Below are 54666 nucleotides of genomic sequence, written 5' to 3'. Positions count from 1 at the left end.
CTGTTCGGCGCACAGCGCCAGGAAAAGCAGCTGAAGGGTCGCATCCGGGAGCTTGAAAACAGCCCCCACCGCTTTGTCCGCATGATCGGGGCGGAGCAGTTCCCCAACAAGCCGTACGAGTTCCTGGTCATCAACACCTCGGTCACGCATCAGGTGAAGCGGGGGGAGAAGCATCCCTTCTATGACAGCAGCTGGGCGCAGCCCTGCCCCGTCCATGTCTGGGCACGCGGGCCAGAGGAAGCCAAGGCGGAGTTCGAGCGGGTCTATCCCAAGGCATCCGGCTTCAAGGCCGTCTTTGCCCAGCCCCTGACGGGAGCGGCCGCACCCAAGGACGGTTCGGAAGGGGAGGGGATGGAATCCGCCCCCGACCCGGAAATGGAGCCGGCATGAGCGGCTTCACCATCGCACTGGCCCTGATGATCGTCTTCCTGTCGGTAAAGCCGACGGTCCTGAAGGCCAACCGCACCATCAAGGAAGCCAAGCGGGCCATGATCGAGCTGCGGCGGCGTCAGCAGGCGCTCAGCAACAAGATCCGCGCCCTGGCCCGCGAGAGCCTGGGCCAGCGCCTGACCGCCGGCCAGGACGACCACGAGGCCGACGCGCTGGCCAATCGCACCGACCATCTGAAGCGGATGATCGAGCAGCTGGAGGCAGAGGATCGCCGGGTGCTGGTGATGGATGAACGTCGCGGCCTGTCGGAGACGGGCTGGATCATCTGTGTCCGCCGCCGGCCGGAAGCGGCCTCGCCGCTGGAGCCCAGCAATATCACGCGACTGTGGGACGAGGGGCGCTATGTGTTCTTCTTCGCGTCCGACATGCCGCGGGCCCGCCGCAAGGTGCTGATGCGCTTTTCGGAGGAGAACGGGTTCAGCATCGTCGATGTGAAGCCGCATGAAGGCGATCTGTCCGATCCGCCGGCGCTGGGCGCCCATAATCCGGATAAGCAAAAGCAGAGCGCGTGAACCAGGCGCTTCGTCAGGCGGCGGCCCAAGCCGCTGGCTTTACGCCGTGATGTCGATGATATAGCCGCGATACTGAGTCGGGCGCACCGGTTCCAGGATGACCGGGCGCACGGGGTCAAGCTGCACAGCCTGAACGGGCGGCAGGTTGCGATCGGGCAATTGCGGGGCCGGTGCCGGGCGGGGTGGCGGCGGGGCTGGTGCCGGGGCAGCAGAACGGCGGCCCGGCGCCCCTTCCGGGGGCGGCGGCGCGGGAGCCGTATAGCTGCCGGTTTTGGTGGAGACGCCGTTGACGGCCATGATCGGATGCCCCGGATACACTGAGGAACATCATAGCGCGCTTCATCCAGGTTGAATTGCGTAATTTCATTGCCGGTCGCCCAACCGCATGGGCTCCGCGGGCATGCCTTATTTGAAGGCAGGGGCTGCACAGGCGGAGTGCAGACAAAAAAACGGCCGGAAAACCAAAAGGTTTCCGGCCGAGTTGAACAGGGAGGCTTCACGTCTGGGAGACGCTGGGTCAAGGACCCAACCCCGACCGGGTAAATCGGGGCGAAACATCGCTGCTGCGTCGCAGCAGCGATGGCCCAAGATTTAAGCATCTTGGCCGATTATACCAGGGGTGAAGCCAAAGCGGAGTTATGCGTTTTGAGCATGGCTCGATGGGAAGGTTTCAGCGACCTTCTTCACGAGGAAATCGCGGAACACGGCGATGCGCTTGGAATGGCGCAATTCCTCCGCGTACACGAAATAGGCGTCGATGCGCGGGCCGCTGACTTCCGGCAGGACACGGACGATGTCGGGCTGGTTGTCGACGACATAATCGGGCAGCGATGCGATGCCCAGGCCGGACTGCACGGCGCGGAACATGGCGTACAGGCTGTTGACGCGGAGCGCGGTATGGCGTTCGCCACCCGGCGGGTCGCCGACATGCAGGGCCCAGTTGATGTTGGTGACCGGGGCCCGCGCCTCGTTCGGATAGGCGATCAGGTCGTGCTGGTCCAGTTCGGCCACCGATTGCGGGGTGCCGCGCTTTTCCAGGTACGATTTGTGGGCATAAAGATGGACGCGCACCGTCATCAGGTGGCGCTGGATCAGGTCGGGCTGACGCGGGGCCGACAGGCGGATGGCGATATCCGCCTCGCGCATCGACAGGTCCAGCTCGTTATCGTCCAGCAGCAGGGTCAGCTGCACGTCGGGATAGAGGGACAGGAAGTCCTTCACCCGCGGCGTCAGCCAGGTGGAGCCGAGCGCGATGGTGGTGGTGACCTTCAACGGGCCCTTCGGATGCTCCTTCGATTCGGAGAGCATGGCCTCCGTCATCGAGAGCTTGGCAAACACTTCCCGCGCGGTGCGGTAGAGCAACTCGCCCTGTTCCGTCAGGATCAGCCCGCGCGCATGGCGATGGAACAGCGGCACATGGAGGCTTTCCTCCAGCGCGCTGATCTGCCGGCTCACCGCCGACTGGCTGAGGTTCAGGGTTTCCCCCGCATGCGTGAAGCTGCCCGCCTCCGCCACAGCGTGAAAGACGCGAAGCTTGTCCCAGTCCATGGACCCGTCCCTAGATAGTGGCGCAACTGCCGAACGCCGGATGACGCCCTGGCGCCCCGTCTGTTGGTCGAACACGGGAATGCGCCCGACGCATGGATGATATACAGGGGCCGCCGCCAATGCTAGGGCTTGTCACCAAATTGTCGATTTACCCCTAGCTATCGTATTGTTCTTGCAACAGTTCACTGAATGACAGGGGTGTTGGCCCCTGCAAAAGAGGTAATCGACCTGTCGGCTTGGCGTAGGGATGGGGGCGAATCCGCCGCCATCCCTTGTCGCCACACCTGCAATCCCTGGTCGCGATTGTCGAATCACATCGGGGTATGAGAATGGGCACCAGGGCCTGCCGTCGCCTCAAAGCGCAACGATCAGTGCCCGGCCAGGAATTTTTCCACTTCCAGTGCCGCCATGCAGCCCATGCCGGCGGCCGTGACGGCCTGGCGGAACACCTTGTCCTTGACGTCGCCGGCGGCGAAGACGCCGGGAATGTCGGTGCGGGTGCTGTCCGGGTCGGTGATGATGTAATTCTCGTCATCCATGCGCACCTTGCCCTTGAAGACCCCGGTGGCCGGGTCATGGCCGATGGCGACGAACACGCCGTCCAGCGCCAGATCCGACACCGCGTCGGTCTTCACGTTGCGCAGGCGCACGCCGGTCACCAGCTTGGGATCGGTGAAGCTGGCGCCGCCCTGGCCCAGGATCTCCTCCACCACGCTGTCCCACACCACCTCGATCTTGGGATGGACGGCCACGCGTTCCTGCAGGATACGCTCACCGCGGAAGCTGTCGCGGCGATGGATCAGGGTGACCTTGGAAGCGTGGTGGGTCAGGTACAAGGCCTCCTCCAGCGCGGTATTGCCGCCGCCGATCACGGCCACTTCCTTGCCCCGGAAGAAGAAGCCGTCGCAGGTGGCGCAGGCCGACACGCCCGCCCCCTGGTAATGCTGCTCTCCGGGAATGCCCAGCCAGCGGGCCTGCGCGCCGGTGGCGATGATCACCGCATCGGCCACGAATTCGTCGCCGCTATCGGCCTTGCACACGAAGGGGCGCCTGGTGAAATCGACATCGGTGATGATGTCGTAGAACATCTTGGTGCCATAGCGTTCGGCCTGGGCGCGCATCTGCTCCATCAGGTGCGGGCCTTCCACCGGGTCGGCGAATCCCGGATAATTTTCCACGTCCTTGGTGATGGTCAGCTGCCCGCCGGGCTGCATGCCTTGAACCAGCACCGGCTCCAGGCTGGCGCGGGCGGCATAGATGGCGGCGGTGTAACCGGCCGGGCCGGCGCCGATGATCAGGACCTTGGAACGGTGGGTGGTCATGACAATTCCTTGAGGGGTGGTGCGGACGCGCCCCTGGAGATGGGGGGCTGTGACCTCGCCCGGCAAGATCAGGACGGCGCGGGGCGGGGTTGCGAACCTACAGGGTGACAGCGCACCCGGCAATGGGACGCGATGCCCTGACCGATGCTTTACCCGCCCCCCGTTCTGATGTAGGGCATTTCGCAACGCACAATAATCAGGCCGGAGGAATCCCATGAGCGCCAGTGCCCAGGTTAAACGCATCAGCGTTCCCGACATCACCGCCCGCAAGGGCGGTGGCCCGGTCGTGGTGCTGACGGCCTACAGCGTCTCCATGGCGCGGTTGCTGGACGAGCATTGCGACTGCCTGCTGGTGGGCGACAGTCTGGGCATGGTGCTCTACGGGCTGGACAGCACATTGCCGGTGACGCTGGACATGATGATCAACCATGGCGCCGCCGTGGTGCGCGGATCGTCCAAGGCCTGCGTCGTGGTCGACATGCCTTGGGCAACCTACCAGGAAAGCCCCGCCCAGGCCTTCCGCAACGCCGCGCGCGTATTGGCGGAGACGGGCGCCCAGGCGGTGAAGCTGGAGGGCGGGGAGGAGATGGCGGAGACGGTGGCGTTCCTGGTGCGCCGGGGCATTCCCGTCATGGGCCATGTGGGATTGACGCCGCAGGCGGTGAACGCGCTGGGCGGCTATCGTGCGCGGGGCCGATCGGATGCCGAACAGGCCAAGATCCTGGGCGACGCCAGGGCCATCGCCGAGGCCGGGGCCTTCGCCATCGTTGTGGAGGGTGTGGTGGAGCCGTTGGCCCGGCAGATCACCGAACAGGTGCCCGTGGTGACCATCGGCATCGGCGCCAGTGCGGCCTGCGACGGGCAGGTGCTGGTATCCGACGACATGCTGGGCCTGTTCGGCGGCTTCACGCCCAAATTCGTGAAGCGCTATGCCGAGCTGGGGGAGACGGTGTCCAGGGCAGCGGCGGATTATGCAGCCGAGGTGCGGTCACGCGCCTTCCCCGGTCCAGCCCATGTGTTCCCGGCCCGCAAGGGCTGAGATATTCTGGTTGCCTGTTCCTTCCTGCGCCGGTCGCCGCCCGCCGGCGGCATGGGGCAGCCGGGATCAATCGTCCCCGCGCACATCCCTGGCATCGGCGGTGGCTTGGATGGTGATGCGACCGAAGGCGCGGGCCGTGTCGCGTGCATGCAGCGACAGACCGGCGCGGTGGGCCACCAGATCGCGGATATGCATCAGCGGGATCATCGGCAGGTCGGCATCCAGGATGGCGGTCGCCCGCTCCGTCAGGGACGGGATGTCACGCGGATCGGCGCCGCGCGCTTGATGCAGCAGCTCATCCAGCGCCGCGCTGCGATAACCGCTGGGATTGGTGACGCTGTCCTTTTCGGCGGCACCGGCCACGGCGGCATAGCCCTCCATGGCGGATCCCGCCGTCAGGCCCAGCCCGGCGAACATCACCTGGAAATCGCCAGCCGCCACACGGGCCCGGGATTCCATCGCCGCAATGGGCGTGATCGACAGGGTGATGCCGATGGCACCCAGCATGCCCGATAAGGCGTCCGCCACACGCGGCCGGTCGGTGATGCGCGTCATCGGCAGCAGCAGCGGCAGCTCCAAACCCTTGCCATAGCCCGCATCGGCCAGCAGGGCGCGGGCCCGATCAGGGTCGGGGCGCAGGATGCGGGGCCGTTCGGGCAGGTAGCCCTCCATGCCGGGCTGGGCCAACTGCCAGGCAGGACCGGCAAACCCCTCCAGCCCCCGTTCCACCAGCACATGCCGATCCAGGGCCAGGGCGATAGCCTGCCGCACGCGGATATCGGCGACGGGATTGGGCCTGCCGTCCGGCAGGGTGGGGCGCAGGTTGAAGGTCAGCAGCAAGGTGCGGTCGGTCGGCAGCTCCGCCAGCGTCACACCCTTCAACTTGCTGATATAGGGCAGGTGGACGGGGATCACATCCTCCATGATGTCAGCCTGTCCCGTCACCAGCAGGCGCAGCCGGTCACGGGCATCGGGTGCCGACCAGAGCACGACACGGGGCCAGACAGGACAATCACGCCAGCAATTGGGGGAGGCGACCAGGGCCCGTTGTTCCGGTGGGGACGCTTCGGCGGCCGGAAGATAGGGGCCGCTGCCCATCAGCACGCCACCGCGCCCGGCCAGAATCTGCTCCGGAACGCAGCCCAAAGGCCCCTCACCGGCATCGGTCGGGGCGGCCACGACGAAGATCAGTGACAAGGCGGCGGGCAGCAGCCGGTAGGGGCTTTCCAGCCCCAGCACCACGCGCCCGCCTGATTCGGCCGTCACACGCGTCAGGCCCAGCACCTCCCGCCCCAGGTGGCGGATCAAGGTCTGGTGACGGCACAGGCTGTAGGCGACGTCGCGCCCGGTCACGGGTCTGCCATCGGCAAAGCGGGCGGCGGGGTCGATCTGAAAGGACCAGATCCGATGGTTCTGGCTTGACCAGCCCTTCGCCAGGCGCGGGACCATATCGAATCCGTCGCGCGTCACCAGCGTGTCGAACAAATGCTCATAATATTGGAAATCGGCGCCGGTACGCGCCTCGTGCGGATCGGCTGCCGTAACCTGACCCGATATGGCAGCCACCAGCTGTTCTGCCGCACCAGCAGGCAGCGCCGTCGAAAACAGCGCCAGCATCAGGATCAACAGCCGCAATCGGGTGATCGTGTGTTCCACCAATCCCCTGCATCCATATCCAGTCGGGCAACGAGCTGGAAACATGCCCGGCTTTGGGGCCGGCAGGCAAGACGGCTTGTTCGATCTCACGCCTGCTTCCCGGTGATCATGTCAACCACCAGGAAGCGCCATGGATCAATTCACCGTCGGGGCTGGGCTGGGCGCGCCCCGACGGGTGGGAACCGGCAGTTCGACATTCACCTCCAGCATGGAACAGCCGCTTTCGCGTTCCAGCTTCACCGCCACCTTGTCATCGTCGATATTCACGTACTTCTTGATGACGGCCAGCAGTTCCTGCTGCAAGGCGGGCAGGAAGTCCGGGCTGTCGCGGCCCGACCGTTCGTGCGCGAGCACGATTTGAAGGCGTTCCTTGGCCTGGGCCGCAACCGTGGGCGGCTTCGACTTGCGGAATAGATCCAGCAGGCTCATGCGGTCCTCCGCAGCAGGCGGTCCAGGAATCCCTTCTTCTCGGGCTTGATGAAACGATGCTCGATGGTTTCGCCCAGGAAGCGGCTGACCGCGTCGCCATAGGCCTGGCCAGCCGTGGATTTGTCGTCCAGCACCACGGGCATGCCGACATTGGAGGCCTTCAGCACGGCGGGGCTTTCCGGGATGATGCCCAAGAGCGGGATGGCCAGGATTTCCAGCACATCCTCCACCTTCAGCATCTCGCCCTTCTCCACCCGGTCGGGATCATAGCGGGTGACCAGCAGATGCTCCTTCACCGGCTCCAGCCCCTGTTCGGCGCGGCGCGACTTGGCCTGGATCACACCCAGGATGCGGTCGCTGTCGCGGACGGAGGAGACCTCGGGGTTGGTGACGATGATGGCATGGTCGGCCCAGTAGAGCGCCATCAGCGCCCCCTTCTCGATACCGGCCGGGCTGTCGCACAGGATGTAGTCGAATTCCTTCTTCAACTCATCCAGGATCTTGCCCACCCCTTCCGGGGTCAGGGCATCCTTGTCGCGTGTCTGGCTGGTGGGCAGGATGTACAGGTTCTCGACCCGCTTGTCCTTGATCAGCGCCTGGCTCAGCCGTGCTTCGCCATTGATGACGTTGATGAAGTCGAACACCACCCGGCGTTCGCATCCCATGATCAGGTCAAGGTTGCGCAGGCCCACATCGAAATCGATGATGCAGGTCTTGAAACCACGCAGGGCAAGCCCGGTGCCGAAGGCGGCGCTCGATGTGGTCTTCCCCACGCCGCCCTTGCCGGAGGTCATCGTAATGATCTTGGCCAAGAGGCGTCTCCCAAGGTCAAAGGTTGATCAATCCGCCTTCAGGCCACATTGGTGGCCAGCGGGTCGATATGCAGATAGCCGTTATTCAGGTAGATTTGGACCTGACGGCGGCGGATATCCTTGCCGATATCTTCCGATACCCGGTAAAGGCCGGCGATGGACACCAGCTCGGCATCCAGGCTCTGGCAGAAGATGCGGCTCGATTGGTCACCGCCGACACCGGCTAATGCCCGGCCGCGCAGCGATCCATAGACGTGGATCGATCCGTCGGCCAGCAATTCCGCACCCGGACTGACCGACCCGATCACCACCAGATCGCCGCCGGGGGCGTAGATCTGCCGGCCCGACCGCACATTTTCCGCGATCACCATGGTGGTGCGCTGGGGCGGCGGCTCCGACGGTGCCACGACGGCGACGGGTGCCGGCGTCGGTGCTGCAGGGGCCTGCGGCTGTGCCTGGACATTGGCCAGGCCCTGGGCCGGGCTGCGGCCCGTGCCGGCCAGCGGGTCGAACGTTTCCACCTTGCCGCGCGGGGTTGCGATCAATGCCATGCCGCGTGACAGGGCTGCATCCTGCTGTTCCTTGGTGCCACCCAGAAGCCCCACGGCCATCAGGCCCAGGTTCTTCAGCAGCTTGCAGAAGCTGTCCATGTCGAACGCCGTGCCGGCCGGCAAATCGTCCAGGTCAAGCACGACGCCGGCATGGCGGAAGAAGTTCGGCGCCTGCGCGATCTTGCCCGACAGCACGGGGAAGAAGTTGGGATTGTGGGGGTCGCTGACCTTCAGCACCATCATCGTGAAGGTGCTGCCGCGCAACTGGAATGGCGCGTCCCTGAAGGCGACCTGGCTGCTCATATCCTTCTTCGACCCCACCTGTCCCCGATATGCGGCGCCGACATCGGCCCGCCACCCGAATCATGGCGTCGTTCAACCGCGTTTCGCGCGCCGACGCAAGCGTTTCATGCGGCATATCTTGCGACAATGCGCCGTTGCTCCACAATATCTATTCCGGATGGGCATGGTGGCGGGTGCGGAAATCCTGTGGACGGAACGGCTTAGGGACTCAGACGTGGCGGTGTGGCGGGCATGGCCGGCGCGGCGATCATTCCTACTGCACACGCGAAGGCCGACTCGGAATTCCCAAATCCGAAAGAGGTATGTCGCCAGATATTGTGTGAATATTCCGTTTCAGCCGCAACAGCTGGTGACGGCCGGAATCTTTTGAGATAGGATTCCCAATGTTGGTCCTGACAGGGGTGGATCGGATCGTTTGATGGCAGATGGCCTGACAGCATCGTCCCGCAATGCAACGGCAGCAGGCCGTGCAGAACCCCGTCACGCAGCGGGCGCACCGCCCGCAGCAGCACCGACCGTCCGACGGGCCTACCCCCAACCGCACCACTCAACCGAGGGTGCGGTTTTTTCTTGCCCGCCCGGACCTCTGCCGCGTTCCCGCTTCAACCGGACTTCCGTCCATTGCCGCAAGTGAGGAGATGCCTGATGGCCAAGCGCCAGTCCAAGCCCGCGTCCAGCAGCAGCGACAACAAGGTTCAGCCGCTTTTCCCCCGTCAGTCCCAAGGGTGGGACCCGCTGGGTGGCAGCGGCGGTGAGGAGCGGCGGGAGCAATCCTATGTCCGCACCGTCAAGCCGATGAGTGCCGGCCAGGCGCTGCTGATGCAGGCGGTCAAGGAACATAACCTGACCCTGGCCCTCGGCCCCGCCGGCACCGGCAAGACCTATCTGGCGATTTCGTCGGCCGTCACCGCGCTGGAGAAGGGGGAAGTGGACCGCATCATCCTGTCCCGCCCCGCGATCGAGGCCGGTGAAAGCATCGGGTATCTGCCCGGCGACATGAATGAGAAGATGGCGCCGTTCCTGCGCCCGCTCTATGACGCGCTGTCCGACCGGCTGGGCTCCAAGCGGCTGAAGGCCATGATGGCCGACGGCTCCATCGAGATCGCGCCCGTCGGCTATATGCGGGGCCGCACCCTGAACAACGCCTTCGTGGTGATCGACGAGGCGCAGAACTGTACCTATGCCCAGATCAAGATGCTGCTGACCCGCCTGGGCTGGCATTCCACCATGGTGCTGACCGGCGATCCGGATCAGTCGGACCTGCTGCAAGGCATGTCGGGCCTGTCCGATATCGCCCGCCGGCTGGAGGTGGTGGAAGGCATCGCCGTGGTTCGTCTGGCCGATGCCGACATCGTGCGCCACCCGCTGGTGGCCAGCATGCTGACGGTGCTGTAAGGGGGTACCCTTGGCGGGGCGGGGCTGTCGCGGTCCCGCCCCTGGACAGGCTCAGTTCGATACGGCGCCGTCCAGGCCCAGATGTTCCATATAGCGTTCGGCCAGACTTCTGCTATCGATGCGCCCCAGGCCTTTTGTCAGGCTGGCGCGGGCCATGCCTGCGCGTTCGCTCCTGTTGAAACAGGCATGCAGTGCCTGGGGCGGACCCAGGGGGCGCTCGTTCAGGGTCAGGGCCGACAGGCCGTGGGCGACGCGGGCGCGGCCCAGGCCGGGCTGCAGATAGGCGAACTGGCTCAGTTCCACCACGGCGGCATCGACACGGCCTGCCTGCAGCTTGCGCAGGTTCAAGGCATCATTGGGCGCGCTGTCCACCTGCAATCGGCCCCGGCGGCGCAGGTCTTCGATAATGGGGCCATTGTCATAGCCATCGACCACACCGATCAGCAGTCCGGCCAGATCGTCGGGTTTTGACCAGCTGATGGGCAGTTCCTCGCGCTGGGCCAGGGCATAGCGGAAATAGCCGATCGGCTTTTCCGACAGCACCCCACCGGCCGCATCGCATTCGGCGCGGGTTGCCGTGAAAAAGCCGACATGCGGCCCGTTCAATTGCATGGCCGCCGCCACGGCGCGCTTCCATGGCAGGATGGTGATGCGGATATTCTGGCTTTGCGTGCCATAGGCGGCGCGCAATACCGTGGTCATCGATCCGCCTTGCGGCAGGGTGCCGGAGAAGGGCGGCCATTCCAGGGTAGTGAAGGACCATTCCTCGGCATGGGCGGCCAAAGGCGCCAGCAACATCCCGCAAAGGATCGCCAGTAATCGCAGCCGCACCATAACCCCCCTCCGTCAATATGTTACCGGTCCCGGAAGGTATGGACGAAGACCCAGGGCGGCAACATCCATCAGTATGACCATAAGCATTGTTTCCAGGTTGCCGGATCGGCGCTGCCCTTCCTTGAAGGAACAACGAAATCCCCGATCGGACCCTATTGCGCAACCGCTAAGATTTCCCTGAAACCTTGGGGATACCGGCCTTTGACACCAGGAAGGTGTCGATGGCGGCCAGCACCTTGTCGCGGATGACGTCCGCCTCCATCAGCAGCTCATGCCGGCCCCCGGCCAGGGGAACCAGCGTGCAATCGGCCAGACGGCGGGCGGCCTCATCGTGCCGTTCGGGCCGCACGATGCTGTCGGCCCGGCCCGACAGCAGCAGGATGGGCAGGCGCACATCCTCCAGCCGGTCCGCCACGAAGAAACGCTGCATGGAGGTGAAGGCCGCGTCCAGCCAGCCCCAGCTGGCGCCGCCGATCGCCAGGTGCGGATTGCGCACCAGCAACGTGTGCCCAAGGGCGAAGCGCACGGGGTCGGCGGTCAGCGGATTGCCGGCGAAGGTCGGGGCGGGGACGGGCGTCCAAGGCTTCTGACCCAGCGCGTAGAGATGGGTGCGACCCAGGCGCACGGCTAGGCGAGCCACTTGGCGGGCCAGGGGCTCGGACAGTGGAAAACTGCGGATGCCCAGCATGGGGGCGCTGGCGATAACGGCCCGGAACGGGTGCGGCCTTTCCGCAACGAAACGCAGCAGGATGTGCCCGCCCATGGAATGGCCCAGCGCCAGGAACGGCCCCGCCACCTCCGGTACGAAGACATCGATGGCGGCGGCCAGATCATCGAGGAATTCATCGAAGCTGTCGACATGGCCGACCATCGGGTCGGGCAGGGAGCGTGAGGATCCGCCCTGTCCGCGCCAATCCAGCGACAGGACATGCATCCCGCGCGCGGCCAGATCTGCTGCGACTTCCCCGTATTTCTCCACATATTCCGCCCGGCCGGGCAGGACCAGGATGGTGGGGGCGGTTGGCGGCGGTGCGGCGCCGGCCCGGTGCCAGCGTGACAGGCGCAGGAAGGCCCCATCCGGCCTGTCCAGCCGCCGGTGCGTCCAGTGTCCTTGCGTCAGTGCCGTCACCTCACCCACGGGCCCATCCATGCCCCTTCACCCTTTCCGCCGGTTTGACCCGGCCGCCGGCCCATGCCTATCTATGCCAACCATAAGCGGCTGGATGCCCGCCCGCCAAGCCTGGGAGCATTGTCACGATGGATATTATCGCCCGCCGTACCGGCCTGGACCCGGCCGATCTGACCGGCTTCTATTTCGAGGATCTGTTCGTGGGCATGAAGGGCATCTATGCCCGCACCATCACGGAGACCGACATCGTGATGTTCGCCGGCATTTCCGGCGACACCAACCCCATGCATCTGAACGAGGACTATGCCAAGGCGACGCCGTTCGGCGGGCGTATCGCGCATGGCATGCTGTCGGCCTGCTTCATCACCACGGTGCTGGGCACGCGCCTGCCGGGGCCGGGCTGTATCTACATGTCCCAGAATCTGCGCTTCCGCTCGCCCGTGCGCATCGGGGAGACGGTGACCACCACCGTGACCGTCACCGGCCTGGTGCCGGAGAAACATCGCGCCATGCTGTCCACCATCTGCACGGTTGGCGATCGCATCGTGATCGACGGGGAAGCCATGGTGATGGTGCCCGTCCGTCCGTTACGCAGCGAGATTGCGGGCTGACCCGCCTCAGGCCAGCTTGATCTCCCTGGCCAGGAAGTCGATGACGGCGCGGATGCGGGGCGGCATGACGGGGCCGCCCTGGAACACAGCGTGGACGATCTCCGTCTCCCCGGCAGTGTAATCCTCCAGCAGCGCCACCAGCCGCCCGGCCTGGATGTCGGGGCCGACATGGAACAGGGCGTGCCGGCCCAGCCCATGGCCGGCCAGGGCCAGTTGGCGCATGCTTTCCCCGTCGCTGAGGATGGTGTTGCCGCGCACCGGCACCTCCAGCCGTGTGCCATCGGGCCGGCGGAAGGGCCAGGGCCCGACGCTGCGCACGAAGCCGAAGGCCATCATGTTGTGGTGCACCAGATCATCCGGCGTGCGCGGCGTGCCGTGGCGGGCCACATAGTCAGGCGAGGCGACCACCACCACCCGGCTTTCCCCCAGCTTGCGCGCCATCAGGTTGGCCCCCTTCAGTGGGCCGACGCGGATGGCGATGTCAGCGCGTTCCTGCAGAATATCCACCACCGTATCGGTCAGGGTGACGTCCAGCTGGATTTCCGGATAGAGCGCCGACAGCCTGGGCAGCAGCGGCAGCAGGTAATGCACGCCGAACGGCACGAAAGTGTTGATGCGCACCGGTCCGCGCGGTACGGCGCGCGCCGCCACCGCCTGTTCCGCCTCGTCCATGTCGGCCAGGATGCGGCGGCAGCGTTCATGGAACAGGTCGCCTTCCGGCGTCAGGCGCAGCTGTCGGGTCGTGCGGTTCAGCAGGCGCGCACCCAGCCGTGCCTCCATCCTGGCCACCAGCTTGCTGACGGCGGACGGGGTCATGTCCAGGGCCCGGGCGGCGCCGGAGAAATTGCCGCTCTCCACCACCCGGACGAAGACTTCCATCTCCCCGGCGCGGTTGATATCCAGTCGCGACATGTGACGTGAACTCACAAATCATGTGCCGACCGGTAGTCTAGTTCACGGATGGGCACGCGTCCATCCTGCAGCGTCAGGTTTCCACGGGGTGGGTGATGCGGGATGGCGGGACTGGACCGCCGTCCTCGCTTGCGACTATAGACATGGCGAGAGTTCGCAACCATCTGCCGGCGCCATGCTGATCTTCCGCCACACCACCGACCTTCCGGCTGCCATCCGTGGCTGCGCCGTGGCGTTGGGCAATTTCGACGGTGTCCATCAGGGCCACCGTGCCGTGATCGAGGCAGCCAAGGATGCTGCCCGTGCCCTTGGCGTGCCTGCCGCCGTCCTGACCTTCGAGCCGCATCCCCGCAGCTTCTTCCGTCCCGACGATGCCCCCTTCCGCCTGACCCCCTGGCGCATCAAGGCAAGGCTGGTCGAGGGGCTGGGCGTGGATGCCCTGTTCGAACTGCGCTTCGATGAGGCCTTCTCCCACCTGACGGCCGAGGATTTCGTGCGCCAGGTGCTGGTCGAGGGGCTGGAGGCGGCGCATGTCGTGGCCGGCTATGATTTCGTCTTCGGCCATCGGCGCGGCGGCGACATGCAGTTCCTGCGCGCGGCCGGGGAGCGCCATGGATTCCAGGTGACGGAGGTACGGCCCGTGGCCGGCGCCGACGCCATCGCCTATTCCTCCACCGCCGTGCGCCGGCATCTGGCAGCCGGCGAGGTGCAGGCGGCAGCCGCGATCCTGGGCCATGACTGGGAAATCGAGGGTCGGGTGGAGCATGGCGACAAGCGCGGCCGCACCATCGGCTTTCCCACCGCCAATGTCGAACTAGGCACCTATCTGCGACCGCGTCTGGGCGTCTATGCCGTGCGGGCCGGGGTGGATGAGGGCAGCCGCACCGTCTGGCACAAGGGGGTCGCCAATATCGGCCGCCGCCCTACCGTGGACGGGGTGACGGAGCGGCTGGAGGCGCATCTGTTCGACTTTGCCGACGACCTCTATGGCAAGCACCTGCGCATCCGCCTCTGCCACTTCATCCGGCCGGAGATGAAGTTCGAGAACTTCCAGGCGCTGAAGGACCAGATCGTGGCCGACAGCACCAAGGCGCGGGAACTGCTGGTGTAGGCGCTATCTGATTAGACGGAATCATTTTTCTCGCCTTCCCGGCGCCAAGCCGGGACCCAGGGGCCACAGGATCAAACCTCTACGCTGCCTGGATCAAAGCTGCCGAAAGGTCGGGCGCTTGGCCCTGGGTCCCGGCTTGGCGCCGGGAAGGCGGATAAAACGGCATTTCTAATTAAACCTGACAAACCCTAAGCCTATGCGGCCGGCGGCCCGACGATCCGGTCGAAGGCCGCCTTCACGGCCGTCGCCTTGTCGCGCAAGGCCGCCTCCACCGTCGCGAACGGGGTGGTTTCCGACAAGTCGGGCAATGCTGCGCGGGCCAGCCCGGCCTTCAGCCCGGCCGGTGCTTTGGTACTGTCGAACGATCCTTCCACCGTTAGGCGCAGGAAGCCCTGAACGCGGCGCCAGGTCTTGTGCGCGTCGATCAGCAGCTTGGCCGTCTCCACATCCAGGAAGCCGCTATCGCCCAGCCAGGCCAGGGCGCCGGTGGTGTTGGGATCGATGATCTCCGGCCGTTCCGCGGCGTGCAGCAGGGTCAGGTACTGGGCGATGAACTGGATATCGACCATGCCGCCGCGCACATATTTCACCGTCCAGATATCATCTGTCCGGTGCTGCTGGTCGATGCGGGCGCGCATGGCGGCGACGTCGTCGCGCAGCTTGGCGGGATCGCGCGGGCGGGTCAGCACGGCGCGAATCTCATCAATCAGCCGCGAGCGCAGATGCGCCGGCCCGGTCACGATGCGCGCCCGGGTCAGGGCCATATGCTCCCAGGTCCAGGCACTGTCGCGCTGGTACTTGGCGAAACCGTCGAAGCTGACGGCCAGCGGCCCGGCATTGCCCGACGGGCGCAGCCGCATATCGACCTCGTACAATTGGCCCTCCGCCGTCTGGGCGGTGATGGCATTGACCAGGCGCTGGGTCAGCTTGATGAAATAATCGTTTGGCGACAGGGGCTTGGTCCCGTCGGACTGCGTGACGCCGTCGGGGATTTCATAGACGGTGATCAGGTCCAGATCCGACCGGAGTGTCAGTGACCGCGCGCCCAGCCGGCCCAGGCCCAGGATGGCGAATCCGGCCCCTGGCAACGTTCCATGGCGCCTTGCGAACTCCGCCTCCACGGCCTGCTGGATGCCCTCCAGCCCCACCTCCGCCACGTCGGTCAGGAAGGCGCCCAGCCGGTCGGCATCGCTGACATGGCGCAGGATATGGACGCCGGCGCGGAACCGGTGCTCGTTGGTCCAGCGGCGGGTAAGGTCCAGCACCTCCTCGAAATAGTGCGCGCCGCCGACCAGGGCGTGGAACCCGGCCTCCAGCTCGTCACGCCCCGGCAGCACGCCGAAGAAGCCCGGCAGCAGCACGGCGTCCAGCGCCTGCGGCTGGCGGGCCAGCTGTTCGGCCAGGCGCGGGGCGGTGCCCATCACTTCGGCCACCAGATCCAGCAGGTTGGGATTGGCATAGAACAGGCTGAACAGCTGCACGCCGGCCGGCAGGCGCGACAGGAACTCGTCGAATTTCAGGAAAGCCTGATCGGGATGGGCGGTGCGGCCGAAGGCGGCCAGCAGGGTGGGGGCCAGTTCGGTCAGCAGCTCGCGTGCCCGCTGGCTGCGCGTGGCGCGATACCGGCCATGATGCCAGGCACGGATCTGGCCGGCCACGGCGGACGGGTTCTCGTATCCCATCTCCCGCAGCGTGGCCATCGTGTCCGGATCATCCTCCGTCCCGGTGAACACCAGGCTGCCGGAGCCGGACAAAGCCGGGCTTTCGGCAAACAGATGGTCATAATGATCCACCACCACCGTCAGGGTGGCCATCAGCCTTTCGCGGAAATGTCCGGCATCGGGAAACCCAAGGAAGGCGGCGATCTGGGCCACCCCCTCGTCGGTCTTGGGCAGTTGGTGGGTCTGCTGGTCGTCCACCATCTGCACCCGGTGTTCCACGGTGCGCAGGAACCGGTAGGCCGCCGACAGGTCGTCGGCGACGCTGCGTTCCACCCGGTCGGCATCGACCAGGGCATAGAGCGTTTCCACCGTGCCGCAGGTGCGCAAACTGCGGTCGCGCCCGCCGAAGATCAGCTGCTGGGTCTGGGCGAAGAATTCGATCTCGCGGATGCCGCCGCGGCCGATCTTGATATTGTGGCCGTTGACGGTCTTTTCGCGATGGCCCTTGTGGGTGCCGATCTGGCGCTTGATGGAATGGATGTCTTGGATGGCAGCGAAATCCAGGTTCCGGCGCCAGATGAAGTGCCGGATGATGTCCATGAAGCCCTTGCCCGCCTCCAGATCGCCGGCGACCGGCCGCGCCTTGATCATGGCGGCGCGTTCCCAGTTCTGGCCCAGGCTGCTGTAATAGGCCTCCGCCGCCGACAGGCTGACGGCCACCGGCGTGGCACCGGGGTCGGGGCGCAGGCGCAGGTCGGTGCGGAACACGTACCCATCGGCCGTGCGGTCATCCATGATCCGCACCATCTCGCGCGTCACCCGCACGAAATGCTTGGTCATCTCCCCATCCGGCACCTGCACGATGCCGTCGTCATAGAGCACGATCAGGTCGATGTCGGAGCTGTAATTCAGTTCCCGCGCCCCGAACTTTCCCATGGCCAGCACGATATAGCCGCTGTCCTTCTCCGGCTGTTCCGGATCGGGCACCACCAGCTTGCCCGATTTCACCGCCTGGCGCAGGGCCAGACGCACCGCCAACTGCAACGCCGCCTGCGCGAAGTCCGACAGGGCGCCCGTCACCCTTTCCAGGGGCCAGTCATTGGCCATGTCGGCAAGCCCGATCAGCAGGGCGGCGCGGCGCTTGGCGATGCGCAGACCCTTCATCAGCCGGTCGGCGTTTGTTTCCGCGCCATGATCGCGCCACAGTGCCTGGACAAGGTCGGCAAAGGCCTGATCGAAGCCGATGTCCAGCAGCCGCCGGAAGAACCCCATCTCCCGCACCAGCGCTGCCCCCAGATAGGGGCTGTTGGCAAACACGGCCTCCAGCACCCGCTTTCCCTGGGGATCGGCGGCATAGGAACGGGCGAATTCGGCGAGATCGGGATCACAGCCGGGACCGGCCGCGTCATGCCAATGTTCCAATCCGATGGCGGCACGGTGCGGATCGCCAAGGCGGGGAAGGGATTCTTGATTGAACATGAGGTGTCTACCGGGCTATCCCAAGCTGTCCGCGATGGCGGGGGGCCAGACTGCCCACCACCGGAGCAACAGGTCAAGCCGCCCGTAACGCCCGGCGATGGACGCCGGAGAACCGAGATCGATGCTGCGCCGCACCGCCCTTATCCTGCTTGAACTGATCGCCGGCCTGTTGCTGGTGGTCCTGCTGGGCGGCGGCTTCCTGGCCTGGCGGTTGACGCAGCAGGGGCCGATCGCGGTCGATTTCATCACCCCCTACCTGATGCAGGAACTGGCGCGCGAGGGACCGGTGACGCTGGAGGTGGTGACGACGGAGCTGGCCTGGGTCGGATTCGGCACGCCCATCGATATCCGCGTCAAGGGGGTGGAGGCACATGGCGCCAGCGGTGCCCTGCTGGCCACCGTGCCGGAGATGCGGCTGGGCCTGTCGGTCCCGGCCTTGCTGCGCGGCCGGGTGGCCCCCACCCGTATCGACCTGGTCGAACCCAGCCTTTACGCCGAACGCACCGTGGATGGCGGTTTCCGACTGGATATCGGCGATGACAGTTCCGATCCGGAGGCCGGGGCCCGCATCCTGTCCGACCTGATTGAGCAGATGCGCCGCCCGCCCAATCCGGAAGCGACGATGGGTGCCTTGCGCGACCTGCGCATCACGCGGGGCAAGCTGGTGGTCGCCAACCTGGCCACGGACACCAACTGGAAGGTGCCGCGCCTGGATCTGCGCCTGCGCCGCGATGCGCGCGGGGTGCGCGGCACGGCATCGGCTGATATCGACATGGGCGCCAAGATCAACCAGATCGCGGCGGAAGTGAACTGGCGGGCCGAAGACGGCGCCATCACGTTGCGCAGCGGCATGGAGGATATCGTTCCCGCCGATTTCGCGGAGATCGCCCCCGTCCTGCACCCGCTGCGCGCGCTGGACGTATCGCTGGCCGGCACCGTGCTGCTGGAACTGAAATCGGACCTGACGCCGGTCAACCTGGTCCTGGGCCTGCGTGGCGGCAAGGGAACCTTGTCGCTGCCTGACCAGTTGCCCGAACCGCTGGCGTTCGAGCGGGTGGAACTGCACGGCACGCTGGACGATGCCGGCCGCCATCTGGAACTGACACGATTCAACCTGGACATGGCCGGGCCGGCAGAACTGATCATCAGCGGCAGCGCCCGCCAGCGCGACAAAACCATCGACCTGGCCCTGACCACGGAGCTGACGGGCCTGCCCATGGCCGATCTGCATCGCTACTGGCCCAAGGGCGTGAAGACCAATACACGGGACTGGATGGTCCACAACCTGGCGGACGGCACGTTCGACCGCACCATCTTCCGGCTGGAAGGGTCCGGCCCCGTCGACGATCTGGATCATTTCCAGGTGGCGACGATGCAGGGCGATTTCGCCCTGTCGGGCTTCACGGTGCATTACCGTCCGCCCCTGCCGCCGGTGAAGAATGTCGCCGCCACCGCCACCTTCGACGGCAAGAGCTTTGATATCCAGGTCAAGGATGGCTTGCTGCTGGATATGAAGGCCGCGCCGGGCACCATCCGCATCCTGGGGCTGGATACGGATGACGAGCATCGCATCGATATCCGCGTTGCCCTGGAGGGGCCCTTGTCATCGGCCCTGACCGTGCTGGACCATCCGCCGCTGGGTTATGCCGCCAAGGTCAATCTGGTGCCGGACAGGGCGGCGGGGCATGCCAAGGCGGAGATGCATTTCGCCTTTCCCCTGGTCGCGGCCCTGACCATGGACATGGTGGAACTGGACGGCAAGGCCAGCCTGACGGCCGTGTCCGTGCCGGACATCGTGTCCGACATCGATGCGACCGACGGCGTGCTGGACCTGACCGTCACCGGGCATGATCTGCATATGGCGGGCACGGCGCTGCTGAACGGCGTGCTGGCGCAGGTGGAGTGGGTGGAGAATTTTCCGGCCGAAGCGCCCATCGGCACCCAGGTGCGGGTGCGTGGCCGGGTGGATGATGAACAGCGCCGCCGCTTCCGCCTGGATTTTCCCGACTGGCTGAACGGGCCGGCTGGCGTGGACATGGTCTATACCAGCGAACACAAGCCGGAAGGCCGCACCCAGACCATCCAGGCCGATATCGACCTGACGCCGTCGGTGTTGCGCATCGACATGATGAAATGGCGCAAGGAGGAGGGCAAACCCGGCCAGGGCCGCGTCACCGTGCGTTTCAAGGATGGCAAGCCCATCCTGATCCCCGCCTTCGTGGTGACAACGGAGGAGCTGACCGCCGTTGGCTCCATGGAACTGCGCGAAGCCGATTATGGCCTGTCGCACCTGCTGCTGGACCAGTTCAAGCTGGGCGACAGCGATGCCCGCATCGACATCCGCGATACCGATGGCAAGGGTGGGTTGGCCATCGACGTGGCCGGCCCCAGCTTCGATGTCCGTCCCTTCCGTGGCAAGAACAAGGGGCCGGACGGTAAGGTCATTCCCCCCGATCCGGCAGACGAAGCCGCACCCAAGACGCCGCTTTCCATCCACTTCGACCTGGGCCGCGCCATCATGGGCGACGATGGCAAGGAGATCCGCAACGCCAAGGGCCGTATGGATCGGGACACCAGCATCTGGTATCGCACCGAGCTGGACGCGGCCGTGGGGGAGAAGGGGCGCCTGACCGTGCATTACGCCCCCGACCCGTCCGATGCCCGCATCCTGACGCTGGCCATGGAGACCGACGATGCCGGCGCCACCCTGCGCGGACTGGATGTGTTGAGCCAGTTCAAGGGCGGGCGGCTGACCCTGACCGGCAGGTCCAACCCGGACGATCCCGGGCAGGCGCTGGTCGGTAAAGCCGATCTGACCGACTATCAGGTGCAGGATGCGCCGGTGCTGGCCCGCCTGCTGTCGGCGGCGTCGCCGCGTGGCTTCGCCAATTTCATGTCGGGGCAGCCCATCGCCTTTTCCCGCCTGTCGGGCGACTGGCTCTGGCACAAGGACGGCATCACGCTGCGCGACATGCGCACCTCGGGCTCCCAGGTGGGGCTGACCCTGGAAGGCAATATCGACATCAAGCGCGATGACGTGGCCCTGCAAGGCACGATCGTGCCCTTCACGACGGTCAACAAGCTGCTGGGCGTGATCCCGCTGCTGGGCGACCTGCTGGTCGGCGGGGAAGGGCAGGGGCTGTTTGCCGCCACCTATTCCATCAAGGGGCCGACGGATAATCTGCAGGTGGGCGTCAACCCGCTGGCCGTGCTGGCTCCGGGCTTTCTGCGCAACCTGTTCTTCCTGCCGCAGCCGGCGGGGGAGGACATGCCCAAGGAGCCGAAGGCGGCCAAAGAGCCGAAGGACGGCAAGTGACCGTGCGGCCACCCTACACTTGTCCCACGGTCAGTGCCGCCAGTGCCTGCGCCGCCGGCACCACCACCGGCGGCCAGTCATCCTGCATGATGTTCTCCAGCACCAGCCCGTCGTCGGACACGGCAGCGGCATAGAGATTGCCTACCCGACGGTCCGGCCGGGGGCCCCCCGTCAGGCCGGTGATGAAGGCGGATATCCCCTCCCGGTCGCCCCCCATGTCGGTCTGCAGCCAGTCGGCCAGCCATTCGGCGGGATCATGGATCATTGCGGACAGCTTTCACCCATTTGCGGGAACGCGGTGTTGATGCGGCCATCGTCGAAGGCCGCAAAACGGATGACGAAGCGCTGACCCTGCGGGCCGGTGCAATATGTCGGGTCCGGCTTGGCCGGCGCCGAACAGCCCAGCTTGCCCCAGGGCTTGCCCGGTGCGTGGCTGTACTTGACGGCATGGAGGATGGAGTTGGTCACCTGCTCCACGCTGCAATTGTCGGGATAGAAGGTGGAGTTCTTGGTCTTGCCATTCTCGAAGAACACCTTGGCACTATAGAGCCCGTCCGCCTGTGCCGGCTGGGCCTCCACCTCCTTCACCGGCGCGGTGTCGATGATGGCGCGGGAATGCATGCCGACCACATCGCCATTCTTCTTCACCTCCCCGCACAATACATGGCGAAGGTTCAGCGACGGTTCCGTCTGGCTCCAGCCGAAGCTTTCATCCTCGCAGGACGGCTTGTCCGCCGCCCAGGCACCGCCCGCGGCCAGCAGGCAAAATCCCAAAGCCGCCGACCGGACCATCCGCACCGCCATCATCCGCCCCTATGAAGTTGTTGCCGCATCGTCTATGGGAGAAACATAGCATCTTGTCGTGGCGTTCGCAGGGGGTGGCCGATGAATCGGGAACGTTTGATCCGCATGGCACTGGCGGCCGTGGTCGGGCTGATCATGGCCGCCGTCATCGCCTGGATGACCATCCGCCATGACCAGCGCCAGACCGGCGGGGTGGCGGCCAGCGTGGCCCCGGCCAGCATCGGCGGCCCCTTCACCCTGACCGCCCATGATGGCCGCGTCGTCACCGATGCGGATTTCAAGGAAAAGTACAAGCTGGTGTTCTTCGGCTACACTTTCTGCCCCGACATCTGCCCGACGGAGCTGCAGACCATCGCCCAGGCCATGGACCTGATGGGCGAATCAGGGGCGGATGTGCAGCCGCTGTTCATCACCATCGATCCGGATCGGGATACCGCGCCTGTGCTGGCCGATTATGTGAAGCTGTTCCATCCCGCCATCATCGGCCTGACGGGAACGGCGGAGCAGATTGCGGCCGTGGCCAAGGAATACCGCGTCTATTACGCCCGTTCCCAGGGAGAACCGGACCCGACGCAGTACCTGATGGACCATTCCACCTTCTCCTACCTGATGGCGCCCGACGGGTCCTTCGTCACCGTCTTCGCCAAGGATACGACACCCGAACAGATGGTCGAGGCGATCACCGCCCACCGGTCGAAGGGGCGCTGAGCGGGCCTTTCATGTAACGCAACGGGGCGCGTTACCGGCAATTTGGCGGGCAAAAAGCCCATTTCCCGCGCAAAAGGCATGATGCGATGCGGCATCGGACCTATGCGCGGCGTGGAAATCTAGCTTTATCAGTCACTTAACCGGGGGTGTCATACCCTTGACAGGGTCAGGGCCTACCCGTATGGTGCCGCCGCTTTCGCACGGTATCCAAGCAATCTGGCGGAAGGGAGCCCGCTTCATGTCCGATGAACGCACGCCCCCGTCGCTGGAAGAACTGGATACCCGCCTGCGTGAGGCGCGCCGGAACGCCGGCATGGACCCGCAGCAGCCCGAACAGGGGCAGCCTGCCGGGGGCGTGTCGAACCGTGACATGGCGTTGGGCCTGCGTGTGGGCGTGGAACTGGTTGCCGGTGTGCTGTTCGGGCTCGCGCTCGGATATGGCATCGACTGGTGGCTGGATACCAAGCCCTGGGGAATGATCATCCTGGTCTTCCTGGGCGCGATCGCCGGATTTATGAATGTGTACCGCCTGGCCAACGGCCAGGGGTATGCGGCCGGGTTTGATAAGTCCCAAAGTCGGGACGGTGGGGAGTGAGGGCATCGTGGCTGGTCCGTTGGAGCAATTCGAGATCAAGCGCCTGGTCAGCCTGCCGGTTGGCAACCTTGATCTGTCCTTCACCAATTCCGCCTTGTGGATGGTGATATCGGTCATCGGCGCCACCTTCCTGCTGGTCTATGGCATGCGCGGTCGCGCGCTGGTGCCGGGCCGCCTGCAGTCCATCGCGGAGCTGCTGTACGAATTCGTCGCGGAGATGGTCCGGGACAATGCCGGCCCGCAGGCCCGCAAGTTCTTCCCCTTCATCTTCTCGTTGTTCATCTTCGTGCTGTTCGGCAATGTCCTGGGTCTGATCCCCTGGTCCTTCACCTTCACCAGCCACATCATCGTGACCTTTGTGATGGCGCTGTTCGTGTTCGTGACCGTGACCATCGTGGCGTTCGCCAAGCACGGGCTGCACTTCTTCCACTTCTTCCTGCCGCATGGCACGCCGCTGTGGCTGGCGCCGCTGATCGTTCCCATCGAACTGATCTCCTATTTCGTGCGCCCCATCAGCCTGTCCATCCGACTGTTCGCCAACATGCTGGCCGGTCACACCATGATGAAGGTCTTCGCGGGCTTCACGGTGTCGATGGTGGCCGCGGGCGGCGGTCTGGCCGCGGCGGGTCTGCTCCCGGTTCTCCTGAATGTTGCGCTGTTCGCCCTGGAATTCCTGGTCGCCGGCATTCAGGCCTACATCTTCGCGCTGCTGAGCTGCGTGTATCTGCGTGACGCGCTGGAGATGCACTAAGCATCCCGGTTGTCCATCCCGCCTTTCCCACAAGACACTTCCAACCTAGAGGAACTTTCAAAATGGAAGCTGAAGCCGCAAAGTACATCGGTGCCGGTCTCGCCATGCTCGCCCTGCTGGGCGTCGGCATCGGCCTGGGTAACCTGTTCTCCGGCCTGTATCAGGCTGCTTCGCGCAACCCGGCCGCTCTGAACTCCTACAAGACCTTCGTGTTCATCGGCTTCGCGCTGACCGAAGCGACGGGCTTGTTCGCCCTGGTTATCGCCTTCCTGATCCTGTTCGGCTGATCGCCGAACGGTTTCTTGATCCGGTGCCCATTCGGGGTGCCGGGGCTTCAGCGCCGGGATCGCCGCCGCTGCCGGGTGCATCATCCGACAGCGGCGGTTGCTCTATGGGCCGTCGGCCCTCTGTTTCGAGCTTTTCCTTCAGGCGCTGACGGGAATTTGGCGTGACCGTCCGGCATCCCGGCCGGTCAGCAGTGAATGGGTGCTTCTATGCCTGTCCAACGCTTTTCGCGCCTGTGCGCCGGCGCCGTGACGGCGCTGACCACGGCCATCGTCTTCGCAGCGCCCGTCCTGGCCGCCGCCGAGGGCGAGCATGCCAAGAAGGGCCTGCCGCAGCTCAATCCGGACAGCTTCGCTTCCCAGATCTTCTGGTGGGCGGTGACGTTCGGCCTGCTGTTCTGGCTGATGTCCAAGGTGGCGCTGCCGCGCGTCGCCGAGGTGCTGGAAGCCCGCCAGGAAAAGATCTCCAACGACCTGGAGAAGGCATCGGCCCTGAAGGCCGAGGCCGAGGGTGTCCTGCAGGCCTATGAAAAGGCCCTGGCGGAAGCCCGCGCCAACGCGCAGAAGGAAGTGGCTGCCTCGGTCGCCGCGTCTGACGCCGAGGCCGCGCGGGCCAACACGGAGCAGGGGACCAAGCTGGCCGTCAAGGCCCGCGACGCCGAAGCCCGTATCCAGGCCGCCAAGCAGGAAGCGCTGTCCAACCTCAGCAGCGTCGCCGCCGAAGCCGCCCAGGCCGCCGCCGCCCGCCTGTCGGGTGCGCAACTGTCGTCCGAAGCCGCCGCCGCGGCGGTGGATAGCGTTCTGAAGGAGCGTGCGTGATGCATATCGACAGCACTTTCTGGTATGCCATCGCGTTCGTCATCTTCATCGCTGTGGTGGCGAAGCTGGCCGGCAAGTCCATCCTGGGCGGGCTGGACGAGCGCAGCCGCCGCATCGCCGGCGAACTGGAACAGGCCCAGAAGCTGCGCGAAGACGCGCAGGCCGCTCTGGCCCAGTTCCAGCGCAAGCAGCGCGACGCCCTGAAGGAAGCCGAAGCCATCGTTGCCCAGGCCCGCGAGGAAGCGGCCCGCATCCGCGCCCATGCCGCCAGCGACCTGGACGCGACCCTGAAGCGTCGCATGCAGCAGGCCGAAGCCAAGATCGCCCAGGCGGAAGCCCAGGCGATCCAGCAGGTGCGCGACCTGGCCGTGGACATCGCCGTCCAGGCCACGGAAAAGCTGCTGGTCGAGAATGTGGACGCGACCCGCAACAGCGCGCTGGTCGATGCCGCCATCCAGGAACTGCCGGCCAAGCTGCACTGAGCGGCTGAGCCCACGTTCCTTGCGCGAACGAAAAAGCCCGCCGATGACGGCGGGCTTTTTTGTTGTCTGGGTTTATTCCGGTTCCGGTTCGCAGGTGACCGGTCATCTCCGCCTGCTCCAGAGTGAAGGTGACGGGCCGCAGCCCCAGTCTCTCAACCACTTCGGAGGCGGCTTCTGCCGTCCAGCCATCCTCCCGCAGCTTGGCGATCACTTCGGCGACATTGACGGTGCTGATCATTGCGCCCGGCAGGGTATTCAGGACGCTGTCGCCACCACGCTCGCCTTTCAGCAGGGCCAGCACGGCCGAACTGTCCAGGACGAACTCACTCCCGGCTGGCACTGGCATGACGCTCCGCTACCAGTTCGTCGGCTAGGCTTCGTGCGGGATCGCCAAAGCGTGCAGCGAGAGTTTGTAGATGCGCGACAGCCTGCAGAAGCGGCTCACTGATCAGCTTGCCGTCCTGCATGCGCGTGACCACACGCTGTTCCAGGGGCAGGGGTGTGGAGGATATCGACATCGCTTTGCGCCTCATCATCGATCCCGCAAGAATACACGTATCAACGTGAAGTTCTATCCGGACGTTCTGACATTGAGAGATGTGCTCACGCCGCCCGCGTCCCGCCCACCGTCAGCCCGTCGATGCGCAGGGTGGGCTGGCCCACGCCCACGGGCACGCCCTGACCGGCCTTGCCGCAGACACCGATGCCGGGGTCCATGGAACTGTCATTGCCGATCATCGTGACCTTGGTCAGTGAATCGGGGCCGTTGCCGATCAGGGTGGCGCCCTTGACCGCCGGGCCCAGCTTGCCGTCCTCGATCAGATAAGCTTCGCTGGCCGAGAAGACGAACTTGCCCGACACGATATCAACCTGCCCGCCGGAGAAATTGGCGGCGAAGATGCCGCGCTTGACCGAGGCGATGATCTCCACCGGGTCCTTGTCGCCGCCGCGCATCACGGTGTTGGTCATGCGCGGCATGGGCATATGGGCATAGCCCTGGCGCCGGCCATTGCCCGTGGGTGCCACGCCCATCAGGCGGGCGTTCATCCGGTCCTGCATATAGCCCTTCAGGATGCCATCCTCGATCAGCACCGTGCACTGGCTGGGCGTGCCCTCGTCATCCACGGTGATCGATCCGCGGCGCCCCTCGATGGAGCCGTCATCGACCACCGTGACGCCCGGTGCCGCCACCCGCTGACCCAGCAGGCCGGAGAAGGCGGAGGTCTGCTTGCGGTTGAAATCGCCCTCCAGCCCATGACCGATGGCTTCGTGTAGCAGGATGCCGCACCAGCCCGGCCCCAGCACCACGGGCATTTCGCCCGCCGGGGCGTCGATGGAGCCCAGGTTGATCAGGGCGCCGCGCAGCGCCTCGTCCACGAAGCCCTGCCACAGCTCCGGTTCCAGGAATTGCTGATAGGTGCGCCGGCCGCCGGCGCCGTAGGTACCCGTTTCCATGCGATCGCCGTCAGCCACGACGACGGACACGTTCAGGCGCACCAGCGGGCGAATATCGGCCGTGCGGCTGCCATCGGCGCGGATGATCTGCACCGCCTGCCATTCCCCCGACAGTGAGGCGGAGACCTGGCGGACGCGGGCATCCTTGGCGCGGGCATAGGCGTCGATCTGCTCCAGCAGCTTCACCTTGGCTTCGAACGGCACCAGCACCAGCGGGTTGTCGCTGGCATAGAGCAGGCGGTTGGTGCCGATGGGCGCTTCGGCCATCAGGCCGCTATGCCCGGCATGGACGGCGCGCACGGTATCGCCGGCCCGACGGATGGCATCTTCCGTCAGGACCGAGGCATGGGCAAAGCCGGTGGCCTCGCCCGCCACGGCGCGCAGGCCGAATCCCTGGCTGGTATCGAAGGATGCGCTGCGCAGCTTGCCATCGTCCCAGGCGAAGCTCTCGCTCTGCGCATACTCAAGGAACAGCTCGCCATCATCGGCACCGTGCAGCGCGCCGCCCACCAAGCTATTGGTGCGGCCCAGGTCCAATCCCGCCTGGTTGAAGAAGATTTCGTCGGTCTGGGTCAGGAGCGACATGGCGCGGTGCTTTCATGGCAAACGGAAGACTAAGGTCATCACAATGGCGATGGTGCGGGCCGGGGGCAAGGCCCAGGGATGGTTGTGGGGCCCGCCATGCGCCAGATCAATCCGGCGGCTGCCTGCGACGCAATGCCCACCGGCCTTGCGGGCTGTGGGTGGTGGACGTTCTTGCCGTTTCGGGGTGCTTGCCTGTATGGTCTGCGACGATATGTGCGCCCCATCCTGGTGGCGCATATGTTGTTCGTGAGCCCCACGCGCGTGTAGTGTCCCGCCGAAATGGTTCATACCGTTCCGGGTCTGCGTCACGCCGCGACTTTCCTGCCCACCGCCATTGGCGGGTGGTGAGGGGGATGGGCGGGCGGTCCGGCTGGCTCAAGCGGGGGGAAAACCCCCGGCAACGACGAGAGTGGTAAGGGATGTCTGTAAGCAAGATCGGCGCCGCTGTGACGGCCCTGTTTGTCAGCGCGATGGTCGGAGGATCGGCCATGGCGCAGGAGGCGGCGAAGGCCGTTGGCGCGCCGCACCCCAAGCAGTTGGGTTTTCAGGAAGCGGCATCGCCCGTGATGGAGCGGCTGCATGATTTCCACAACATCCTGCTGTGGACGATCATCGCCATCGCCGTGTTCGTCACCCTGCTGCTGCTCTATGTGATGATCCGCTTCAACAAGCGGACCAATCCGGTGCCGTCGACCACGACGCACCATACCTGGCTGGAAGTGGCCTGGACGGGCATCCCCGTGATCATCCTGCTGCTGATCGCCATCCCGTCCTTCCGCGTCCTCTATTATATGGACAAGGCCCCGAATCCGGAGCTGACGGTCAAGATCACGGGCCACCAGTGGTACTGGAGCTTCGAGTATCCCGACCATGAGGGTCTGGAGTTCGAGTCGCGGATGATCCCGGAGAACGAGATTCAGCCGGGCCAGTTGCGCCTGCTGGAGGTCGATCAGCGCATCATCGTGCCGGTCGGCGTGGATGTGCGGATCCTGGTCACCGGCGCCGATGTCATCCATGCCTTCGCCATTCCCGCCTTGGGCGTGAAGAAGGATGCGATGCCGGGCCGTCTGAACGAGACCTGGTTCAACGTCACCCGCGAGGGTGTGTATTACGGACAATGCTCCGAGATCTGCGGCACCGGCCATGGCTATATGCCGATCGCCGTCGAGGCCGTGTCGAAGGAGCGTTTCCAGGAATGGCTGGGCCAGCAGAAGCAGGCCCTGAACAGCAATGGCTCCGCGCCGCGTCAGGTCGCAGCGGCGACCGCCCAGTAACGGTTCGGAAGAGAGGGTTATACCATGGGTGCTGTCACCGGGGCGCACGCCCACGATCACCACGATCACAAGCCTGGCTTTGTGAAACGCTGGTTGTTCTCGACGAACCACAAGGATATCGGCACGCTTTACCTGTTTTTCTCCGTGATGGCCGGCCTGATCGGCGGCCTGTTCTCCGTGATCATGCGCCTTGAGCTGCAGGATCCGGGCATCCAGTACATGATGGCGTTCGGCGCCGACGGCGGCCAGCAGTGGAACGTGTTCATCACGGCCCATGGCCTGATCATGGTGTTCTTCGTGGTCATGCCCGCGCTGATCGGCGGTTTCGGCAACTGGTTCCTGCCGCTGATGATCGGCGCTCCCGACATGGCCTTCCCGCGCCTGAACAATATCAGCTTCTGGCTGATCGCCCCGGCCTTCCTGCTGCTGCTGGGCTCGGCCTTTGTCGGCCCCGGTGCCGGCACGGGCTGGACGGTCTATCCGCCGCTCTCCTCCTCGGAATACGGGCATAGCGGTCCGTCGGTCGATATGGCGATCTTCGCCCTGCATCTGGCCGGTGCGTCGTCGATCCTGGGTGCGGTGAATTTCATCACCACCATCTTCAACATGCGCGCGCCGGGCATGACGCTGCACAAGATGCCGCTGTTCGTGTGGTCGATGCTGGTGACGGCCTTCCTGCTGCTGCTGGCCGTGCCCGTCCTTGGCGGCGCCATCACCATGCTGCTGACCGATCGCAATTTCGGCACGGATTTCTTCAATCCGGCCGGCGGCGGCGACCCGATCCTGTTCCAGCACCTGTTCTGGTTCTTCGGTCACCCCGAAGTGTACATCATGATCCTGCCGGCCTTCGGCATCATCTCCAACATCATCTCGACCTTCTCCAAGAAGCCGGTGTTCGGCTATCTGGGCATGGCCTATGCCATGGTCGCCATCGGCGTCGTCGGCTTCATCGTGTGGGCCCACCACATGTTCACGGTCGGCCTGTCGGTCGATACCCGCGCCTATTTCACCGCCGCCACCATGATCATCGCCGTGCCCACGGGCGTGAAGATCTTCTCCTGGATCGCCACCATGTGGGGCGGTTCCATCGAGTTCAAGGTGCCGATGGTCTGGGCGATCGGCTTCATCTTCCTGTTCACCATCGGCGGCGTGACCGGCGTGGTGCTGGCCAATGGCGGCATGGACATCGCCATGCACGACACCTACTACGTCGTGGCGCATTTCCACTACGTGCTGTCGCTGGGCGCCGTGTTCGCCATCTTCGCCGGCTATTATTACTGGATCGGCAAGATGTCGGGCCGCCAGCATCCGGAATGGGCGGGTCACCTGCATTTCTGGACGACCTTCATCGGCGTCAACCTGATCTTCTTCCCGCAACACTTCCTGGGCCTGGCCGGCATGGCGCGGCGCATGCCCGACTATCCGGACGCGCTGCATTTCTGGAACATGGTCTCCTCCTATGGCGCCTATATCGCCTTCGGTTCGACCATCTTCTTCTGTGTGATGGCCATCTACACCCTGCTGTTCGGCCGCAAGGTCGAGGGTGACTATTGGCAGACCGGTGGCACGACGCTGGAATGGACCCTGTCCTCCCCGCCGCCGTTCCACCAGTTCGAGATCCTGCCGAAGATCAAGTGAGGCGACGGTCCAACCGGACCTTGCCCCCGGAGAAGACCGCGCGGCGGGACACTGCCGCGCGGTCCTCTCCTACGTACCGGTTCTGTTTTGTTGAGAGTTGAAGAGACCATCATCATGACCGACAGCGTGATCGCCCCCGAGATCATGGACAGTCAGGTGTCGAGCGGCACAGTCGGCGACTATGTGGCGCTGCTGAAGCCGCGCGTCATGTCGCTGGTTGTCTTTTCCGGTTTCGCCGGCATGGTCGTGGCCCCGGGCCACCTGCATCCCGTGCTGACCCTGGTCGCCGTCCTGTGCATCGCGCTGGCGTCGGGTGCCGCCGGTGCCATCAATATGTGGTATGACCGCGATATCGACGCGCTGATGGACCGCACCGCCAACCGTCCTATCCCCCAGGGCCGCGTGCCCGCGGAGGAGGCGCTGGCCTTCGGTGTGATCCTGACCGTGGCGTCGGTGGCTTTGATGGGGCTTGCCCTGAACTGGGTTGCCGCCGGCCTGCTGGCCCTGGCGTCGGGCTTCTACATCTTCATCTACACGATGTGGCTGAAGCGGCGGACGCCGCAGAACATCGTCATCGGTGGCGCCGCCGGGGCTTTCCCCCCGATGATCGGCTGGGCCGCGGTGACGGGTGAGGTGTCCATCGCCTCCATCGTGCTGTTCGCGCTGATCTTCTTCTGGACGCCCCCGCATTTCTGGGCGCTGGCCATCTTCCGCAAGCTGGATTACCAGCATGCCGGAGTGCCCATGCTGCCCGTCGTCGCGGGCGAGCATGAAACCAAGAAGCAGATGCTGATCTACACGCTGATCCTGTTTCCGCTGGCGATCAGCCCCTATTTCCTGGGTATCGGCGGGCTGGCCTATCTGGCCGGATCCATCGCCCTGGGTGCGGCCTTCGTTGGCTTCGCCATCCAGGTCCTGCGGTCGCAGGACCATAAGCCGGCCAAGCGCATGTTCGCCTTCTCCATCCTCTACCTGTTCGTCCTGTTCGCGATCCTGATCGGCGAACATCTGGCGGCCTGAGAAACGGGAGGAAGAATATGAACCAGCAGCAGAATAACGGCCCCGTCCGCAAGCATGGCGGCGACACCGAGATCCATCGCCGGCAACGGGGCAAGAACCTGGCCGTCCTGGCGGCCCTGGTCTCCTTCATCGTCATCATCTATGTCGTGGCGATGGTCCGGATGAGCGGGGGGACCTTCCCTTGAGCACGGAACCCGAGGCGCCCGCCACCGACCGCCGCAACCGCCGCATGGCCCTGGGCCTGGGCGCGGTTGTGGCCGGCATGGTGGGGCTGTCGTTCGCGTCGGTGCCGCTCTACGACCTGTTCTGCCGGGCCACCGGCTTTGGCGGCGCCACGATGGTGGCGGAAAAGGCGCCAGACAAGGCGCTGGAGCGCATCGTCACGGTCCGCTTCAACGCGGATGTGAACAATTCCATCAATTGGGAATTCAAGCCCGACACGCACGCCGTGGATGTGCATGTGGGGGAGGCGATGACCATCGCCTATCACGCCCGCAACCTGGAAAGCCGGCCTGTCATCGGCACCGCCACCTATAATGTCACGCCGGAGAAGGCGGGGCAGTATTTCAACAAGCTTCAGTGCTTCTGCTTCACCGAGCAGAAGCTGGAACCCGGACAGTCGATCGAGATGCCGGTCAATTTCTACGTCGATCCGGCCATGGCCGACGATCCGGAAATGGCCGACGTGAAGACGATCACCCTGTCCTATACCTTCTTCCGCGCCGCCGATCAGAGTGCAGCGCTGTCCACCCCCGGGGAGGGTGCGGCAGACGGACAACTGGACGGGCCGGCCGGGAAGGATTACCAAGGGAACGCTCACGGTTCGGCTGATAAACCGACCGCTGCTGCCGCCCCGGGGGACCGATCCTGAGGACCGGTTCCCGTTTCAATCGCGTATGACCCAAAGTTCCTTGGTTTGAGGGAAAAGAGAGATGGCTGACGTCAACGCCCACATTGCTGGCGGCAATCCTGGGGAAGGCATTCCGCAGCCCTACCACCTGGTCAACCCGAGCCCCTGGCCGCTGCTGAGCGCGTTCGCCGCCGGCCTGCTGGCCACCGGTCTGGTACTGCAGTTCCATGGAAATGGCTGGTACCTGCTGGCCGCCGGCCTGACCGCCGTGCTCGGCTGCATGTTCGGCTGGTGGCGCGATATCGTGAAGGAATCGGTGGTCGAGAAAGCCCATAGCCCCGTCGTGAAGATCGGCCTGCGCTATGGGATGTCGCTGTTCATCACCTCGGAAGTGATGTTCTTCTCCGCCTTCTTCTGGGCGTTCTTCGACGCCTCGATCTTCTATAACGAGGCTATCCAGGTGGCCCGTGTCGAGGCGAATGGCGGTGTCTGGCCGCCCAAGGGCATTGTTCCCTTCAATCCGTTCGACCTGCCCTTCCTGATGACCATCATCCTGCTGCTGTCCGGCACGACCGTGACCTGGGCGCACCATGCCATGGTCGAAGGCAAGATGAAGGAAGCCGCCCGGGCGCTGGGCATCACCGTGCTGCTGGGCATCCTGTTCTCCGGCTTCCAGGCCTATGAGTACAGCCATGCCGCCTTCGGCTTCGGCGCCAATGTCTATTCCTCGGCCTTCTTCATGGCGACGGGCTTCCACGGCCTGCACGTCCTGATCGGTACCATCTTCCTGGCCGTCTGCTATTTCCGCACCAAGAAGGGCCATTTCACCGCCGAGAGCCATTTCGGCTTCGAGGCGGCGGCCTGGTACTGGCACTTCGTGGACGTGGTCTGGCTGTTCCTGTTCATCTCCATCTACTGGTGGGGTGCCGGCGGTCGGTGGGTGGCCCACTGACCGGTAACGGGTTTCCCCCGTGACGGAGACGCCATCCTCCCTGCTCAGCGTGGGTTTGCGGTGCCGCTGCCCACGCTGCGGCCAGGGTGCCCTGTTCAGGGGCTTCATGCGGGTCGTCGATCGCTGTTCGGTATGTGGCCTGGATCTGGCCGCTGCCGACAGCGGGGACGGCCCGGCTGTTTTTCTGATCTTCATCCTGGGCTTCACGCTGGTCCCGGCGGCGCTGATCTTCGCGCTGAAGGTGGATTGGCCGCTCTGGGTGCTGCTGTTGCTGTGGGCGCCGATCATCATCGGCGCCACGCTGGGCCTGATGCGGCCGGCCAAGGCCCTGACCATCGCCCTGCAATATCGCCACCGCCGCGACCAGTTCGACGGTGAGGAAGGCTGACCCAGCCCATGTCCGCCGCTCCCCTTGTCTTCCGGCCGCGCCTGCTGCCCTCCATCGCCGCCCTGGTGGCGCTGCTGATCCTGGTGGGTCTGGGGACCTGGCAGATGGACCGGCTGGCCTGGAAGACCGGACTGATCGCGCGGATCGAGGCCGGGCTGGCCGCCGATCCTGTCGATCTGCCCGCCAGCATCGACCGCCCCGCCGACTGGGAATATACCCGCGTCCGTGTGACCGGCCGCTTCCTGCATGATCGGGAGACCTATATCGGCCCGCGCCTTTATGCCAGCCCCGATGGTCGCCAACAGCAGGGGGTGCATGTGCTGACCCCCCTGGTCCGCGATGACGGGGCGGGATTGGTGCTGATCGACCGCGGCTGGGTGCCGCTGGACCGGCGTGACCCGGCCAGCCGCGCCGACGGCCAGCCGGACGGGTCGGTCACCATCGCCGCCATCGCCCGTGTTCCCCAGGATCGGGCCTTCATGCAGCCGGACAATGATCCGGCCACGCGCACCTTCTTCTGGCTGGACATGTCGGCCTTGGCGGGCATCGCCGGGGTGGACCATCTGGCGCCGCTGGTGCTGCAGGCCGACGCCACCCCCAATCCCGGCGGACTGCCGATCGGCGGGCGGACCATCGTGGTCCTGAAGAACGATCATCTTTCCTACGCGCTGACCTGGTACGGCTTGGCGCTGACCCTGGTCGGCGTGTTCATCGCCGCCAGCTTCCGCCGCCGGGACGAACCATGACCCAGACCGCCTATGCCGCCCTGGAAAAGCAGTTCGCCCGTCGCGCGGGCCTGCAGGGCGCGCTCGGCATCCTGAACTGGGACAGCCGCACCATGATGCCGGCGGCGGCATCGCCGGCCCGTGCCGATCAGGTGGCGGCCTTGGAGGGTGCCATCCATGCAGCCCTGCTGAACCCTTCCATCGCCGACTGGCTGGACGCGGCCGAACAGGACGTTCGCAACCTGGATGATTGGCAGCGCGCCAATCTGGCGGAGATGCGGCGCGAGCATCGGCTGGCCACGGCGGTGCCCGCCGACCTGGTGGAGGCCAATGCCCGCGACGCGGCGCGATGCGAGGTGATCTGGCGCACGGCCAAGGCGGAAAACGATTTCGACCTGCTGCTGCCGCATCTGCGCCGGGTGCTGGACCATCAGCGGGAGATCGCGGCCGCCAACGCCGCCGTACTGGATTGCGGCCTCTACGACGCGCTGCATGAACTGTACGAACCCGGCAGCCGGGTGGCCGACTACGGCCCCGTCTTCAATGATTACGCCGCCTTCCTGCCGGGTTTCCTGGCGGAGGTGGAGGCGGCGCAGGCGGGTGAGCCGCGGGCCGAACCGTTCGAGGGGCCGTTCCCCGTCGATGCGCAGCGCACTTTGGTGGGCCGGTTGGCCGGCATTCTGGGCTTCCAGGGCCGGGTGGACCAATCGCTGCACGCCTTCTGCGGCGGGGCCACGGGCGATGTGCGCATCACCACCCGCCTGGACCCGGATAATTTCTTCAAATCGTTGAAATCCGGCCTGCATGAGGCCGGCCATGCGCTTTATGAGATGGGCCGGCCGGCGGAATGGCTGTCGCAGCCCGTGGGACAGGCGCGCGGCCTGGGCGTGCATGAAAGCCAGAGCCTGACCTTCGACATGCAGGTGGGTCGCCACCCGCGCTTCCTGGAATGGCTGGCCCCGCAATTGGCCGAGGCGTTCGGGCGGGAAGGGGATGCCTGGTCGGCGGACAATCTGCGCCGCCGTTTCCGGCGCGTGGACCGTACCTTCATCCGCGTCGATGCGGATGAGGCCACATATCCCGCCCATGTCATCCTGCGCTGGCGTCTGGAGCAGGCTATGATCGAGGGGCGGCTGGATCTGGGCGACCTGCCTGATGCCTGGAACCAGAGCATGCGCGACCTGCTGGGCATCACCCCGCCCGATCTGGCAATGGGTTGCCTGCAGGATATCCATTGGCCCAGCGGCGCCTGGGGCTATTTCCCGACCTATACGCTGGGCGCCATGATGGCGGCACAGCTGTTCCAGGCGGCAGAGGCGGCCATCCCCGACCTGCCGGACCAGATCGGGCGCGGAGATTTCCGCGACTTGGTGGCGTGGCTGGGCGAGAATGTGCATCGCTGGGGACGCTACCTGTCGGTGCGCGATATGCTGGTGCGGGCCACGGGCAAGCCATTGGATGCCGGCATCTTCAAGGCGCACCTGCGGGCGCGGTATCTGTAACGGTGGCGAGAGTGATTTAACCGTAGGTCAGGTCGAGGCGTAGCCGAGCCCTGACATTTCCGGTGCGGTCGCTTGTCAGGGCTCGCTTGCAGCTCGACCTGACCTACGCCCCTTACCGGCCCCGTTTGACCTCATTCACCATCTTGTCCAGTTCCTGAAGGAAGCGGCTTTTGTCGGATTTGGACATGGGCGCGTTGCCGCCCTGGACCACGCCCATGTCGCGCAGATCCTGCATCAGGGCGCGCGACGCCAGGGCGGAGCCGATATTGGCCTGGGTGAAGGGGCGGCCATTGTTGCCCAGCACCTTGGACCCCTTGTCCAGGCAGCGCTTGGCCAGCTGGATATCGGCCGTGACCACGATGTCACCCGGCCCACAACTCTCCGCGATCCAGTTGTCGGCGGCGTCGAATCCGTCGGACACGACCACCATCCGCACCAGCCCGCCCGGCGGCACCCGCAACGGCCCGTTGGCCACCAGATGCACCGGCATCCCATAGCGTTCGGAAACGCGGAACGTCTCCTCCTTCACAGGGCAGGCATCGGCATCGACATAGATTTCCAGCATCATCCCTCCGGCTTCGCCGCTTTATAGCAGAGGCAGCCCTCTTGCCAAGCGGCCCGCCGTCGTCCACAAACCGGCATCGGCCCCTTTACCCCGCAAGGCCAGGCGCTTGGACCAGCCCGACGATCCACCCCCCTTTGCCTGTCAGGATTGCGGGGCCTGTTGCGCCTATGCTGCCGACTGGCCGCGATTCTCGCTGGAGGACGATGCCGACATCGCCCGCATTCCCGATGCCATGGTGGCTCCCGATGGCTCCGGCATGCGCTGGACGGGCGAACGCTGCGCGGCCCTGTCGGGAAAGGTGGGGGAGCATGTGGCCTGCACCATCTATGCCGACCGTCCCATCGTCTGCCATGATTGCGTGGCAGGGGATGAGGCCTGCCTGATGGCGCGCGAACGCCATGGCATGTCATTGGTCCCCGACATCAAACCGTAACCCTGGCACCCTATGGTCGGTAGCAGACCGAAGCAATGGATGCCGACATGCGCCTTTCCGCCCTGATGATGACTGCCCTGATGCTCGCCACCAGTCCCGCTATTGCCTTTGATTTACAGGCCCATCGTGGTGGCCGCGCGCTGTGGCCGGAGAATACCCTGCCGGCCTTCGAACGGGCGCTGGACCTGGGCGTCGATACGCTGGAACTGGATGTGGGCGTCACCAGGGATGGGCAGCTGATCATCGCCCATGACCGGCATGTCGATGCCAACCTGGCCCGGCGTGACGGCAAATGGGTGGAAGGGCCCCAGCCCACCTGGAACAGCCTGACCCTGGCGCAGACCCAGGTGTTCGATGTGGGCCGCATCCGCCCCGACAGCGCCTATGCCAAGCGATTCGTCCACCAGACGTCCATTGACGGCACCCGCGTGCCGACGCTGGCCGCCCTGTTCGATCTGGTGAAGAAGCGTGCGGACAATAAGGTCCATTTCAATATCGAAACAAAGATCGACCCGACCGCGCCGGGCGATAGTATCGATCCCGAAACATTTTCATCCCTGCTGGTGAAGCAGGTGCGTGCCGCCGGCCTGGAGAAGCGGGTGACGATCCAGAGCTTCGATTTCCGCACCTTGCAGGTCGTCCAGAAAATCGCGCCGGAGATCGCCACGGCCTATCTGACCATCATCGACCCGGAGGAGAGTACCGTGTCGATGACAGGGTCCAGCCCCTGGTCGGCCGGGTTCGATCCGGTCAAGCATGGCGGCAGCCTGCCGGCGGCGATCAAGGCGGCGGGCGGGGCGATCTGGTCGCCCTATCACCCCAACCTGACGCCGGAACTGCTGAAGGAGGCCCATGGGTTGGGCCTGAAGGTCCTGCCCTGGACCGTGAACGATGCAGCCGACATGAAGCGGCTGATCGACTGGGGCGTGGACGGCCTGATCACCGACGATCCGGTGACGGGCAAGAAGGTGCTGGGCCGGTAAGAAAGATTATACAGCATCCCCCAGCCAGCGTGACGTCACAGGCTCCAGATTGCCGCGCCAGCGGCCGATCTCCTCGATCACCTGCTCCAGGGCACGCTGGTCGCGGTACCGCTTGCGCGCCCGGTTATTGTCGCCCTTGGCCTGCATCGCGGCCAGCCTTGCCGCCACACGCGGTTCACCGATGATCACCTGACGCCAGCGGTCCAGGCGGATTTCGGCGGTGCAATCGACGATGGCCTGCGTGCCGGGACGGCGGCCCAGCTTGATGGCGGCGGGCGTCAGGCGGGCGGCGACGGACAGGGACACATCCTCGGGCATGCCGGGGAACACGGCCTTCACGGCCTGGGCGATGCTGTCCTTCAGATCGACGCTGCGCTGCTTGTCGTCGCGGGCCACGCGCTTGGCCGACACATCCATGCGGCGGCGGCTATGGGCCATGACCTGCTCGGCCACCTCCCGCGCATCCTCGTCCATCCACAGGACGGGGCCGGCGGGCAGGGCGGCGGCGACGGCGGGGCTCAGGGCCGGGTGCGGGGCGTCAGTCTCCGTCACCAGCCGCAGCTTGGACAGGGATTTCAGTGCCCGCTCACGGCCGGCATCGGCGGCCAGCCAGGCATCCCGTGTGATCGGCTCCGACTTCAGCAGGCTGTCCAGCGCCTCCAGGTCGCCACCGGTCCAGCGGCGGCCATTCAGCAGCCGTTCGGCCCGGTCGCGCAGCAGGGCGCGACCGGCATCGCGCGGATGCGCCGGGGCGATCTCGATGATTTTCCAGACATCATTTGCCAGCCGGGCCACGGCCCAGCCGGCATGGATGTCGATGGGGCGGTCGGTGATGAAGATGCCGCCGGGCAGGTTCCATACATCGCTGACCCGGATCAGGCCGCTGGCGTCCAGGAATGCCTCACCGGCGGGGGAGCGATTGATGACAGGCCAACTCGCCACCAGGCCCGCCAAACCCTCCGGCATGCCGGAGGGGCGGTCCCATTCACCCAGGCGGATCAGGCCAAGATCACTTGTCACCTCAATACCGCCCTTCGATGGCGTCGATGAACCGTTCGAACAGATAGTGGCTGTCCTCCGGGCCAGGGCTGGCTTCCGGATGGTATTGCACGGAGAAGACGGGGCGGCCAGACAGGCGGATACCCTCGTTCGATCCGTCGAACAGGGAGACGTGGGTGACCTCCACCTCTTCCGGCAGGCTTTCACGCAGGACGACGAAGCCGTGATTCTGGCTGGTGATCTCCACCACGCCCGATGCCAGATCCTTCACCGGATGGTTGGCGCCGCGATGGCCCTTGTCCATCTTGACGGTGCGCCCGCCCAGCGCCAGGGCCAGCATCTGGTGGCCCAGGCAGATGCCGAACACGGCCTTGCCACTATCCACCAGCCGGGCGATGGTCGGCACGGCATAGGTGCCGGTGGCCGCCGGATCACCAGGGCCGTTGGACAGGAAGATGCCGTCGGGGTTCAGGGCCAGGATCTCTTCCGCCGTGGTGGTAGCGGGGACGACGGTGACCTTGCAGCCCGAGGCTGCCAGACAGCGCAGGATGTTGCGCTTGGCGCCGAAATCCATGGCGACGACATGGTGCTTGGGCTGGTCTTGCGTGCCATAGCCTTCCTTCAGGCTCCAGATCGTCTCATCCCAGCTGTAGGACTGGCGGGTGGAGACGTCCTTGGCCAGATCCATGCCTTCCAGGCCGGGCCATTCCTGCGCCTGACGGATCAGGGCATCGATGTCGAACACCCCGTCCGGCGCATGGGCGACGACGCCGTTGGGGGCGCCATTGTCGCGGATCAGGCGGGTCAGGCGACGGGTGTCGATGCCCGACAGGCCGATCAGGCCGTGGCTCTTCAGCCAGGTGCCCAGATGCTGGGTGGCGCGCCAGTTGGCCGGCTCGGTGATATCGGCCTTGATGATCAGGCCGCGGGCGACCGGCGTGATCGTCTCGATATCTTCCGGGTTGGTGCCGACATTCCCGATATGCGGGAAGGTGAAGGTGATGATCTGCCCGGCATAGGACGGGTCGGTCAGGATTTCCTGATAGCCGGACATGGAGGTGTTGAAGCAGACCTCGCCCACGCTATGGCCCACGGCGCCCACGCCTCGTCCCCAGAAGACCGAACCATCGGCAAGGACGAGAACGCCCGTGGCTCCCTTGGGGGCGGGCGCGCGGGTGGGGGAACCCATCGGCGGGGTGTCAGACATGCTCGGGCACCTTATTGGTCTGCGGGTCGGCGCCGGGGCGCCGTTGAAAAGGCCGTGCCTTCCCGCCCCGATGGGCGGGGCGGCCTGCCCGCAGTCGCGTCGCGGACTGGCCGCGCCGATGCCGCGCGCCGGCCTTGGCCGGTACGGTTCTGACAGGTGAATTAGCTATTCGCCGGGCATGGGTCAACCAACGTGGGCGCGGCCCTGCCACGCGCCATCGTTGGGTGTCCGGATCGGCGTTGAAATGGGCGCAGCTGTTTCCAGATGGCGACGCGCTTGAGTCCTATTCGCTGGCATACGGACGGTATGTTGGCTAATGTTGCCGGCTGTTTCACCCCACCCTTAGAGGTATTCCCATGTTGCGCCAGACGCTGAACGAAGCCCTGAAGGACGCGATGCGCGCCAAGAACAGCCGCGCCGTCGCCACCGTCCGGCTGATCCTGGCGGCCTTGAAGGACCGTGACATCGCGGCGCGCGGCACCGGCAACCAGGACGGCATCGACGATGCCACCATCCTGGCCATGCTGCAGACCATGGTCAAACAGCGCCGCGAGAGCATCACCATGTATGAGCAGGGCGGTCGCGTCGAACTAGCCCAGCAGGAGCGGGAGGAGATCGAGGTCATCGAAGGCTTCCTGCCCAAGCAGCTGGACGAGGCGGAGACGCGCGAGGCCATCGCGGCCCTGATCGCGGAGCTGGGCGCCACCGGCGTCAAGGATATGGGCAAAGTGATGGCCGACCTGCGCGGCCGCTTCGCCGGCCAGATGGACTTCACCAAGGCCAGCGCCCTGGTGCGCGAGAAGCTGGCCAACTGATCCGTCGGGGCGTCGGTTGAGGTCCATCCAGCGTCTGGGGCCGGGGGACGAAGGGCGGCTTGACGCCCATCTCGCCCGGTATCCGGCCACCTCGCTTTTCCTGCGCTCCAACCTGCGCCGGGCCGGGCTGGTGGATGATGGCCAGCGATTCCAGGCGCGTTATGTTGCCCTGGTTGATGGTGGCAGCGCCGTGCAGGGCGTGGTGGCCCATGCCTGGAACGGCAACCTGCTGATCCAGGCAGACCCGGACGCGGCAGCCGAGCTGGCCCGCCAGCACATCGTCGCCGGTGATCGGCCCGTGAAGGGCATCATCGGCCCCCTGGCCGCCGTCCGCGCCGTCCAGCTCCTTTTTTCCGATTGCCCCGTCTTGAAGGATAGCGCTGAGGATCTGTTCGATCTGCCGCTGGCCGACCTGCGGGTACCGCCGGCCCTGGCCGATGGCAGCCTGTCCTGGCGACGGGCGGGGGAGGGGGACCTGGACCTGCTGTCCGGCTGGCGTCGCGATTACTGCCTGGAGACGCTGGGGGAGGCGGATGGTGAGGCGTTGTGCGCCCGCGCCAGTTCCGACGTGAAGGCCTGGGTGGCGGCGGGTGAGGTATTCCTGCTGGCGGATGCGTCGGGCACGCCGCTTGCCATGGCCACCCACAATGCCCGCATCCCCGATACGGTGCAGATCGGCGGCGTCTGGACGCCCGTGGCCCTGCGGGGCCATGGCTATGCCCGCGCCGTGGTGGCCGGCGCCCTGCTGGCGGCGCGCGCGGAAGGCGTGGGGACGGGGGTGCTGTTCACCGGCAAGCAGAACCAGCCCGCACGCCGCGCCTATCTGGCGCTGGGATTCCGCATCATCGGCGATTACGGGATCGTGCTGCTGGGCTGAGGACCCGGCTTTTCCTTTGCCAGCTGCGGCTTTCACGCCCATATTTTCCTGATCCCATGCGGGAGGCGGGGCAATGGATGACGGCGTGATTTCGGCGGCGGAGGCCGGGCGGAATTTCGACAGGTTGCTGGAACAGGTGGAGGCGGGCCAATCCCTGACCATCACCCGTGACGGCCGCCCCGTGGCGGTGGTGACGCCGGTGGAGGTGACAGATGATGATGAGCGGGAGCGCTTGCACCAGGAGATGATGGCGTTGTTACGCAAAGGTCTCGACATCGGGTACAGCGGCCCCCTGGACCGCGAGGCGTTGCATCAGCGATGAGCCTTGTTGCCTTGGATACCAACATCCTTGTCTATTCGATGGACAAGCAAGCATTGGAAAGCAAGTGGCACCTTGCCCAGGATTTATTCAGCCGGATTGCTGTTCGGCAGAACGGTCTCCTGCCCAGCCAAGCCCTGGTCGAGTTTTATGCGGTGGTGACGCGCAAGCATCATGGCACACCAGAAGACGCGGCCAGGCAGGTAACGGTTTGGGGGCGATTGCTGACTGTTATCGGCACCAGCTTCGATGACGTTGCCGCCGCCATCCAGGCCAACCGCGATCATGGCCTGCCCATCTGGGATGCCATGATCTGGGCGGTATCCCGCCGCGCCGGAGCCAGCCTGCTGCTCAGCGAGGATTTCCAGGATGGGCGGGTGCTGGACGGTGTGCGTTTCGCCAATCCGTTCAATCCCGCCAACATCCCGTTGATCGACGCCGCTCTTACTGGAGTTAACGAAGCTGATAGGGTTCAGTTTGATCAGGACAAAATTTGCACAAATGATGCGGTGGAATGCTAATGAGAAAATACATGATCATTGCAATGGCTATGGTCATTCCCATTGGGAACATCTTTGGATTTAATCATTGGGTCGCGAGATATTCGATTCACGCTGCTATATTTACAACATTATACCCATTCCCTTTCCACATTGAAGCCTCATATTCGGCAGGATATTTCCAAAGCATTGAATTGGGGGGACGGGATACTAAGATTTTGGCTAAATTAGCAGAGAAAAACCACTGCATGCAGGCAGTTTCTGGCGTATTTGTCGATACGAAGGACTTTCAGATTTCAAGCACTGGGGACACCGAACTAGTGCTGCTTTGCAGATCAGGTGGAATTGCCTGGAATGTGATATTCCTGATTCAGAAGGGGGTTATAAAAGAAATACGGATATCAGGTGGATTATGGTTATAATATTGTTACCTATCAGGCTATCTTCCTCAGAGTCTGATTCGAAATTAATCTGATATCTTCAACGCCTTGCGATCCGCCGGATGAAGAGTTGTACGGATGCGATGAAGCACCATGTAGTTGCAGATGCGATAGTCTGCTCGAAGCCTTGGGCTGTGTCGGATCGCTTGATGATATCGATGGTCCATTTTCCGATGCGGCGCAGCGCGTCCTTGAGCTTGTCCCCAGCATAACCGCCATCGGCGAAGATGCGCCGCAGCCACGGGAAGGGTTTGACGATTTTTCGGCCAGCACCAGCGGTGCCCCGTCGCGGTCTTGGATGTCGGCGGTGTGGATAACGGCATGCACGAGATTGCCCTGGGTGTCGGTGAGGATATGGCGCTTACGCCCCTTGATCTTCTTGCCCGCATCATAGCCCTTTGGTCTGCCGGATTCCGTGGTTTTGACGCTCTGGCAGTCGATCACACCGGCGGTTGGGCTGGCATCACGGCCCTGTTGCTCACGCATCGCCATCAGCAGGATATGGTTGACCGTGAGCCACAGGCCATTGTCGCGCCACAGGTAGAACCAGCGCCGCACCGTCGAGACCGGTGGGAAACAAGGCGGCAGCATCCGCCAAGGTAGGCCGCCGCGAAGCAGGTAAAGGATTGCCTCCACGATCCGGCGCAGCGGCCATTTGCGCGGGCGGCCAACAGAGGACGCAGCAGGCAGCAGCGTTTCCAGAATGAACCATTCCGCATTTGTCAAATCGCTTGGCAAAGCCAGGCCGTTGCGGGCATGAACAGCGCGGGTGGTATCAGTCCACATCGGGGATGCAGGGTTGTTTTTAGCGAAACCCCTGAATCACCGATAGGGAACGCTGTTAAGCTAACCCGCTGATACAACTAAACTTAATTTCGGATCAGGCTCTTACACCTTGATGTCGATCCCTTTCGTCGCCTCCTCCTGCGTGGCCATTCGGCCATCCATGGAGATGAAATATTTTGCCGACTTGGCCAACTGGTCAGGATTCAGCCCCATGGCGGTCAATTCTTCCCACATGGGGGCAAGATTTTCCTGGTTGCGGTATTTGTCGGTGATGGCATCGATGGTCTTCTGCTGGTCGGCAGACACGAAGGGCAGATAGCCGCGTTCGTTCGCGGGCAAGGCCATTTGGAAGGCCAGCGGCGGGTCGCCCTCCTGTCCGTATTTACGGCCATGGGTCTGCTCGAACTCCTTCTCGCGCTTGGCGATTTCCGCGTGGCGCTGCGCGTCATAGGCCGCGCGTTCCTTCTTCAGGCCCGCCATTTCGTCCTTCTGCTGGGCGGCGGGATCGACAGGGCTGGTCTGTGTCTTGGCCGCCGGGGCGGAGGTGCCGCTGGCGGCGGGCGCCTTCACCTGTAATCGCGAGAGGATGGCGGAGGGGGAGAACATGGAACTGATATTCATGGCGCATGCCCTTCGTTTGGGTGTTTTGTTACCCAGGGCCACGCAATCTTCGTACCGACGAATTTCGAACCATCCGGCATGTTGTCCACAGCCTGTGGAACATGCAGCACCTGGGGATAAGTGGTGCCATGCGTGGCAATCCCGGCGGTGTCTGCGCTATGCTCCCCGGCTGACCCGCGCCCCTTAGCTTTGAAGATTGCCCGCCTGATGGCCCTGCCGCCGCAGTTCCTGGAAGAGTTGCGTTCCCGCCTTTCCGTGTCGGAAGTGGTGATGAAGCGCATGCGTCTGCAGCGCGCCGGGCGCGAGTTCAAGGCCCCGTGCCCCTTCCACAATGAGAAGACGCCCAGCTTCTACGTCAACGACCAGAAGAACTTCTTTCATTGTTTTGGTTGTGGGGCCCATGGCGACCAGATCGGCTTCGTCATGCGTCATGACAGCCTGTCCTTCATGGAGGCGGTGGAGCATCTGGCGGCCGAGGCGGGCATGCAGGTGCCGCAGGCCACGCCGCAGGAGCGCCAGCAATATGAGCGGCAGAAGTCGCTCTATGATCTGGTTGAGCGGGCCACGAAATATTACGAGAAGGAACTCTACAATCCCGGTGGGCGCGCGGCGCTGGATTATCTGCGCCGGCGCGGGCTGGATGATGCCGCCATCGCGCGTTTCCGCCTGGGCTATGCCCCGCAGGAGGGCGGGCCGCTGCGCATGTTGCTGCTGGAGGCCGGCTATAACGAGGCCGACATGGTGGAGGTCGGCCTGTTCAAGAAGGCCGAGAGCGGCCGGCCCATCCGCAACTTCTTCTGGAACCGCGTCATGTTCCCCGTCACCGACCGCCGGGGGCAGGTGGTGGCGTTCGGCGGGCGTGTGCTGGAAGGCGACGGGCCGAAATATATCAATTCGGCGGAGAGCCCGCTTTTCCACAAGGGCAACCTGCTCTACGGCATGTCACGCGCCCGTCAGGCGGCGGCGGATGGCCAGCGGCTGATCGTCACCGAAGGCTATATGGACGTCATCTCCTGTGTGCAGGCGGGGTTCGAGGGAGCGGTGGCGCCGCTCGGCACCGCCATGACGGAGACGCAGATCCAGGTGCTGTGGAAACTGGCACCGGAGGGACAGCGCAACCCTATCCTGTGCTTCGATGGCGACAATGCCGGGCGGCGGGCGGCACAACGGGCCGTGGAGCGGGTGCTGCCCATCCTGATGCCCGACACCACGGTCCGCATCGCCTTCATGCCGGACAAGGAGGATCCCGACAGCCTGATCCGGTCCGGCGGCCCCGATGCCTTCGCCGCCATCCTGGAACGCGCCCTGCCGCTGGAGGATTTCATCTGGGAGATGGTGCGCCAGGGGGAGGACCCGAAGACGGCTGATGGCCGCCTGCGCATTGAGGGCGGCATCAATCAGATGATGGAGAAGGTCACCGACAAGTCGGTCCAGTACAACTACCGTTCCGTCCTGCGCGAGAAGCTGCGCGCCGCCATCCGGGCCGGCGGTGGCGGGGGTGGCTTCGCAGGCGGCGGCAATGCGGGGGGGCGTCCGCGCCGTCTTCAGCCCGGCGAGGTGCCCGTCAGCCGCCTGTGGGACAGCCGTTTTCGCAGCCCCACCCTGCGCACCGAGCCGCGCCGGCGCGAGCGTTACCTGCTGTTGGCCGTCATCCATCATCCAGAGCTTTTCCAGGATATCGGAGAGACCCTGGCGGGGGCGGAATTCGCCGATAGTGAGATGGAGGCGCTGCGCCAAGCGCTTGTTGCATGCCTCACGACCGAATCAGCACTTGACGCCGAGGGTTTGAAGCGCCACCTGTCTGGTCGCGGTTTTTACGAGATGCTGGATAGTCTGCTGAATGCGGACGCGCCTCGATTTGCGCAACCTGGAGCGTCGTTCGAAATCGCGAAGAGTGGCTGGCAGGAGGTTTGGCTTAGTTCCGAGGATGGTTTGCTTCAACGCGAGCTGCGCGATGCCGAGAGACGGTTTGCCGAGACATTCAGTGAGAATGATCTGGCAAGATTACGCGCGCTGCAGAGGGAGCTGCTGATTCTCCGGGGCCATGTCGACAATCTGACGGAGATGGATGGATGACGGATGGGCGGCCGAACTTTCGGGCGTCGTGCGACGCATTTGTCCACAAAAACTGTGTCGTGGCGGACACAGTTCATGGCCGCTCACCAATGTTATAGCCAGATTGAGTTTCGTCGGATGGCCGGGCACTTGCCCGAGTCGTCCATTTGCGTTTACCGGTGGCAGCCTTAAAAGTGCGGGGGCAGCGAACGAATGGCGACGAAAGCGGCGCAGACGGCAGAAGTGTCGGAGCAGCGGGAAGAGGAAGCCAATGGCCCTCTGATGGATGGCATGGCCATTGCCGTCAAGAAGATGATCGCGCGCGGCAAGGAGCGCGGATACGTCACCTATGACGAATTGAATGCGGCCCTGCCCCCCGACAGCTCGTCTTCCGAGCAGATCGAGGACACGATGGCGTTGCTGTCCGAAATGGGCATCAACGTGGTCGAGGGCGAAGAGCAGGAAGACGGTCCCAGCGGCGAGGGCGAAGGCGAAGGCCGTCAGTCCGGCAACCTGGACGATGACGATATCGGCCGTACCGACGACCCCGTGCGCATGTATCTGCGCGAAATGGGGTCGGTGGAGCTGCTGAGCCGCGAGGGCGAAATCGCCATCGCCAAGCGCATCGAGGCCGGCCGCGAGATGATGATCGGCGCGATCTGCGAATCGCCGCTGACCATCCAGGCCATCATCGAATGGCACCAGTCGCTGCAGGACGGCAAGATGCTGCTGCGCGACATCATCGATCTGGATGCCTCCTACGGGGTCGATCCGGAGGCCGGCGAACTGCCGCCCGAAGCGCTGGACGGCCCCGCCGCCGAGCGTGAGGAGGAGGAGGCCGAGCGTCCGGAGGGTGAGGGCGGTCCCGCCGCCGAAGGCGAGGGCGAGGAAGAGGGCAATGTCTCGCTCTCCGCCATGGAAGCCGAGCTGAAGCCCAAGGTGCTGGAGACCTTCGGCAAGATCGAGGAAACCTATGAGCGCCTGCACAAGTTGCAGGAAGAGCGCCTGTCCCTGCTGCAGCAGGGCATGGAACTGCCCAAGGGTTCCGACAAGAAGTACGAAAAGGTGAAGGCGGAGCTGACCGAACTGGTCAATTCCGTCCGCCTGAACAATGGCCGCATTGAACAGCTGGTCGAGCAGCTCTATGCCCTGAACCGCAAGCTGCTGGGCTTTGAAGGCCGCCTGCTGCGTCTGGCCACCGATTGCCGCGTGAAGCGCGAGGATTTTCTGCAGCACTATTACGGGTCGGAACTGGACCCGAAATGGCTGGACCGCTGCAAGAACCTGTCGAAGGCCTGGGGCAAGTTCGCCGAGCGCTCTTCCCAGGAAGTCGGCCGCGTGCGCGAGAATATCTCCGACGTCTCCACCCAGGCCCGGCTGCCCATCGGTGAGTTCCGCCGCATCGTCTCAACGGTGCAGAAGGGTGAGAAGGAGGCCAGCCGCGCCAAGAAGGAGATGGTGGAGGCCAATCTGCGCCTCGTGATCTCCATCGCCAAGAAGTACACGAACCGCGGCCTGCAGTTCCTGGACCTGATCCAGGAGGGCAATATCGGCCTGATGAAGGCGGTCGATAAGTTCGAGTATCGGCGCGGCTATAAGTTCTCCACCTATGCCACCTGGTGGATCCGGCAGGCGATCACCCGCTCGATCGCCGATCAGGCCCGCACCATCCGCATTCCCGTGCATATGATCGAGACGATCAACAAACTGGTGCGCACCTCGCGCCAGATGCTGCACGAGATCGGGCGTGAGCCGACGCCGGAGGAACTGGCCGAGCGGCTGATGATGCCGCTGGAAAAGGTCCGCAAGGTCCTGAAGATCGCCAAGGAGCCGATCAGCCTGGAGACGCCGATCGGCGACGAGGAGGACAGCCATCTAGGTGATTTCATTGAGGACAAGAACGCTGTTCTTCCCCTTGATGCCGCCATCCAGGCCAACCTGCGCGAGACCACGACGCGGATACTCGCTACGCTGACGGCGCGTGAGGAGCGGGTGCTGCGCATGCGTTTCGGCATCGGCATGAACACCGACCACACCCTGGAAGAGGTGGGTCAGCAGTTCAGCGTGACGCGCGAACGTATCCGCCAGATCGAGGCCAAGGCCCTGCGCAAGCTGAAGCACCCGTCGCGCAGCCGCAAGCTGCGGAGCTTCTTGGATACGTGAGTTGTTCTGCTCTTCGCCTGTTTCACGCGAATGAAGAAGCCCTCGCCTCTGGCGGGGGCTTTTTCGTTTTGGAGACCATGCATTGCGTGTTCAGGCCGGTGGAGTTTAGTCTGCCCCAGCCTTCAATTGCCGGACCGCTACCATGGCCAACGAACTCGTCAAACTCGCCAAGGTGATCTCCCGTCAACTCCGCAAGGGTCAGCCGTTCAGCCTTTCGGCTGAAATCGGGCAGACCATCGCGACAACGCCGGGCGGGCCGGAGGAATTGGTGGTCCTGCTTGCCGAGGAGGCGGGCAAGGCCCGCCCGAGTGCCAAGCTCTTGCAGGTCTATGAGGCATTCCTGACGGATACCTTCATGGAACTGGTGCAGGGCGCCAAGGCGGGGCGCACCGGAATGGCGGAGGCCCTGCGCAATGTGGAAGGGGAGATCGTCACCCTGGTCCAGGAGGGCGATCTCGCGCCCGATGCCTTTCTCACGCTGCTCAGGCTTCTGCAGGGCGCCGGGCATGTTCCGGGAGAGGATTTTCGCGACGCGCTGATGGACAGCGACGGCTCCGATGCGCAGAGCGTGGATATCGGCAGCGTTATCGATAGCCTGGCCCAGGCGGTGCAGGAGATGGGGGGCGATATCTTCGTCGCCCATCAGCAGATGCAGCCGATGATCGCCACCATGCCGGTGCCGGCGCGGGGGGCCATGGGCTTTGATCTGCTGGTCAATGACAAGCATCCGGCAGTGCGTTCTCTGGGTCTGGCCTGGCTGTTCGATGGGGAGGCGGAGGTTCGGCAAATGGCGGCCGACGGCGTTCGCCAGGCCGCTGAACGCGGGCGGTTGACGCCGGACATGCTGCGCCGCCTGATCTTGTCGCGCAACCTGCTGCCGGCCGCGCTGCATCCCGATATCGATGCCGCCATCAAGGCGGGCCGGCTGAAAGGCGTGGATTGCCCGCCATTGCCCGAACCCGTGGTGATCGAGTTCCTGGCGTCGGGGGTGGATGGTGCCGGGGCGCAGAGCCTTTTCGTACAGGTCAAGCAGGGGCGCAAGCAGGCCTTGGTCTCCATCCTGCTGAAGCTGGGCCACGGCGTGCTGGATGCCTGGGTGAGAACAGGCATGTCCAAGGCAGAGATGTCGTCGATCCTGGACGAAGTGGATGCCCAGATGGGGCTGAACCTTTCCGGGCCGCTGTTCCTGCGCCAGGCCCTGGGGCATTTCCTGGCCATGAATGTGCAAACCGGTCAGGCCGTCCCCTTCGCCTTGCTGGAGGTGGCGGAGGCATTGGCCCTGCCGTCATTGGCACCTGAAAGGCTGCCCGCGCGGGAAGACATGCTGCGCGACATCCTGGCCGGGCTGCCGCCGGAAGAAACGGATGCCAAGGCGTTCGAGCAGGCGCGGAAAATAAGCGCCTATTGGGCGGACAGCCTGCCGTTTGCCGCCTCATGGTTCGAAGACGGGCCGGAGATCGACCGGCTGCTGAAAGGCAAGAGGATGTCGCTGGAAAAGCAGGCCGGGGAGATATTGCAGAAGATACTGCCTGGCAAACGCGACCGCTGGATCGACATCCTGACCCAGACGGGGCTCAGCATGCGTGAAGGTGACCGCAAGGGAATATGGATCGACTATCTGTTGCTGGCGCGGGCGCTGGCGGAAGGCCAACCCCCGTCATCCCTGCCGTTCATGCAGAATGTCGCGGCCAACAGCGCCCAGGCGTGGCGCTATCATAATGGCGTAACGGGGCTGCCCGGCCGGCGCCAGCGTGGTGCCTGATCAATAAACCAGCTCATCCTCGCCCTTGCCGCTGGCAATGACGATTTCGCCGCGCGCCGCCATGTCCTTGGTCAGCTGCACCATGTACATCTGGCTTTCGTCCACGTCGCGCAGGCGCACCGGGCCCATCGCACCCATATCCTCGCGCATGATCTTGGCGGCGCGTTCGGACATGTTGGTGAAGAACAGGTCCTTCAGCGTGTCCGACGCCCCCTTCAGGGCCGTGGCCAGCTTCTGCTTGTCCACACTGCGCAGCAGGGTCTGGATGCCGCTGGGGTCGAGCTTGGACAGATCCTCGAAGGTGAACATCAGGGCGCGGATGCGTTCGGCGCTGTCGCGGTTGCGCTCTTCCAGGGCTGCCAGAAAGCGGCTTTCGGTATTGCGGTCGAAGCTGTTGAAAATCTCCGCCATCATCTCGTGCGCGTCGCGGCGGTTGGTGCGCGCCAGGTTCGACATGAATTCGGTGCGCAGCGTGCGCTCGATATCGTCGATGACCTCCTTCTGCACCGCCTCCATGCGCAGCATGCGCATGATGACTTCCATCGCGAAGCTTTCGGGCAGAAGCTGGAGCACGCGGCCGGCATGGTCGCCCTTGATCTTGGACATGATCACGGCGACGGTCTGCGGATATTCGTTCTTCAGATAGTTGGCCAGCACCTGCTCGTTCACGTTGGTCAGCTTGTCCCACATGGTGCGGCCGGCGGGACCACGGATTTCCTCCATGATCTGGTCGACCTTGTCCTTGGGCAGGACCTTGGTAAGCAGGCGTTCGGTGCTGTCGAACGAACCGACCAGCGAGCCGGTGGAGCTGATCTGCTCGGCGAATTCCACGAACAGCCGTTCGACCAGATTGGAGCTGACCGACCCCAGATTGGCCATGGTCTGGGACAGTTCCTTGATCTCGTCATCGCCCATCAGGGCGAACAGCTTCGACGCGATCTCTTCGCCCAATGCCAGCATCAGGATGGAGGCCTTCTCCGGTCCGGTCAGGCCACGATAATCCTCACGAACGCGCATCGCCATGGCGGCCACTCCAACACTACAGGGGCCGGCACAGAGGGGCCGGACCGGTCACTTTGGCGGAATCTAGCACAGCGACTCGCCAAGGTGAATCCGTCACGAAGGATAATATATTGTTTGTCCGCGTGTTCAGGGGCCGCCGGCCAGTTCCCGGCGGCGCTCCTCCCATGTCACCTCATCGGCGACGGGGGAGATGGGGCTGCGTGGCAGTTCGTTCTTCATGCCCGGGCAGTCGCGGGGCCCGTCATAGGCACGCCCGGCAAGGTAACCGATGGTGGAGCCGATACCGGCACCGGTCAGGCCCTTGGCGGCCTGCGTAACGCTGCTGTCATCATCGCCGCTGGCGGCCATGCCCGCCATCACGCCCAGCGCTGCGCCGATCCAGGTGCCGGCCTTGGCCCCCTTCTGGCTGCGTCCCGTGCAGGGCGGGGGCAGGGCGGCGCGCAGCTTCAGGTCGGCATCGTCCAGCGACACGACCTGACCCGGCAGCGGATCATAGGCGGGCAAGGGCTTGAACGTATTGGTCGCCGCATCGGCGGCAAGCGCAGATGGTACCGCCAGCAGGAACAGCGCCAATATCGCCGAGCCGCCTGCCTTCATGATGTCACCGGCGCCCGTCCCAGAATTCCAGCGGTGCCGACACCGACGGGGCACCCAGGATGTTGCCGCCATACTTATGGCGCAGGAAGCTCTCGTTATAGTTCAGGCGCGGGGTGCCCGAGACATAGCCGTAGGGCGAGTAATAGCCGCGATTGTTGGAATAGAACGGTTCCGCATCATAACCGATCTGGCCGTCGCCCAGCAGCTGGTTCGACCGGCGGGCGCCATAGCCGCTGCTGAAGGACGGCATATTGCCGCTGACCGACAGGCTGAACCCGTCCGGCAGGCGCGCAGCACCTTCACCCGACAGGGCCAGGGCAGCGGCGGCCGCCGCTTCGGCGCTGGGGCGGGCATAGGACTGGGCCGCGGCGCGTTCGCCGGGGGTCACGGCGCGGGTAATGGGCTTGAAGGTGTTCACTCCCTTGCCCGCCTCTTCCGCCAGGGCCGGCGTCGCGATCGGCACTGCCACCAGCAGGGCGGCAATACCGGTGACGCGGGCATGACGGGTGAAAGCGTTACGCATCGGAACCATCTCCATCCACTGCCGGGCGCGCGGGGCCATTGGCCGGGCGCCATTACCGGGGGAACCGGGCACCCCTGGGGCCCGCAATTGCCTATAAGGTCATGCGTGCGGGCGTCCACGTCAAGGGGGGCAGTGGATTTGTCACCCACAATCTCCCCGTTGCCGTCTGCCCGACGGGTTTTTGTCGGGATGGGGGTGGGCTGGCGGCCGGCGGCGGGCGCGTGCTAGGGTGCCCGCCAATGCCCGGAACCCCGACCTTGCCATGCTGGAAAGCCTTTATCGCGGCCTGACGCGTCTTGCCGGCCCCGCCGTTTCCCGGCTGCTGGACCGGCGGGCGACGCGCGGCAAGGAAGACCCGACCCGCCGGCATGAAAGGCTGGGCCGCCCCCGCCGGCCGCGCCCGACAGGGCAGCTGGTCTGGCTGCATGCCGCATCGGTGGGGGAATCGCTGGCCGTGCTGCCGTTGGTCGACCGGTTGCTGGCGGTTTCCGCCGATCTGTCGGTACTGGTCACGACAGGCACCGTCACCTCCGCCGCCCTGATGGAAATGCGTTTGCCGGGCCAGCGCGCCTTTCACCAATATGTGCCGGTGGACCTGCCCGCCGCTGTGGACGGTTTTCTGGCGCATTGGCGGCCGGATCTGGTGTTGTGGGTGGAATCCGAATTTTGGCCCAACCTTCTGTCCGCCATCCGCCGCCGGGCCATTCCCTGCGCCCTGGTCAATGCGCGGCTGTCCAGCAAAAGTTTCACCAGCTGGCGCCGCCTGCCCGGCACCGCGCGGCGCCTGCTGTCGGTGTTCCAGATGGCCCTGGCCCAGACGGCGGCAGAGGCGGACAGGCTGCGGGAACTGGGCATCGGCGACAGCCGTGCCATCGGCAACCTGAAATATTCCGGCGGCCCCTTGCCGGCGGATGAGGGGGCGCTCCTGGCCCTGTCCACAGCCATCGGCCGCCGCCCCGTCTGGACCTTTGCCAGCACCCATGCGGGGGAGGAGGTGATGGCGATCACCGCGCAGCAGGCGTTGCTGAAAACCCATCCCGACGCGCTGCTGCTGCTGGTTCCCCGCCATCCCGACCGGGGTGCTGTGGTTGCGGGGCTGCTGTCGGCGTCGGGCCTGTCTTTCACCCGGCGCAGCGGCGGGGCGCTGCCGGGAACGGATGATGGCGTCTATCTGATGGATACGCTGGGGGAGATGGGGCTGGTCTTCCGGCTGGCCCCGGTCACCGTGATGGGCGGGTCCTTCATGCCGGTGGGCGGGCACAACCCGATCGAGCCGGCGCTGCTGAACAGTGCTGTCATCCATGGCCCGCACATGTTCAACTTCGCCGAGGTTGCGGCGGAGATGCAGGCGGCGGGCGGGCTGCTGCCCCTGGACGGGGCCGACGCCATTGCTCCGGCGGTGGCCGGGCTGCTGTTCGACCCGGTGATGCGACAGGCACGGGCCGATGGCGCCCGCGATGTGGCGCTGCGCAACGCCACGGCCATCGACCGGGTGATGGCGGCGCTGACGCCGCTGCTGGCGCGGGCGGGGATCGGCTGATGAGGGCTCCGGGCTTCTGGTATGCCCCGCCGGGCTGGGCGGCGATGGCGCTGACGCCGCTATCCTGGCTGTGGCGCCTGGGCGGGACCCTGCGGGCGAAGACGCCTCAGGCGGCGCCCCTGCCCGTGCTGTGCGTCGGCAATCTGGTGGCTGGCGGCACCGGCAAGACGCCGGTCGTGCTGGACCTCGTGGCCCGTTTGCGGTCGCGCGGGGTGGCGGCGGCATCATTGTCGCGTGGCCATGGCGGACGGTTGCCGGGCCCGCTGTTGGTCGATCCCGCCCGGCACGACGCGGGCGATGTCGGGGATGAGCCGTTGCTGCTGGCGATGAGTAATCCCGCCTGGATCGGGCGCGACCGTATGGCGGCGGCCCGGGCCATGGCGGCGGCGGGCGTGGATGCGATCATCATGGATGACGGGTTCCAGAACCATGCCCTGCGCAAGGATCTGTCGCTGATCGTCGTCGATGGCGGGGCCGGTTTCGGCAATGGCCGGGTGATGCCGGCGGGACCGTTGCGGGAACCGGCGGCCGCCGGCCTGGCGCGGGCTGATGCGCT

At 65.0% G+C, this 54666-nt stretch carries 57 protein-coding genes (2 of these 57 only partly in view); 34 read left to right on the top strand and 23 right to left on the bottom strand.

Features of this window, described 5'->3' with window-relative positions:
- Positions 1 to 390 carry the 3' portion of a hypothetical protein gene (locus AC1Q7F_RS07925; protein WP_492505497.1) on the top strand. The gene continues 231 nt to the left of window position 1, outside the view, so only the last 390 of its 621 coding nucleotides appear in the window; its start codon lies beyond the left edge, outside the window; its stop codon occupies positions 388 to 390.
- Positions 387 to 962 carry a hypothetical protein gene (locus AC1Q7F_RS07920; RefSeq protein ID WP_492505495.1) on the top strand — a complete coding sequence of 192 codons (576 nt, stop codon included), beginning with the start codon at positions 387 to 389 and terminating at the stop codon, positions 960 to 962. Before AC1Q7F_RS07925 ends, AC1Q7F_RS07920 begins: the two co-directional genes overlap by 4 nt.
- Positions 963 to 1001: 39 nt before the next feature.
- Here the strand turns inward: AC1Q7F_RS07920 and AC1Q7F_RS07915 are convergent, their stop codons facing one another.
- The 3 genes from AC1Q7F_RS07915 to trxB form a co-directional block, all read right to left on the bottom strand.
- Positions 1002 to 1259: a hypothetical protein gene (locus tag AC1Q7F_RS07915; RefSeq protein WP_492505493.1), complete on the bottom strand. Its 258-nt coding sequence runs from the start codon at positions 1257 to 1259 to the stop codon at positions 1002 to 1004.
- A gap of 339 nt (positions 1260 to 1598) precedes the next feature.
- Complete coding sequence (locus AC1Q7F_RS07910) at positions 1599 to 2510, bottom strand: LysR family transcriptional regulator (RefSeq protein ID WP_094456896.1); 912 nt, start codon at positions 2508 to 2510, stop codon at positions 1599 to 1601.
- A 368-nt stretch (positions 2511 to 2878) separates the two neighbouring features.
- Positions 2879 to 3832: a thioredoxin-disulfide reductase gene (trxB, locus tag AC1Q7F_RS07905; protein ID WP_492505490.1), complete on the bottom strand. Its 954-nt coding sequence runs from the start codon at positions 3830 to 3832 to the stop codon at positions 2879 to 2881.
- 214 nt (positions 3833 to 4046) lie between these two features.
- Between trxB and panB the strand changes: the two genes are divergently transcribed.
- Positions 4047 to 4871, top strand: a complete 825-nt coding sequence (panB, locus tag AC1Q7F_RS07900; RefSeq protein WP_492505489.1) for a 3-methyl-2-oxobutanoate hydroxymethyltransferase — start codon at positions 4047 to 4049, stop codon at positions 4869 to 4871.
- A 66-nt stretch (positions 4872 to 4937) separates the two neighbouring features.
- Here panB and AC1Q7F_RS07895 read toward each other — a convergent pair whose 3' ends face one another.
- The 4 genes from AC1Q7F_RS07895 to minC form a co-directional block, all read right to left on the bottom strand.
- Positions 4938 to 6527: an ABC transporter substrate-binding protein gene (locus AC1Q7F_RS07895; RefSeq protein ID WP_492505487.1), complete on the bottom strand. Its 1590-nt coding sequence runs from the start codon at positions 6525 to 6527 to the stop codon at positions 4938 to 4940.
- Positions 6528 to 6662: 135 nt separating this feature from the next.
- Complete coding sequence (minE, locus tag AC1Q7F_RS07890; protein ID WP_492505485.1) at positions 6663 to 6956, bottom strand: cell division topological specificity factor MinE; 294 nt, start codon at positions 6954 to 6956, stop codon at positions 6663 to 6665.
- Positions 6953 to 7768 (bottom strand): septum site-determining protein MinD, encoded by an 816-nt coding sequence (gene minD, locus AC1Q7F_RS07885; protein WP_492505483.1) that lies wholly within the window; start codon positions 7766 to 7768, stop codon positions 6953 to 6955. Before minD ends, minE begins: the two co-directional genes overlap by 4 nt.
- A 38-nt stretch (positions 7769 to 7806) precedes the next feature.
- Positions 7807 to 8622 (bottom strand): septum site-determining protein MinC, encoded by an 816-nt coding sequence (minC, locus tag AC1Q7F_RS07880; RefSeq protein ID WP_492505481.1) that lies wholly within the window; start codon positions 8620 to 8622, stop codon positions 7807 to 7809.
- Positions 8623 to 9267: 645 nt separating this feature from the next.
- Here minC and AC1Q7F_RS07875 point away from each other — a divergent pair.
- Positions 9268 to 10017: a PhoH family protein gene (locus AC1Q7F_RS07875; protein WP_492505479.1), complete on the top strand. Its 750-nt coding sequence runs from the start codon at positions 9268 to 9270 to the stop codon at positions 10015 to 10017.
- A 51-nt stretch (positions 10018 to 10068) separates the two neighbouring features.
- Here the strand turns inward: AC1Q7F_RS07875 and AC1Q7F_RS07870 are convergent, their stop codons facing one another.
- On the bottom strand, positions 10069 to 10851 hold the full coding sequence (locus AC1Q7F_RS07870; RefSeq protein ID WP_492505477.1) for a substrate-binding periplasmic protein: 783 nt from the start codon (positions 10849 to 10851) through the stop codon (positions 10069 to 10071).
- A 166-nt stretch (positions 10852 to 11017) separates the two neighbouring features.
- Positions 11018 to 12001 (bottom strand): alpha/beta fold hydrolase, encoded by a 984-nt coding sequence (locus tag AC1Q7F_RS07865; RefSeq protein ID WP_492505475.1) that lies wholly within the window; start codon positions 11999 to 12001, stop codon positions 11018 to 11020.
- Positions 12002 to 12108: 107 nt separating this feature from the next.
- Between AC1Q7F_RS07865 and AC1Q7F_RS07860 the strand changes: the two genes are divergently transcribed.
- Entirely contained in the window at positions 12109 to 12591 is a 483-nt protein-coding gene (locus tag AC1Q7F_RS07860; protein ID WP_492505473.1) for a MaoC family dehydratase, read from the top strand.
- A gap of 6 nt (positions 12592 to 12597) precedes the next feature.
- Here the strand turns inward: AC1Q7F_RS07860 and AC1Q7F_RS07855 are convergent, their stop codons facing one another.
- Positions 12598 to 13503, bottom strand: coding sequence for a LysR family transcriptional regulator (locus tag AC1Q7F_RS07855; protein ID WP_492505471.1), 906 nt, complete (start codon positions 13501 to 13503; stop codon positions 12598 to 12600).
- Between the two features lie 175 nt (positions 13504 to 13678).
- On the opposite strand from AC1Q7F_RS07855, the gene AC1Q7F_RS07850 reads away from it, so the two are divergent.
- Positions 13679 to 14614, top strand: a complete 936-nt coding sequence (locus AC1Q7F_RS07850) for a bifunctional riboflavin kinase/FAD synthetase (protein ID WP_492505470.1) — start codon at positions 13679 to 13681, stop codon at positions 14612 to 14614.
- 194 nt (positions 14615 to 14808) lie between these two features.
- Here the strand turns inward: AC1Q7F_RS07850 and AC1Q7F_RS07845 are convergent, their stop codons facing one another.
- Positions 14809 to 17754 (bottom strand): bifunctional [glutamine synthetase] adenylyltransferase/[glutamine synthetase]-adenylyl-L-tyrosine phosphorylase, encoded by a 2946-nt coding sequence (locus AC1Q7F_RS07845; RefSeq protein ID WP_492505468.1) that lies wholly within the window; start codon positions 17752 to 17754, stop codon positions 14809 to 14811.
- A gap of 121 nt (positions 17755 to 17875) precedes the next feature.
- Here AC1Q7F_RS07845 and AC1Q7F_RS07840 point away from each other — a divergent pair, with 121 nt between their 5' ends.
- Positions 17876 to 21070 (top strand): YhdP family protein, encoded by a 3195-nt coding sequence (locus AC1Q7F_RS07840; RefSeq protein WP_492505466.1) that lies wholly within the window; start codon positions 17876 to 17878, stop codon positions 21068 to 21070.
- 13 nt (positions 21071 to 21083) lie between these two features.
- Here AC1Q7F_RS07840 and AC1Q7F_RS07835 read toward each other — a convergent pair whose 3' ends face one another.
- The gene (locus AC1Q7F_RS07835) at positions 21084 to 21335 is read right to left on the bottom strand and encodes a hypothetical protein (RefSeq protein ID WP_492505464.1); all 252 of its coding nucleotides are present in this window, start codon (positions 21333 to 21335) and stop codon (positions 21084 to 21086) included.
- On the bottom strand, positions 21332 to 21874 hold the full coding sequence (locus AC1Q7F_RS07830; protein ID WP_492505462.1) for an EndoU domain-containing protein: 543 nt from the start codon (positions 21872 to 21874) through the stop codon (positions 21332 to 21334). Before AC1Q7F_RS07830 ends, AC1Q7F_RS07835 begins: the two co-directional genes overlap by 4 nt.
- A gap of 81 nt (positions 21875 to 21955) precedes the next feature.
- On the opposite strand from AC1Q7F_RS07830, the gene AC1Q7F_RS07825 reads away from it, so the two are divergent.
- The 6 genes from AC1Q7F_RS07825 (at position 21956) to atpF (ending at position 25513) form a co-directional block, all read left to right on the top strand.
- Complete coding sequence (locus tag AC1Q7F_RS07825) at positions 21956 to 22582, top strand: SCO family protein (protein WP_492505460.1); 627 nt, start codon at positions 21956 to 21958, stop codon at positions 22580 to 22582.
- A 238-nt stretch (positions 22583 to 22820) separates the two neighbouring features.
- Positions 22821 to 23177, top strand: coding sequence for an AtpZ/AtpI family protein (locus AC1Q7F_RS07820; protein WP_492505458.1), 357 nt, complete (start codon positions 22821 to 22823; stop codon positions 23175 to 23177).
- A 7-nt stretch (positions 23178 to 23184) separates the two neighbouring features.
- Entirely contained in the window at positions 23185 to 23928 is a 744-nt protein-coding gene (locus tag AC1Q7F_RS07815) for a F0F1 ATP synthase subunit A (protein WP_492505456.1), read from the top strand.
- 62 nt (positions 23929 to 23990) lie between these two features.
- On the top strand, positions 23991 to 24215 hold the full coding sequence (locus tag AC1Q7F_RS07810) for an ATP synthase subunit C family protein (RefSeq protein ID WP_492505454.1): 225 nt from the start codon (positions 23991 to 23993) through the stop codon (positions 24213 to 24215).
- Positions 24216 to 24422: 207 nt separating this feature from the next.
- Positions 24423 to 25031: a F0F1 ATP synthase subunit B family protein gene (locus tag AC1Q7F_RS07805; RefSeq protein ID WP_492505452.1), complete on the top strand. Its 609-nt coding sequence runs from the start codon at positions 24423 to 24425 to the stop codon at positions 25029 to 25031.
- On the top strand, positions 25031 to 25513 hold the full coding sequence (gene atpF, locus AC1Q7F_RS07800; RefSeq protein ID WP_492505450.1) for a F0F1 ATP synthase subunit B: 483 nt from the start codon (positions 25031 to 25033) through the stop codon (positions 25511 to 25513). Before AC1Q7F_RS07805 ends, atpF begins: the two co-directional genes overlap by 1 nt.
- Positions 25514 to 25836: 323 nt before the next feature.
- On the opposite strand, the gene AC1Q7F_RS07795 is transcribed toward atpF, so the two are convergent.
- A complete protein-coding gene (locus AC1Q7F_RS07795; RefSeq protein WP_492505448.1) occupies positions 25837 to 26046 on the bottom strand; it encodes a hypothetical protein in 210 nt (69 codons plus the stop codon).
- A 70-nt stretch (positions 26047 to 26116) separates the two neighbouring features.
- Positions 26117 to 27553 (bottom strand): metalloprotease TldD, encoded by a 1437-nt coding sequence (tldD, locus tag AC1Q7F_RS07790; protein WP_492505446.1) that lies wholly within the window; start codon positions 27551 to 27553, stop codon positions 26117 to 26119.
- Between the two features lie 419 nt (positions 27554 to 27972).
- On the opposite strand from tldD, the gene coxB reads away from it, so the two are divergent.
- The 9 genes from coxB (at position 27973) to AC1Q7F_RS07745 (ending at position 35902) form a co-directional block, all read left to right on the top strand.
- Positions 27973 to 28827 carry a cytochrome c oxidase subunit II gene (gene coxB / locus AC1Q7F_RS07785; RefSeq protein WP_492505444.1) on the top strand — a complete coding sequence of 285 codons (855 nt, stop codon included), beginning with the start codon at positions 27973 to 27975 and terminating at the stop codon, positions 28825 to 28827.
- Positions 28828 to 28851: 24 nt separating this feature from the next.
- Positions 28852 to 30465, top strand: coding sequence for a cytochrome c oxidase subunit I (gene ctaD, locus AC1Q7F_RS07780; RefSeq protein WP_492505442.1), 1614 nt, complete (start codon positions 28852 to 28854; stop codon positions 30463 to 30465).
- Positions 30466 to 30579: 114 nt separating this feature from the next.
- A complete protein-coding gene (cyoE, locus tag AC1Q7F_RS07775) occupies positions 30580 to 31485 on the top strand; it encodes a heme o synthase (RefSeq protein WP_492505440.1) in 906 nt (301 codons plus the stop codon).
- A 17-nt stretch (positions 31486 to 31502) separates the two neighbouring features.
- A complete protein-coding gene (locus AC1Q7F_RS07770) occupies positions 31503 to 31670 on the top strand; it encodes a cytochrome c oxidase system small membrane protein (RefSeq protein WP_492505438.1) in 168 nt (55 codons plus the stop codon).
- Positions 31667 to 32356, top strand: a complete 690-nt coding sequence (locus AC1Q7F_RS07765; protein ID WP_492505436.1) for a cytochrome c oxidase assembly protein — start codon at positions 31667 to 31669, stop codon at positions 32354 to 32356. Before AC1Q7F_RS07770 ends, AC1Q7F_RS07765 begins: the two co-directional genes overlap by 4 nt.
- A 61-nt stretch (positions 32357 to 32417) precedes the next feature.
- Positions 32418 to 33287, top strand: a complete 870-nt coding sequence (locus tag AC1Q7F_RS07760; RefSeq protein ID WP_492505435.1) for a cytochrome c oxidase subunit 3 — start codon at positions 32418 to 32420, stop codon at positions 33285 to 33287.
- A gap of 19 nt (positions 33288 to 33306) precedes the next feature.
- On the top strand, positions 33307 to 33675 hold the full coding sequence (locus AC1Q7F_RS07755; protein WP_492505433.1) for a DUF983 domain-containing protein: 369 nt from the start codon (positions 33307 to 33309) through the stop codon (positions 33673 to 33675).
- Between the two features lie 8 nt (positions 33676 to 33683).
- The gene (locus tag AC1Q7F_RS07750; protein ID WP_492505431.1) at positions 33684 to 34421 is read left to right on the top strand and encodes an SURF1 family protein; all 738 of its coding nucleotides are present in this window, start codon (positions 33684 to 33686) and stop codon (positions 34419 to 34421) included.
- Positions 34418 to 35902 (top strand): carboxypeptidase M32, encoded by a 1485-nt coding sequence (locus tag AC1Q7F_RS07745; protein ID WP_492505429.1) that lies wholly within the window; start codon positions 34418 to 34420, stop codon positions 35900 to 35902. The genes AC1Q7F_RS07750 and AC1Q7F_RS07745 overlap by 4 nt, the downstream gene beginning before the upstream one ends.
- A 112-nt stretch (positions 35903 to 36014) precedes the next feature.
- On the opposite strand, the gene AC1Q7F_RS07740 is transcribed toward AC1Q7F_RS07745, so the two are convergent.
- Positions 36015 to 36464, bottom strand: coding sequence for a YaiI/YqxD family protein (locus AC1Q7F_RS07740; protein WP_492505715.1), 450 nt, complete (start codon positions 36462 to 36464; stop codon positions 36015 to 36017).
- 109 nt (positions 36465 to 36573) lie between these two features.
- Between AC1Q7F_RS07740 and AC1Q7F_RS07735 the strand changes: the two genes are divergently transcribed.
- Both AC1Q7F_RS07735 and AC1Q7F_RS07730 read left to right on the top strand, forming a co-directional pair.
- A complete protein-coding gene (locus AC1Q7F_RS07735) occupies positions 36574 to 36900 on the top strand; it encodes a YkgJ family cysteine cluster protein (protein WP_492505428.1) in 327 nt (108 codons plus the stop codon).
- A 47-nt stretch (positions 36901 to 36947) separates the two neighbouring features.
- Positions 36948 to 37883: a glycerophosphodiester phosphodiesterase gene (locus AC1Q7F_RS07730; RefSeq protein WP_492505427.1), complete on the top strand. Its 936-nt coding sequence runs from the start codon at positions 36948 to 36950 to the stop codon at positions 37881 to 37883.
- 6 nt (positions 37884 to 37889) lie between these two features.
- On the opposite strand, the gene AC1Q7F_RS07725 is transcribed toward AC1Q7F_RS07730, so the two are convergent.
- On the bottom strand, positions 37890 to 38903 hold the full coding sequence (locus AC1Q7F_RS07725; protein ID WP_492505426.1) for a hypothetical protein: 1014 nt from the start codon (positions 38901 to 38903) through the stop codon (positions 37890 to 37892).
- A 1-nt stretch (position 38904) separates the two neighbouring features.
- Positions 38905 to 40071 carry a glutamine-hydrolyzing carbamoyl-phosphate synthase small subunit gene (carA, locus tag AC1Q7F_RS07720; RefSeq protein ID WP_492505713.1) on the bottom strand — a complete coding sequence of 389 codons (1167 nt, stop codon included), beginning with the start codon at positions 40069 to 40071 and terminating at the stop codon, positions 38905 to 38907.
- A 374-nt stretch (positions 40072 to 40445) separates the two neighbouring features.
- Here carA and AC1Q7F_RS07715 point away from each other — a divergent pair, with 374 nt between their 5' ends.
- The 5 genes from AC1Q7F_RS07715 to AC1Q7F_RS07695 all read left to right on the top strand — a co-directional run bounded on the left by AC1Q7F_RS07715 (position 40446) and on the right by AC1Q7F_RS07695 (position 43022).
- Complete coding sequence (locus AC1Q7F_RS07715) at positions 40446 to 40904, top strand: GatB/YqeY domain-containing protein (RefSeq protein ID WP_492505424.1); 459 nt, start codon at positions 40446 to 40448, stop codon at positions 40902 to 40904.
- Between the two features lie 16 nt (positions 40905 to 40920).
- A complete protein-coding gene (locus AC1Q7F_RS07710) occupies positions 40921 to 41781 on the top strand; it encodes a GNAT family N-acetyltransferase (protein WP_492505422.1) in 861 nt (286 codons plus the stop codon).
- A gap of 73 nt (positions 41782 to 41854) precedes the next feature.
- Positions 41855 to 42103, top strand: coding sequence for a type II toxin-antitoxin system Phd/YefM family antitoxin (locus tag AC1Q7F_RS07705; RefSeq protein ID WP_492505420.1), 249 nt, complete (start codon positions 41855 to 41857; stop codon positions 42101 to 42103).
- Positions 42100 to 42621 carry a PIN domain-containing protein gene (locus AC1Q7F_RS07700; protein WP_492505418.1) on the top strand — a complete coding sequence of 174 codons (522 nt, stop codon included), beginning with the start codon at positions 42100 to 42102 and terminating at the stop codon, positions 42619 to 42621. The genes AC1Q7F_RS07705 and AC1Q7F_RS07700 overlap by 4 nt, the downstream gene beginning before the upstream one ends.
- An 11-nt stretch (positions 42622 to 42632) precedes the next feature.
- Complete coding sequence (locus AC1Q7F_RS07695; RefSeq protein WP_492505416.1) at positions 42633 to 43022, top strand: hypothetical protein; 390 nt, start codon at positions 42633 to 42635, stop codon at positions 43020 to 43022.
- 58 nt (positions 43023 to 43080) lie between these two features.
- Here the strand turns inward: AC1Q7F_RS07695 and AC1Q7F_RS07690 are convergent.
- Positions 43081 to 43826, bottom strand: a protein-coding gene (locus tag AC1Q7F_RS07690; RefSeq protein ID WP_492505414.1) for an IS5 family transposase whose coding sequence is annotated in 2 segments (ribosomal slippage) — positions 43081 to 43299 and positions 43302 to 43826 — 744 coding nt in all. Because the reading frame shifts where the segments join, the coding sequence is not laid out codon by codon here.
- Positions 43827 to 43928: 102 nt separating this feature from the next.
- Positions 43929 to 44447: a hypothetical protein gene (locus AC1Q7F_RS07685; protein ID WP_492505412.1), complete on the bottom strand. Its 519-nt coding sequence runs from the start codon at positions 44445 to 44447 to the stop codon at positions 43929 to 43931.
- Between the two features lie 207 nt (positions 44448 to 44654).
- Here AC1Q7F_RS07685 and dnaG point away from each other — a divergent pair, with 207 nt between their 5' ends.
- From dnaG to AC1Q7F_RS07670, 3 genes are all read left to right on the top strand, one after another.
- On the top strand, positions 44655 to 46523 hold the full coding sequence (gene dnaG / locus AC1Q7F_RS07680) for a DNA primase (RefSeq protein WP_492505410.1): 1869 nt from the start codon (positions 44655 to 44657) through the stop codon (positions 46521 to 46523).
- Positions 46524 to 46715: 192 nt separating this feature from the next.
- The gene (gene rpoD / locus AC1Q7F_RS07675) at positions 46716 to 48665 is read left to right on the top strand and encodes an RNA polymerase sigma factor RpoD (protein WP_492505408.1); all 1950 of its coding nucleotides are present in this window, start codon (positions 46716 to 46718) and stop codon (positions 48663 to 48665) included.
- A gap of 142 nt (positions 48666 to 48807) precedes the next feature.
- Positions 48808 to 50427: a DUF7401 domain-containing protein gene (locus AC1Q7F_RS07670; RefSeq protein ID WP_492505406.1), complete on the top strand. Its 1620-nt coding sequence runs from the start codon at positions 48808 to 48810 to the stop codon at positions 50425 to 50427.
- On the opposite strand, the gene fliG is transcribed toward AC1Q7F_RS07670, so the two are convergent.
- From fliG to AC1Q7F_RS07655, 3 genes are all read right to left on the bottom strand, one after another.
- Positions 50428 to 51450, bottom strand: coding sequence for a flagellar motor switch protein FliG (gene fliG, locus AC1Q7F_RS07665; protein WP_416571504.1), 1023 nt, complete (start codon positions 51448 to 51450; stop codon positions 50428 to 50430).
- Between the two features lie 126 nt (positions 51451 to 51576).
- Complete coding sequence (locus AC1Q7F_RS07660) at positions 51577 to 52047, bottom strand: hypothetical protein (protein WP_492505403.1); 471 nt, start codon at positions 52045 to 52047, stop codon at positions 51577 to 51579.
- 4 nt (positions 52048 to 52051) lie between these two features.
- Positions 52052 to 52570: a hypothetical protein gene (locus AC1Q7F_RS07655; protein WP_492505401.1), complete on the bottom strand. Its 519-nt coding sequence runs from the start codon at positions 52568 to 52570 to the stop codon at positions 52052 to 52054.
- 229 nt (positions 52571 to 52799) lie between these two features.
- Here AC1Q7F_RS07655 and AC1Q7F_RS07650 point away from each other — a divergent pair, with 229 nt between their 5' ends.
- Together AC1Q7F_RS07650 and lpxK are read left to right on the top strand one after the other, a co-directional pair.
- Complete coding sequence (locus tag AC1Q7F_RS07650) at positions 52800 to 54110, top strand: 3-deoxy-D-manno-octulosonic acid transferase (RefSeq protein WP_492505399.1); 1311 nt, start codon at positions 52800 to 52802, stop codon at positions 54108 to 54110.
- A protein-coding gene (lpxK, locus tag AC1Q7F_RS07645; protein ID WP_492505397.1) for a tetraacyldisaccharide 4'-kinase crosses the window boundary here: on the top strand, positions 54110 to 54666 show its 5' portion. The gene runs 427 nt beyond the window's last position; only the first 557 of its 984 coding nucleotides appear in the window; its start codon is at positions 54110 to 54112; its stop codon lies off the right edge, out of view. Before AC1Q7F_RS07650 ends, lpxK begins: the two co-directional genes overlap by 1 nt.

It is taken from the genome of Niveispirillum sp. GW835-FHT14G11 (genome assembly GCF_058793615.1).
Note: the sequence above shows the minus strand (reverse complement) of the source record. Positions and strands in the feature narration are given on the sequence as shown.

What these genes read in the sequence shown, in the direction of transcription:
- AC1Q7F_RS07920 (WP_492505495.1), top strand. Translation starts at nt 387, where the DNA reads ATGAGCGGCTTCACCATCGCACTGGCCCTGATGATCGTCTTCCTGTCG.
- AC1Q7F_RS07915 (WP_492505493.1), bottom strand. Translation starts at nt 1,259, where the DNA reads ATGGCCGTCAACGGCGTCTCCACCAAAACCGGCAGCTATACGGCTCCC.
- AC1Q7F_RS07910 (WP_094456896.1), bottom strand. Translation starts at nt 2,510, where the DNA reads ATGGACTGGGACAAGCTTCGCGTCTTTCACGCTGTGGCGGAGGCGGGC.
- trxB (WP_492505490.1), bottom strand. Translation starts at nt 3,832, where the DNA reads ATGACCACCCACCGTTCCAAGGTCCTGATCATCGGCGCCGGCCCGGCC.
- panB (WP_492505489.1), top strand. Translation starts at nt 4,047, where the DNA reads ATGAGCGCCAGTGCCCAGGTTAAACGCATCAGCGTTCCCGACATCACC.
- minE (WP_492505485.1), bottom strand. Translation starts at nt 6,956, where the DNA reads ATGAGCCTGCTGGATCTATTCCGCAAGTCGAAGCCGCCCACGGTTGCG.
- minC (WP_492505481.1), bottom strand. Translation starts at nt 8,622, where the DNA reads ATGAGCAGCCAGGTCGCCTTCAGGGACGCGCCATTCCAGTTGCGCGGC.
- AC1Q7F_RS07875 (WP_492505479.1), top strand. Translation starts at nt 9,268, where the DNA reads ATGGCCAAGCGCCAGTCCAAGCCCGCGTCCAGCAGCAGCGACAACAAG.
- AC1Q7F_RS07870 (WP_492505477.1), bottom strand. Translation starts at nt 10,851, where the DNA reads ATGGTGCGGCTGCGATTACTGGCGATCCTTTGCGGGATGTTGCTGGCG.
- AC1Q7F_RS07865 (WP_492505475.1), bottom strand. Translation starts at nt 12,001, where the DNA reads ATGGATGGGCCCGTGGGTGAGGTGACGGCACTGACGCAAGGACACTGG.
- AC1Q7F_RS07860 (WP_492505473.1), top strand. Translation starts at nt 12,109, where the DNA reads ATGGATATTATCGCCCGCCGTACCGGCCTGGACCCGGCCGATCTGACC.
- AC1Q7F_RS07855 (WP_492505471.1), bottom strand. Translation starts at nt 13,503, where the DNA reads ATGTCGCGACTGGATATCAACCGCGCCGGGGAGATGGAAGTCTTCGTC.
- AC1Q7F_RS07850 (WP_492505470.1), top strand. Translation starts at nt 13,679, where the DNA reads ATGCTGATCTTCCGCCACACCACCGACCTTCCGGCTGCCATCCGTGGC.
- AC1Q7F_RS07845 (WP_492505468.1), bottom strand. Translation starts at nt 17,754, where the DNA reads ATGTTCAATCAAGAATCCCTTCCCCGCCTTGGCGATCCGCACCGTGCC.
- AC1Q7F_RS07840 (WP_492505466.1), top strand. Translation starts at nt 17,876, where the DNA reads ATGCTGCGCCGCACCGCCCTTATCCTGCTTGAACTGATCGCCGGCCTG.
- AC1Q7F_RS07835 (WP_492505464.1), bottom strand. Translation starts at nt 21,335, where the DNA reads ATGATCCATGATCCCGCCGAATGGCTGGCCGACTGGCTGCAGACCGAC.
- AC1Q7F_RS07830 (WP_492505462.1), bottom strand. Translation starts at nt 21,874, where the DNA reads ATGGCGGTGCGGATGGTCCGGTCGGCGGCTTTGGGATTTTGCCTGCTG.
- AC1Q7F_RS07825 (WP_492505460.1), top strand. Translation starts at nt 21,956, where the DNA reads ATGAATCGGGAACGTTTGATCCGCATGGCACTGGCGGCCGTGGTCGGG.
- AC1Q7F_RS07820 (WP_492505458.1), top strand. Translation starts at nt 22,821, where the DNA reads ATGTCCGATGAACGCACGCCCCCGTCGCTGGAAGAACTGGATACCCGC.
- AC1Q7F_RS07810 (WP_492505454.1), top strand. Translation starts at nt 23,991, where the DNA reads ATGGAAGCTGAAGCCGCAAAGTACATCGGTGCCGGTCTCGCCATGCTC.
- AC1Q7F_RS07805 (WP_492505452.1), top strand. Translation starts at nt 24,423, where the DNA reads ATGCCTGTCCAACGCTTTTCGCGCCTGTGCGCCGGCGCCGTGACGGCG.
- atpF (WP_492505450.1), top strand. Translation starts at nt 25,031, where the DNA reads ATGCATATCGACAGCACTTTCTGGTATGCCATCGCGTTCGTCATCTTC.
- AC1Q7F_RS07795 (WP_492505448.1), bottom strand. Translation starts at nt 26,046, where the DNA reads ATGAGGCGCAAAGCGATGTCGATATCCTCCACACCCCTGCCCCTGGAA.
- tldD (WP_492505446.1), bottom strand. Translation starts at nt 27,553, where the DNA reads ATGTCGCTCCTGACCCAGACCGACGAAATCTTCTTCAACCAGGCGGGA.
- coxB (WP_492505444.1), top strand. Translation starts at nt 27,973, where the DNA reads ATGTCTGTAAGCAAGATCGGCGCCGCTGTGACGGCCCTGTTTGTCAGC.
- ctaD (WP_492505442.1), top strand. Translation starts at nt 28,852, where the DNA reads ATGGGTGCTGTCACCGGGGCGCACGCCCACGATCACCACGATCACAAG.
- cyoE (WP_492505440.1), top strand. Translation starts at nt 30,580, where the DNA reads ATGACCGACAGCGTGATCGCCCCCGAGATCATGGACAGTCAGGTGTCG.
- AC1Q7F_RS07770 (WP_492505438.1), top strand. Translation starts at nt 31,503, where the DNA reads ATGAACCAGCAGCAGAATAACGGCCCCGTCCGCAAGCATGGCGGCGAC.
- AC1Q7F_RS07760 (WP_492505435.1), top strand. Translation starts at nt 32,418, where the DNA reads ATGGCTGACGTCAACGCCCACATTGCTGGCGGCAATCCTGGGGAAGGC.
- AC1Q7F_RS07750 (WP_492505431.1), top strand. Translation starts at nt 33,684, where the DNA reads ATGTCCGCCGCTCCCCTTGTCTTCCGGCCGCGCCTGCTGCCCTCCATC.
- AC1Q7F_RS07745 (WP_492505429.1), top strand. Translation starts at nt 34,418, where the DNA reads ATGACCCAGACCGCCTATGCCGCCCTGGAAAAGCAGTTCGCCCGTCGC.
- AC1Q7F_RS07730 (WP_492505427.1), top strand. Translation starts at nt 36,948, where the DNA reads ATGCGCCTTTCCGCCCTGATGATGACTGCCCTGATGCTCGCCACCAGT.
- carA (WP_492505713.1), bottom strand. Translation starts at nt 40,071, where the DNA reads ATGGGTTCCCCCACCCGCGCGCCCGCCCCCAAGGGAGCCACGGGCGTT.
- AC1Q7F_RS07715 (WP_492505424.1), top strand. Translation starts at nt 40,446, where the DNA reads ATGTTGCGCCAGACGCTGAACGAAGCCCTGAAGGACGCGATGCGCGCC.
- AC1Q7F_RS07705 (WP_492505420.1), top strand. Translation starts at nt 41,855, where the DNA reads ATGGATGACGGCGTGATTTCGGCGGCGGAGGCCGGGCGGAATTTCGAC.
- AC1Q7F_RS07700 (WP_492505418.1), top strand. Translation starts at nt 42,100, where the DNA reads ATGAGCCTTGTTGCCTTGGATACCAACATCCTTGTCTATTCGATGGAC.
- AC1Q7F_RS07695 (WP_492505416.1), top strand. Translation starts at nt 42,633, where the DNA reads ATGATCATTGCAATGGCTATGGTCATTCCCATTGGGAACATCTTTGGA.
- AC1Q7F_RS07685 (WP_492505412.1), bottom strand. Translation starts at nt 44,447, where the DNA reads ATGAATATCAGTTCCATGTTCTCCCCCTCCGCCATCCTCTCGCGATTA.
- dnaG (WP_492505410.1), top strand. Translation starts at nt 44,655, where the DNA reads ATGGCCCTGCCGCCGCAGTTCCTGGAAGAGTTGCGTTCCCGCCTTTCC.
- rpoD (WP_492505408.1), top strand. Translation starts at nt 46,716, where the DNA reads ATGGCGACGAAAGCGGCGCAGACGGCAGAAGTGTCGGAGCAGCGGGAA.
- AC1Q7F_RS07670 (WP_492505406.1), top strand. Translation starts at nt 48,808, where the DNA reads ATGGCCAACGAACTCGTCAAACTCGCCAAGGTGATCTCCCGTCAACTC.
- fliG (WP_416571504.1), bottom strand. Translation starts at nt 51,450, where the DNA reads ATGGCGATGCGCGTTCGTGAGGATTATCGTGGCCTGACCGGACCGGAG.
- AC1Q7F_RS07660 (WP_492505403.1), bottom strand. Translation starts at nt 52,047, where the DNA reads ATGAAGGCAGGCGGCTCGGCGATATTGGCGCTGTTCCTGCTGGCGGTA.
- AC1Q7F_RS07655 (WP_492505401.1), bottom strand. Translation starts at nt 52,570, where the DNA reads ATGCGTAACGCTTTCACCCGTCATGCCCGCGTCACCGGTATTGCCGCC.